This is a genomic window from Rhodococcus sp. NKCM2511, from assembly GCF_014905595.1.
In the GTDB taxonomy this organism is placed as follows: domain Bacteria; phylum Actinomycetota; class Actinomycetes; order Mycobacteriales; family Mycobacteriaceae; genus Rhodococcoides; species Rhodococcoides fascians.
In genome coordinates this window covers 1-57,671 of the sequence record NZ_BNHJ02000002.1, presented here as the reverse complement: position 1 = coordinate 57,671, position 57,671 = coordinate 1, and the positions used below count along the sequence as shown (strand labels likewise).

Here is a 57,671-nt window from a genome sequence, read left to right as displayed (position 1 = left end):
CGTGTTCACCCACTTCGACGATGTCCGCACCGGGTGTCGAAGCCAGGATCGGTGAATGCGTGGCACAGACGAGCTGTGCCCCCTCCTCGCCCAAGTGGGACATCAGCGCGACCAGGTTCAGGCACGCGGTGAACGACAGGGCCGACTCCGGTTCGTCCAGCACATAGAAGCCCGGTTCGGCCAACATCGCACCGAACATGGTGAGAAAGCCCTCACCGTGGCTCATTTCGGCGGTGTTCTCGTCCCAGAAGCCCGGCATGCCGCCGAGGTTCTCGGCCATCTCGAATGCAGTCTCGGCGCGCAGGAAGAATCCCCGCTTCTGCTCGCGCGGACCCCGCAGCATGCGCGCGCCTCGTGGCGTGGTCTCGAGTTCGAGCACCTCGCCGAGGACGCTCGTCACCTCGTCCAGCCGACGAGACTTCTGCGCTGCCCGACCCCCGCGGGCGTCGATGCCGAAACGCTCTGCGATTGCCTCTACGAGAGTCGACTTCCCGGAACCGTTGTCGCCCACCAGAATTGTGACCGGTGCGAGAAACTCGAGTCCCTCGCGCGCGAGGTCGGCGACAGCGGGAACGGTGAAGGGCCACTCCGATCCCACATCGTCGGCGTGGACAAAGGCGCGCTCTACGAACATGATTCAGGCGGTGACCAGGCGGTCGACGTAACCGGTCTCGTGGGCGGAGTCGGCGCTACAGGTGTAATAGACCCACTGAGCGGACTGGTCCGCGGAATCTCCGAAACGGTGGTCGACCTTCTGCGCGCACAATTTGCCCGCGCTGGTGTCATGGCAACGAAGACTGCTGGGTATGTACATCACCCCACTGTAGGCGTGATGGGGAGTGGACCCGACCGCTGTCGCGGCCGGTCGATCGTGCTGTGGTGCCCTCGGTGAGACTCGAACTCACACTGGACGGGTTTTGAATCCGTTTCCTCTGCCAATTGGGATACGAGGGCTGGCGTCTTTCAAGCAACGATTGACGAGTGTAGAAGATGCGCTTTCGGCCCCGTGCACCGGTACCCTTCAGTTGCTCGATGCCCCTGAGGGGCGACGACTGTCGAAGGAGACCGGTACAGATGAATGCTCCTGATACGCACGGTACTGGCAAGCCTGCGCTGCGGGTGGTGGTCGCGGAAGACGAATCCTTGATTCGTCTCGACCTGGTGGAGATGCTCCGCGAAGAGGGGTACGACGTGGTCGGTGAGGCCGCGGACGGTCAGCAGGCTGTGGAACTGGCTGTCGAACTTCGACCGGATCTGGTGATCATGGACGTGAAGATGCCGCGTCGTGACGGCATCGACGCTGCCTCCGAGATCGCGGAGAAGCGGATCGCGCCGGTGGTGATTCTCACAGCGTTCAGTCAGCGAGAGCTCGTGGAGAAGGCGCGCGATGCGGGTGCCATGGCCTATCTGGTCAAACCGTTCACCAAGGCCGATCTGATGCCTGCAGTCGAGTTGGCGGCGAGCCGGTTCGGCGAGATCTCTGCGCTCGAATCGGAGATCGCCGATCTTCAGGATCGACTCGAGACCCGCAAGTTGATCGAGAAGGCCAAGGGCGTCCTGATGGAGTCGCAATCGCTGACGGAACCGCAGGCGTTCAAGTGGATTCAGCGTGCCGCGATGGACCGACGCACGACGATGAAGGCGGTAGCCGAGGTCGTGATCGAAACACTCGGTACTCCGGCGAACAACCCTGTGGCAGAGAGCTGATCGGCCCGCGGAAAGCTACGGCCACGTAAAACTTCGACCTCTTAGGTCACAGTCAGGTCACGAGCGTCGTTCTAGGCCTTGCGAACCGGTTTCGAGCATTAGCGTCTGGTTCACACGTGAGCCACATGTAACTCAGGTGAGCTTCAACGACGAGCAATTTCAAGGAGAACCTAGATGGCAATTCGGACCTATGTCCGCACGGCTGCAGTGCTGAGCGTCACCTCGCTCGCACTGTTCGGCTGTTCGTCGAGCGACGACTCGGGCTCGACCGACTCCACCAGTGCCAGCGGCGGCACGTCGGCCGCGGAAACGACCGTCTCCACCGACTGCACTCCTGAGCAGGCCACCGCCGGATCCACTCCCGACACGTCGCCGCTGGTGGTGGGAACCCTCCTTCCCGAGACCGGCACCCTGGCCTTCCTCGGACCACCCGAGGTCGCCGGTGTCCAGCTGGCCGTCAACGATGTCAACGGCGCCGGCGGCGTCCTCGACCAGCCCGTCACGCTCATCCCCGGTGACTCGGGCGACACCACCACCGACACCGCCAACACCACGGTCGACCGTCTGCTCGCCGGCGGCTCGAACGTCATCGTCGGTGCGGCGTCGTCCTCGGTGTCGCTCAAGGTCATCGACAAGATCGCAAGCGCGGGTGTCGTGCAGTTCTCGCCTGCCAACACCTCCGACCAGTTCGTCTGCTACCCGGACAAGGGCCAGTACTTCCGTACCGCGCCCACCGATGTGCTGCAGGCACAGGCACTCTCGCAGCTGATCGCCGAGGACGGCGCGCAGCGCGTGGCCATCCTGGCTCTCAACGACCCCTACGGAACGGGCCTGGCCAAGAACACCGCCGACAACCTCGAAGAGGCCGGTATCGCGGCAGACCAGATCCAGACCACGATCTACGACCCGAACGCACAGTCGTTCAACGCCGAGGTCGATGGCGTGAAGAACTTCAACCCGGATGCCGTCGCCATCATCGGCTTCGAGGAGTCCGCGAAGATCATCACCCGTATGCACGAGATCGGCATCGGACCGTCCGACGGCACGTTGGTCTACGGCGTCGACGGCAACATGGGCAACGCACTCGGTGAGTCGGTCGCTGCAGGCCTGCTCGACACGATGCGCGGCACCACCCCGCTGACCGACGTCGGCACCGCGTTCCAGGACCGACTCAAGGGCGTGGATCCGGCATTGGTCGACTTCAACTACGCCGGTGAGTCCTACGACGCGGTCGTCATCTCGGCGCTGGCAGCCGAGCAGGCGAAGTCGACGGCAGGCACCGACATCGCTGCCAACATCAACAGCATCACCAAGGACGGCACGAAGTGCACGAGCTACACCGAGTGCCTCCCGCTCGTCAAGGCCGGCACCGATATCGACTACGACGGAGTCACCGGCGCGCTGAACTTCAGTGACGCAGGCGAGCCCGCCACCGGTTCCTACGGCAACCTGGTCTTCGGACCGGACAACAAGCTGACGACGGACGGATACATCGTCGTCGGTGAGTGATCTGTAGCTGCTACCCAGCCTCCGGGCCCGAGTCCTGACATCAGGACTCGGGCCCGGAGTCGTTCGAATACACCGCGTTGGGTACCTATGGCGCAGGTACGAGAAAGCCCCGACTCGAACTATGTCGAGTCGGGGCTTCCTGCCGAGAAGGTCAGGTTTTCTTTTCTTTGCTTCCCGCGAGAGTGCCGAGGTAAAGCTCGATCACCTTGGGATCGTTCATCAACGCCGGCCCGGTATCGGTGTAGGCGTTGCGACCTTGATCGAGAACATAGCCGCGGTCGCAGATCTGCAGGCAGCGGCGGGCATTCTGCTCGACCATGATGATCGAGACGCCCGCCGCGTTGATCTTCTTGCAGCGGATGAAGACCTCGTCCTGGAACATCGGCGACAAGCCTGCCGACGGTTCGTCGAGCAGCAGCACCGACGGTTCCATCATCAGGGCCCGCCCCATCGCCACCATCTGGCGCTCACCGCCGGACAATGCACCTGCCTTGACCTTCTTGCGTTCGCCGAGCAGTGGGAACAACTCGCTGACGAAGTCGAACCGCTCACCGAACTTCTTGGGCCGCAGATAGATTCCCATCTCGAGGTTTTCCTCGATCGTGAGCGATGGGAACACGTTCTGCGTCTGGGGCACGTATCCGACGCCCTTGGTCACCAGGACGTGCGCCTCGGCGGAGGTGATGTTGTCACCGCGCAGCTTCACACTGCCCTCGCGGACCGCCACGAGGCCGAACAACGTCTTGAGCAGAGTCGACTTGCCGGCACCGTTGGGTCCGATGATGCCGACGATCTCGCCGTCGTTCAGAAAGAAGTTGCACTCACTGAGGATGTTCACACCGGGGATGTACCCGGCAACCAGACCGTCGGCGCGCAGCAACGCTCCTTCGGCCAGACGCGCATGCTCGCCCGGCGTAGCCGCAAACTCGGCCGGCGTCAGAGTTTGTTCGCTCATCAGTTGTCCTCCTTGGCTCGGTGCGAGCCGCCCGCAGCAGTGTCGGTGGCTGCGGGGCTGACGAACTCCGGTTCCGAAAGATCGCCTCCTGCTTGCAGTTCCTCCACCTCGGCTTGCTTCAATGCCTCGGCCAGTTCGGCGGTGGCTCCGACGGGATTGCCGTCGGCGTCGAATTCGAGTGCTTGATCGTGATGGCTGCCGAGATAGGCATCGACGACGGCACCGTTGTTGGAGAGCTCTTCCGGGGTGGACTCGGCGATGATGCTGCCCTGAGCCATCACCACCACCCAGTCGCTGATGTCGCGGATGACATCCATGTCGTGTTCGACGAACACGACTGTCATGCCGTCGTCGCGCAGCGACTTGATGTGGCCCAGAAGCGATTGCGTCAGAGCGGGATTGACCCCGGCCATCGGCTCGTCGAGCATGACGACCGACGGATCGGTCATCAACGCTCGCGCCATCTCCAGGAGTTTGCGCTGGCCACCGGACAACGAGCCGGCCAGATCGTCGGCCTTGGCGTCGAGTTTGAAGCGCCCCAGCAGTTCGTAGGCACGTTCGGTGATCTGACGTTCCTGTGCCTTCCACGTCCACGGCATGAACGTGTTGATCATGCGCTCGCCGCGTTGGCCCGTCGCGCCCAGTCGAACGTTGTCCAGCACAGTCAGTTTCGACAGTGCCTTCGTCAACTGGAAGGTGCGGACGACGCCTTTGCGTGCCACCTGATGTGGGTGCATCCGGCCGAGTTCCTGACCGTCCATCGACCACGTGCCGGTGTCGGGTCGGTCGAATCCGGTGAGCAGGTTGAACAGTGTGGTTTTACCCGCGCCGTTCGGTCCGATCAGACCGGTGATGCATCCGCGCTGGATCTCGAGGTGCGCCACGTCGACGGCCTTGAGGCCGCCGAAGGTACGCGAGACCCCGTCGACCACCAATGTCGCGTCGGGCTTGGCTGCCCCGGGCTCGTTGGCGACGCCGGCGAACAGACTGGCACGCTGATCGCTCGACAGTGCTTTGGCCGCACGTGCTTCGAGTGTGCTGGCTTTCTTGCTCGGTGTCGCATCTGCGGCGGCACCGGTGCTCGGGTCAGGCATTGAGTTGAACCTCTCGCTTGTTGCCGAGAATGCCCTGGGGTCTGAACACCATCAGCACGGCGATCAGAATTCCCAGGAGTACGAATCGGGTGGCACCGACCTGGGCACCGGTGAGGTTGAGCACCGGATCGTCGCCCGAGATCAGTTGCCGCAGAATCGCGTCGGGAATGGACAGCAGGAACCAGAACAGCATTGCTCCGATCACGGGGCCGAACACCGTTGCGGCACCGCCGAGAATGAGAGCGCCGAACGCGAAGAACGTCTGCGCGGTCGAATAGAAGTCGGGGTTGATCGACTGCGTCTGCAGTGCGTTGAACACCCCGCCCATACCGCCGATCACGCCGCCGAGAACGAGTGCCTGCATCTTGTAGACGAACACGTTCTTACCCAGCGACCGGGCAGCGTCCTCGTCTTCACGAACCGCCTTGAGAACGCGACCCCACGGGCTGTGTGTCAGCAGGTATACGACCCCGCACAGCAGCAGCACCAACGTCCAGCCGACGAGCATGGCCCACAGGTCGTTACCCAGGAACCGAACGCCGATGAAGCTGTACGTCTTTCCACCCTCGAACGGACTGAGGTTGGTGAACGGAGCTGCGAATCCGGTGATGCCGTTGGTGGACTTGGTCACCGAATCGGTTGCCGTGGAGCGGAATACCAGTCGCAGGATTTCCGATGCGGCGATCGTCACGATGGCGAGATAATCCGCTCGCAATCGCAGGGTCGGAATGCCGAGCACCAGAGCCAGCAGGCCGGCCGCAGCGAGACCGACCAGAATGCCGAGCCACAGTGGCTGCTCGTAGGTGATCGTGGTGATGCCGACGCCGTAGCCTCCGAGCAGGGCGAAGCCGATCTGCCCGAAGTTGAGCAGGCCGGCGTAGCCGAAGTGCAGGTTCAGGCCGATGGCGAGCAGTGCGTAGAAGATGGCCGACGGGCCGACCAGCTGAGCAAGAGAGATCTGAAGTGCGCCGATGATATCCATGTGCAGGTCACCCGATCCTTTGTCGCGAGCCGAGGATGCCCTGAGGACGGACGACGAGGATGAGAATCAAGACGAGCAACCCTCCGATGTATTTGAGGTCGGGATTGATGACCAACGTCGACCACTGCACGAGCAGACCCACGATGACGCAACCGAGGAATGCGCCGTAGGCCGTGCCGAGTCCTCCGAGCGTGATTCCGGCGAACATGAGCAGTAGGAGTTTGAAGCCCATCTCCCATTGCACGCGGCCGCCGAGTTCGGAGAGCCCGAACAGCACGCCGCCGAGGGCGGCCAGGCCGCCACCGAGGCACCACACGAACGTCACGACGCGCTCGACGTTGATACCCGACGAGGCAGCCAGATCACGGTTGTCGGCCACCGCACGCATGGCTTTACCGATCTTGGTGCGCTGCAGCATCAGTGCGACGCCGATGAGGACGACGACGCTGATGACGATGCAGGCGAGGTTGACGTTGGTGATCGACAGTGGGCCCCAGTCGTTCTCGGTCTGAGCCTGGTAGTCGTCGAATGGCTCCGAGCGGTCGGAGAAGAAGATCAGGATGAGGTAGCGCAGCGCAATGGCGAGTCCGATCGTGACCACCAGCTGAGCGATCAGGCCGGTTCGACGTTTACGCAACGGCCGCCAGATCAGGGCGTTGTTGAGCCAGCCGATCGCGACTCCGACAATGATGGCCAGCACGGTGGCCGGGATCAGTTGTATCCCGAGGCTCACATTGAAGAACCACGCCGCGACGGCTCCGAGCGTCACGAGTTCGCCGTGTGCGAAGTTGGTCAAGCCCGTCGTTCCGAAGATCAAGCTCAGACCGACCGCCGCGAGCGCGATGACCAGACCGAAGCGGAAGCCGTCGACCGTGGTGCGCACGAACTTCTCGTAGAACGGGGTGCTGGTCGCGGTCCTGGCCTCACCGAAGGAGAAGATGACGGTGTTCGAGCGACCGGCCTGCACGTCGCGCTCGACCTCGCCCTGCACGCTCACCCCGTCGGGGAGCGTTTCCTGGACCACCTGGAATGTGTATGTGCCAGGCGACAATTCGAGAGTCCAGCGTCCGCCGGTCTCGCTGGTGGTGCGGGCCACTTCGCTGCCCGACGCGTCGAGCGCCGCAACATCGACCCCTTCGAGGCGTTCTCCACCGTTGTTGAGCGATCCCGCGACGCTGACGGCGTCTGCGGGAGGTGCCTGTTCGGCACTGGTTCCCGGCGCCGCCGGGGGAGTGGGGGTAGGTTCCTGCGCCAACGCAGGCGCACTGAACAGCAGCGCCGCAATGGAACTCAGGATGGCGAGTAGGAGTGTTCGCTGGAAGACGCGAACTGCAGATCTTGCGCGCAACCTCGGTGGTTGCACCTTTCTGGTCCATCGAACATTTGGAGCCACGCACGTCCTCCGGACGGTTGTCGTTGAGTCACGGGATGGGGATTTACTGCAATTGTCGGACTCTATCCGTTGAAACGACGCAAAATCGGCAACTGAGATTTCCGGAAAGTATCGGTTGTGTTTCGCGCTGCGGGAGATCGGTGCCGCCGCAATTGCGTCGCGGTGCCCGCATCCGGCTACGTGATGTCGGACCCGCTACCTAGACTGGTCAACCGTGAGCCCAGTAACCGACAAAAGTGCAGCACCCGCAGCCCGGACCGATGCGAAGTCAGCCGAAGAGCGTCCGACGCTGCTCCTCATCGACGGTCACTCGATGGCCTTCCGTGCCTTCTTCGCGTTGCCGGCGGACAATTTCAAGACCACGAGCGGTCAGTCCACCAATGCCGTGTACGGGTTCACCTCGATGCTGATCAACCTGTTGCGAGACGAGAAGCCGACGCACATCGCCGCCGCCTTCGACGTGTCACGGCAAACGTTCCGAGCCGAGCGGTTCCCCGAATACAAGGCGAACCGCAGCAAGACGCCGGACGAGTTCGCGGGCCAGGTGGACATCACCAAGGATGTGCTCGGTGCCATGGGCATTCCCGTGATGGCCGAGGCAGGGTTCGAAGCCGACGACATCATCGCCACTCTGGTCACGCAGGCCGAGGCGCTGGGCTATCGCGTCCTCGTGGTCACCGGCGATCGTGACGCACTGCAGCTGGTCACCGACAACGTCACGGTGCTCTATCCCCGCAAGGGTGTCTCGGACCTGACGCGATTCACCCCGGACGAGGTCGCCACCAAATACGGTCTGACGCCGTCGCAGTACCCGGACTTCGCAGCTCTGCGCGGAGATCCGAGCGACAACCTTCCCGGCATTCCCGGCGTCGGGGAGAAGACGGCGACCAAGTGGATCATCGAATACGGGTCGCTCACCGCCCTCGTCGACAACGTCGACAAGGTGAAGGGCAAGGTGGGCGACGCATTGCGGGCCAACCTGTCGAGTGTGGTGCTCAACCGCGAGCTCACCGAGATGGTGCGCGACGTGCCGTTGCCCTTCACGCCCGATCAACTCGAGCTGGCCCCGTGGGATCGCGAGAAGATCCACGCCCTGTTCGACGATCTGGAGTTTCGCATCCTGCGGGATCGACTGTTCGAGACACTTGCCTCGGTCGAGCCCGAGGCAGAAGAAGGGTTCGACGTTCGGGGCGGCATCGTCGCGCCAGGGGAGTTGGCGGCGTGGCTGGACGAGCACGCGTCCGACGGTCGGCGTAGCGGGGTATCCATCCTCGGACCGCGCAGGCCGTACGACAGCGACGCGACCTCGGTGGCCATCGCGGCAGCAGACGGCGAAGGTGCCTTCGTCACCACGACGGCTCTCGACGAATCCGACGAACGCGCTCTGGCCGCGTGGTTCGCCGATGCGGATCGACCCAAAGCTCTGCACGAGGCGAAGTGGGCACTGCACGCTGTTCGTGGTCGAGGATGGACGCTCGGTGGGTTGACGACCGATACCGCGCTCGCGGCGTATCTCGTCCGGCCCGGTCAGCGGTCTTTCAACCTCGACGACTTGTCGCTGCGCTACCTCAAGCGCGAACTACGCGTCGAAGATGCCGGCGAGGGGCAGATGTCGCTTCTCGACGCCGAGGACACCGCTGACGCGGCATTCGCCGAGGGCGAAATTCTCAAGGCAAGGGCGGTCATCGATCTCGCCGACGCCCTGGACGCGGAACTCGCGGCAATCGAGTCGACCACTCTGCTCTCGGAGATGGAACTGCCGCTGCTGACAGTGCTTGCCGATATCGAAGCGACGGGCATCGCAGTGGACGGCGATCACCTGCGCTCGCTGCAATCGGGTTTTGCTGCGCAGGTCGACGAGGCCGCGAACTCCGCGTACGGCGTGATCGACAAGCAGATAAATCTCGGATCGCCCAAACAGCTGCAGGTGGTGCTGTTCGAGGAACTCGACATGCCCAAGACCAAGAAGACCAAGACCGGGTACACCACCGACGCCGATGCTCTTCAGGGGCTGTTCGAGAAGACCGAGCATCCGTTCCTGAAGTTCCTGCTCGATCACCGTGATGCCACACGGATGAAGGTGACGGTGGACGGCCTGCTCAAGTCTGTCGCCGACGACGGCCGCATTCACACCACGTTCAATCAGACCGTCGCGGCCACCGGACGACTGTCGTCGACCGAACCGAACCTGCAGAACATCCCGGTGCGGAACGAGGCGGGTCGCCACATCCGCGACGGCTTTGTGGTCGGTGCCGGCTACGACACCCTGCTCACCGCCGATTACAGCCAGATCGAGATGCGCATCATGGCGCACGTATCCGGTGACGAGGGGCTGATCGAAGCGTTCAACACCGGTGAGGACCTGCACAGCTTCGTCGGTTCGCGCGCGTTCGGCGTACCGATCGACGAGGTCACCCCGGAACTACGCCGTCGAGTCAAGGCCATGTCGTACGGCCTCGCCTACGGACTCAGCGCGTTCGGCCTCGCCGCGCAGTTGAAGATCTCCACCGACGAAGCCAAGCAGCAGATGGAGGCGTACTTCGCTCGCTTCGGCGGCGTGCGCGACTACCTGCGCAACGCGGTCGAGGAAGCCCGAAAGGTGGGCTACACCTCGACGCTGTACGGCCGTCGTCGTTACCTCCCAGATCTCAACAGCGACAATCGTCAGCGTCGCGAGGTCGCCGAGCGCGCGGCACTCAACGCTCCGATTCAGGGCACTGCCGCAGACATCATCAAGGTAGCGATGATCGACGTGCACAAGTCTCTGGCGGAGTCGACCTTGAAGTCGCGCATGCTGTTGCAGGTGCACGACGAACTGGTACTCGAGGTCGTCGACTCCGAGCGCGAGGAAGTCGAGGCGTTGGTGCGTAACAAGATGTCGTCGGCCATCGAATTGTCGGTGCCCCTCGAGGTGTCGGTCGGTACCGGTCGCAGCTGGGATGCCGCAGCTCACTGAATCGGGCCATGGCACAGCGAAGGGCCGCTCACCGGATTCGGTGAACGGCCCTTCGTTTTTGTGCTGTGAGGGAATTACTCCGCTGCGGGTGCCTGCTCGGCGATCTGCTGACGGACGACGTCCATGTCGAGTGCCTTGATCTGGCCGACGAGGTCTTCGAGCGCCGGAGCGGGCAATGCGCCGGGCTGGGCGTAGACCAGGATGCCGTCGCGGAAGGCCATGATCGTCGGGATCGACTGGATCTGCGCTGCAGCGGCCAAGCCCTGTTCGGCTTCGGTGTCGACCTTGGCGTGCACGATGTCCGGGTGCGCGTCGGAAGACTTCTCGAACGTCGGCGCGAACTGGCGGCACGGACCGCACCAGGAGGCCCAGAAGTCGACCAACACCACGTCGTTGCTGGTGACGATCTCGTCGAAATTCTGCTGAGTCAAAGTCTGAGTGGCCACGCGTACCCTTTCGATTGATTGCGCTTCTTGTTCGTCTCAACGCAGAGGTTCTCCGGAATCTTCCCGGACCCACTCCTCTCCGTGGTCCGTCACACGGGTTGCGGCGCGGCCCGGAATGTTCGGCGGTACGAGTTGGGCGTCGTGCAGCGAAGTCTGACGAAATGCTGGCGCAGGGCTGCAGCATTCCCGAAACCGACGACTTCGGCGATCGAATCCATCGGCAGGTCGGAGTTTTCGAGGAGCTGCTGCGCAGCCAGTACGCGTTGATCGTTGAGCCACCGCGCGGGCGTCGTGCCGGTCTCGGCGGCGAACTTGCGGGCGAATGTACGAGCCGACATGTTCACCCGCGCAGCCAGTCGGCCGATCGTGAGTTCCGAATCGAGGTTCTCGGTCATCCAATCGAGCAACGGTGCCAACGTTTCGGTTCGGATCGCCGGTAGTGGACTGGTAACGAACTGCGCCTGGCCGCCGTCACGGTGTGGCGGAACGACCATTCTGCGCGCGATTCCGTTGGCCACGACACTGCCTTGGTATTTGCGGACGATGTGCAGGCACAGGTCGATACCGGCCGCGGTGCCCGCACTGGTCAGTACATTCCCGTCGTCCACGTAGAGAACGTTTGGGTCGACCTGGGCCAACGGGTATTTCGCGGCCAGGGAGGCCGAGTGTCGCCAATGGGTCGTACACCGCCTGCCGTCGAGCAGGCCCGCGGCGCCGAGTACGAACGCGCCGTTGCACAGGCTGGCGACCAGCGCGCCTCGGTCCACCGCCGCACGGAGTTTGTCGAGTAGTGGCTCGATCGAGGGGCTGTACGTACTGCCGCACACGTAGCTTCCGTCGTCGGCCGATTCGGTGCCGCCGGCCGGAACGATGATCAGATCGGCGCTGTCGAGCCGGTCGAGATCGTGGGGCACATCGATCGTGTAACCCACCCGGGTGCGAATCGTGTCGGGGACCCCGGCGATCAACGAGAAGTCGTAGGTGGGCAGTCCCTCGTCGGAGCGGTCGAATCCGAACACCTCGCAGGCCACGCCGAGCTCGAACTGCTCGGTCAACGGCAGCAGTACTGCGACCACCTTCTTCAGCATGACAGCAGTATGGCAGAAAATCGACGATACATGTCGTTACTGCCACTCGTGTTGGGTCGGCGCAGGTAGGACGCTGGTGGCATGACAATTGTACTGGTGGTTGTGTTGATGTTTCTCGCCCTCGATGCGTGGGTTGCTGTCGGCCGCACGCCGGATACACATGCGGAGGTGACCCAATTCGGAGACTTCCGGTTCTGACAGGCCTGGCGGTCAGCCGATGCGCCATTCGCACTTGTTGTCGCCGTCCCACCGACGCAAGGCAACGGCAGAGCCGATCAGGTCGTCCAGGTGCGGGCACAGCAGGCGCGTCGCGGCACCGGCTTCGTCGGGTGTCAACCGCCGGGCCAGCGTCACGTGCGGCGTCCAATGCCCGATGGCGACATTGTCGAACGAGCCCGGGCCTACGGCGGCATGCATCCGAGCATGCAGGTCGAGCAGTTCGACGCTCGGCACGACCAGACGGGCCAGGGTGGCGGTCCGGCCACCGAATACGACGAGGCCGCCGAGACGAACATCGAACGGGTCGAAACGCACGGCCGTACCGGAATCGACGGACGCGGGCATGGACGACGCCACCGAGACGGTGATGTGCGGTCGATTCGACTCGCCCCGATGACGGTTCTGGCTCGGCAGGCCGGCATCGGAGAGTGCCGCCCACTCGCGGCGAACCGCAGTATCGAGCCCCGAGTCGAGGAGGAGTTCGGCGGACTGCACCATGTAGTCATGATGGCGCAGACGGACGGACGAGATGCACCGACTCTACGAATTGGGGCCATGACCGGCGACGGCATCGGTCACGAGATCGTCCCTGCGACGATCCGGGTGGTGGACGCAGCTCTGGCCGCAGTGCACGGTCCCGTCGTCGACTGGCAGCACTTGCCGCTGGGGTTGGGTGCTCTCGACGAGCACGGAACGCCGATGCCCGAGCACACGTTGAACGAGCTCGGCAGGCTCGAGGCGTGGATTCTCGGGCCTCACGACAGCGCGTCGTACCCTGAGCCGTTCCGATCTCAGCTGACTCCGGGCGGACGAATTCGCAAGCATTTCGATCTGTTCGCCAACATCCGTCCGGCCAAGGCACTTCCTGGAGTGCGCGCGATGTCGCCGCAGATGGACCTGGTGGTGGTGCGGGAGAACACCGAGGGCTTCTACGCCGACCGCAACATGTTCGTCGGCAGTGGCGAGTTCATGCCCACGCCCGATGTAGCGCTCGCGGTGGGAGTGTTCACCCGTTCGGCGTGCGAACGCATCGCTCGTGAGGCCTTCTCGCTCGCAGACCGGCGGCGGAAGAAAGTGACGATCGTGCACAAGACCAACGTGCTGTCGTTGACGACGGGGTTGTTTCGCGATGCCTGCCGGTCCGTCGGCGAGGAGTTTCCGCAGGTAGACGTCACCGAAGAGCACGTGGACGCCCTCGCGGCGCATCTGGTTCGACGCGGTGAGGACTACGACGTCATCGTGGCCGAGAACATGTTCGGGGACATCCTCTCCGACCTGACCGGAGAGCTGTCCGGGTCACTCGGCACGGCACCGTCGATCAACTCTTCGCGTACCCAGGCCATGGCGCAGGCCTCCCATGGATCCGCCCCGGATATCGCAGGCAGGAATCGCGCCAACCCGACGGCACTGTTCCTGTCGGCCGCGATGCTGCTCGAGTGGCTCGCCGATCGGCACGAGGACGAACGGCTCGCCGCCGCAGCCGGCCGGATTCGGCACGCCGTGGACGACACCGTCGAATCCGGGGTCGCGACAGCAGACCTCGGCGGGCAGGCGTCGACCAGCGCCTTCACCGAGACCGTCGAAGCCAGGGTGCACCGGCGCTGATCGACTACGGACTCACCGCGGTTTTCGACTACTGAAGATCGCGGTGCCGGGAAACAGCTGGCCGCGCAGTGGGCTCCACTGACCCCACTCGCGGTCGAGCCACTCCGGCCAATCCGGTTCGACGATGTCGCGAACCTCGAGACCTGCGGCGACCAGCTCGCGCACGCGGTCACCGATCGTGCGGTGATGCTCGACGTAGTTGGGGGTCCCGTCGGCGTCGTACTCGACGTACGGGGTTCGATCGAAGTACGGAATCGTCGCGGTCAGGCCGCCCACCCCGGGATCGTCGGGGAACACCCAGCGCATCGGATGGTTGACCGCGAACACCCAGATGCCGCCCGGCCGCAGTACCCGCGCCACTTCCTTCATCACATTGGCGGAGTCCGCGACGAACGGAACCGCACCGAAGGCCGAGCACACGATGTCGAACCGTTCGTCGGCGAACGGTAGGGACTCGGCGCTGGCCTGCACCAGCGGAACCGTCGACCCGCCCGCGGTCATCGCGTCGACGCCGCGCTGCAACATGCCCATCGAGATGTCGAGGCCGATGGCGCGCGCCCCCTGAGTCCCGAGCCAGCGGGCGCAGGGTGCGCTGCCGCAGCCCACCTCGAGAATGTCCTTGCCCGCGACGTCACCCAGCAGATGCACGTCGCCCTCGTGCAGTCCCTCCGGGCACCAGACGAACTCTCCGGATTCGGTCGACGCGCCCAGAAACGCGCCGTGCGTACGGTGATAGTTGTCGGCATCCGAATCCCACCAGGTTCGACTCGCGCGGTCGCTCGCGACCGAATCGATTCGGCCGCGGCCGGGGGTGGACGACGGTGCGGAAGGATCGGTCACACGCCGACTCTAACCGGGTTTGTGCTGGTACTGCGGCATCGCGTACCCTGATCAACGCGAGTGTGTTCATGCTGCGCCCAGGTCGGGTTCGCCCGGCGTCGACGCGTGCGGAGCCGGCAACGGATCCGCGGAAGATGCTCGTGCTGCACACGTTTCACAAGTCCGACCGAACATCCATCAACCGATACCCAACCCGTCCGGAGCAACTCAACACATGCCCTCAACCACAACCTCACCGCAGGTAGCCGTCAACGATATCGGCTCCGCAGAGGATTTTCTCGCCGCCATCGACGCCACGATCAAGTACTTCAACGATGGTGACATCGTCGAGGGCACCATCGTCAAGGTCGATCGTGACGAGGTTCTACTCGACATCGGTTACAAGACCGAAGGCGTCATCCCTTCCCGCGAGCTCTCCATCAAGCACGATGTCGACCCCAACGAGGTCGTCTCCGTGGGAGATGAGATCGAAGCACTCGTCCTCACCAAGGAGGACAAGGAAGGCCGTCTGATCCTGTCCAAGAAGCGAGCTCAGTACGAGCGCGCTTGGGGCACGATCGAGGAGCTCAAGGAGAAGGACGAGGCCGTCAAGGGCACCGTCATCGAGGTCGTCAAGGGTGGACTCATCCTCGACATCGGTCTCCGTGGCTTCCTCCCCGCCTCGCTCGTCGAGATGCGTCGCGTCCGCGACCTCCAGCCGTACGTCGGCAAGGAGATCGAGGCCAAGATCATCGAGCTCGACAAGAACCGCAACAACGTGGTCCTGTCGCGTCGCGCATGGCTCGAGCAGACCCAGTCCGAGGTCCGCAGCGAGTTCCTGCACCAGCTGCAGAAGGGCCAGGTCCGCAAGGGCGTCGTGTCCTCCATCGTCAACTTCGGTGCCTTCGTGGACCTGGGTGGCGTCGACGGCCTGGTGCACGTCTCCGAGCTGTCCTGGAAGCACATCGATCACCCGTCCGAGGTTGTCGAGGTCGGCACCGAGGTCACCGTCGAGGTTCTCGACGTCGACCTGGACCGCGAGCGTGTGTCGCTGTCGCTCAAGGCAACGCAGGAAGATCCGTGGCGCCAGTTCGCTCGCACCCACGCGATCGGCCAGATCGTGCCCGGCAAGGTCACCAAGCTCGTTCCGTTCGGTGCGTTCGTTCGCGTCGAAGAGGGCATCGAGGGCCTCGTGCACATCTCCGAGCTGGCCGAGCGCCACGTGGAGGTTCCGGACCAGGTCGTGGGTGTCGGCGACGACGCACTCGTCAAGGTCATCGACATCGATCTCGAGCGTCGCCGGATTTCGTTGAGCCTCAAGCAGGCCAACGAGGACTACGCAGAAGAGTTCGATCCGTCCAAGTACGGCATGGCCGACTCGTACGACGAGGGTGGCAACTACATCTTCCCCGAGGGCTTCGACTCCGAGACCAACGAATGGCTCGAAGGTTACGAGAAGCAGCGTGAAGAGTGGGAAGGTCGCTACGCCGAGGCAGAGCGTCGCCACAAGATGCACACCGCTCAGATGGAGAAGACGGCCAAGGACGAAGCTGCCGAAGCCGCCAACACCAACTACTCCTCCGAGTCGGGTCAGGCTCCCGCCGATGCAGAAGGCGATGCTCCCGCAGCGTCGGCTCCCGCCTCGACCGGTGGATCGCTGGCCAGCGATGCGCAGCTCGCTGCACTTCGCGAGAAGCTGTCGGGCAACGCCTGATAGAAGTAGTCCACCCGTGAGGGTGTGACCTCGGCCCCGGTTCTCCCTGCGAGAACCGGGGCTTTCTCGTCCGAATACGCAGGTGCAACGGGAACGACAATGGACCCGGTTCTGGTGAACCGGGTCCAAGGTTGAGGGGGAGTGCGAACTAAGCGGCGGTGGCTGGACTCCACTGGCCGACGCTCGCCGTGCGCTTACGCATCGTGGCGAAGCTGTGGCGGGCAGGGGTCAGGAGGTTGGTGAACCAGTTACGCCGGTGGTCGGCCAGCGCCGAGGCAACTTCTGGAATGAGAATGCAATGAACGCCTGCATCCATGCCGAGGCGGTGCCGACCCGGTTGGATCTGATTGCTTTGCATGGGTGTCCTTTTCGCTGGCGGTGGGTCGGCACATCGAGGTCGCGCTCGTCGAAGATAACCGACAGGCTTGCAAAACCGGTGCATTTGGGGCTGGTGGGCTTCGGCGTGTTCGAGTGTCAGACTGGACGCATGCTGAGACTGGGACTGACCGGCGGAATTGGTGCCGGCAAATCGACCGTGGCGAAAGTGCTGACCGAACTCGGGGGAGTGCTCGTCGACTCGGACGTACTTGCCCGCGAAGTGGTGGAGCCGGGAACGCCTGGGCTGCAACAACTGACGGACACCTTCGGTACCGAGATACTGGCACCCGACGGGTCACTCGATCGGCCGGCCTTGGCCGCCAAGGCTTTCGGCGACGAGGAGTCGCGAAAGAAGCTCAACGCCATCGTGCATCCATTGGTCGGACAGCGCACTACCGAGATCATCGAGGGTGCGGCAGCGGATGCCGTGGTGGTGCAAGATATTCCACTTCTCGTCGAAGGCTCGATGGCTCCGTTCTTCCATCTGGTCGTCGTCGTCTGGGTCGACGCCGAGGAACGAGTACGTCGGCTGACCGGCCAACGAAACATGCCCGAGGCCGATGCCCGCGCGCGCATCGCCGCGCAGGCGACCGACGATGCGCGCCGAGCGGCGGCAGATGTGTGGATAGACAACACGGGTGCGCCCGGCAGCGTCGACGATCAGGTACGAAACTTGTGGAACGAGCGCGTGATTCCCTTCGAGCGCAACCTCAGAGAGGGCATTGTCGCCCGGACGCATCCGGAACTCGTGACTGCAGACCCGGCCTGGGAATCCCAGGCGCGGCGAATGATCGCGCGCCTTGCTCTCGCGTGTGGGGACAAGGCTGTTCGGATCGACCACGTCGGATCGACGGCGGTACCCGGACTCGACGCCAAGGACGTGCTCGACATCCAGATCACGGTGCGCTCGCTGGCCGACGCAGATTCCGTCGGCGAACAGTTGCGCGTCGCCGGGTTCCCCGGCGTCGAGTCCAGTGACTTCGACGATCCGAAGCCCGCTTACGGAGTGGGTGGTGAGGCCGATCCGGCCGTGTGGGGCAAGCGTTTTCACGGCAACGCAGACCCCGGGCGACCGGCCAACGTCCATGTTCGAGTCGACGGTTGGCCGAACCAGACGTTCGCGTTGTTGTTCCGCGACTGGCTCCGGGCGGACGCGGCTGTCGCGACGGAATACGCCGCTATCAAGCGGCGTGCGTCAGAAGCCGCCGCCGGAATCGCCGAATATCATCCGGCGATCGATGCCTACGTAGACGCGAAGGCACCGTGGTTCGACGTGGCGTATCGGCGGGCGTGGCAGTGGGCGGAGGAGACGAACTGGACTGCCTGAGGCAGAGCTGCGCGGTTCAGGCCGGTTTGCCGTTCCATTCCGTCGGCATGCCGACGGACGCGAGCCAGGCGTTCAGGTCGTAATCGTGCCGCGTCAGTCCTTCGATGGCCGCGATCGATCGGGACAGCGCCCGCTCGGCCGTCGGGGTGTCCAGATGCTGCGCCACGCGCGCGTCGAACAGCTCGTCGACGTCCAGCAGGTCGTAGTCGCGGCCGGTGCGAACACTGAGGTCGAGATAGTGATCGACCGAGGTCCATCGGCTGGCCCCGGCCGTGTACTCGCCGATGTCGACGTAGTAGTCCTGGTCTCTCGCGTGCGCGGGCAGGTAGTGGAACACCGAGGCCCGGAGCCCGAGAGCAGGCAGTAGCCAGGACTCCAGGTAGTCGAAGTGGGCATGGTCGGAAGGCCGGGCCATGTACAGCCCCCACGGCTCGACGCGGTATTCGTCGACCACGCGAACGAACCCCTTGGGGTCGACGTTGGTCTTCGCGACCAGGTCGAACGTTTCGTGTTTCGGGGCATGAACGACGGTGTGCGCACCGGCTGACGTGTGAGCGACCATGCCTGTAGAAGCTACCGGGAACAGACCTCCGAGGTCTCTCCGACGGAACTTGTCGGTGGTCGCGTCTACGCTTGTGTAATGGCGTTTGCATCCGAACATCCCGTTGTCGCGCACTCCGAACACCGTCCGGTGGGAGCGATCGAGCGCACCGGACCGGCGTTCGAGGTCGTCAGCGAACACGTTCCGGCCGGTGATCAGCCGACCGCCATCGCCGAACTCGAACGTCGGATCAAGGCGGACGAGAAGGACGTCGTGCTTCTCGGTGCCACCGGTACCGGTAAATCGGCCACCACCGCCTGGCTGATCGAGAAACTGCAGCGCCCCACCCTGGTGATGGCACCGAACAAGACTCTCGCAGCGCAGTTGGCGAACGAGCTACGAGACATGTTGCCCAACAACGCAGTCGAGTACTTCGTGTCGTACTACGACTACTACCAGCCCGAGGCGTACATCGCGCAGACCGATACGTACATCGAAAAGGACTCGTCCATCAACGACGACGTCGAGCGTCTGCGGCACTCCGCGACGGCATCCCTGCTCTCTCGTCGAGACGTGGTCGTGGTGGCGTCGGTGTCGTGCATCTACGGTCTCGGTACCCCGCAGTCGTACGTCGATCGGTCGATCGAGCTCGAGGTCAACGTCGAGGTCCAGCGTGATGCGCTGCTCCGGCTTCTGGTCGACGTGCAGTACACCCGCAACGACATGGCGTTCACCCGCGGATCGTTCCGAGTCCGCGGCGATACCGTGGAGATCATTCCGTCGTACGAGGAGCTCGCTATTCGCATCGAGTTCTTCGGTGACGAGATCGAGGCGCTGTACTACCTGCATCCGCTGACGGGCGACATCGTTCGCCAAGTCGATTCGGTACGCATCTTCCCGGCCACCCATTACGTCGCCGGACCGGAGCGCATGGAACGGGCGGTCAAGGACATCGAGGCCGAGCTCGAGGCGCGCCTGGCGGAGCTCGAAGGCAAGGGAAAGCTGCTCGAGGCGCAGCGGCTTCGGATGCGCACGCAATACGACCTGGAAATGATCAAGCAGGTCGGCTTCTGCTCCGGCATCGAGAACTACTCGCGGCACATAGACGGTCGCGGGGCCGGCACCGCACCCGCGACCCTGATCGACTACTTCCCCGAGGACTTCCTACTCGTCATCGACGAATCCCACGTCACCGTCCCGCAGATCGGCGCGATGTACGAAGGCGACATGTCGCGCAAGCGGAACCTGGTCGATTTCGGGTTCCGGTTGCCGTCTGCGACGGACAACCGGCCGCTGACGTGGGAAGAGTTCACACAGAGGATCGGCCAGACCGTCTACCTGTCCGCTACTCCCGGCAAGTACGAACTGGGGCAGACCGGCGGCGAATTCGTCGAGCAGGTCATCCGTCCTACCGGCCTCGTCGATCCGAAGGTCGTCATCAAACCGACCAAGGGACAGATCGACGACCTCGTGCACCAAATTCGCGAGCGTGCCGAGAAGGACGAACGAGTTCTTGTCACCACATTGACCAAGAAGATGTCGGAGGACCTGACCGACTATCTGCTCGAGCTGGGCATCCGCGTCCGGTACCTGCACTCCGACATCGATACGTTGCGCCGAGTCGAGCTGCTGCGGCAGCTTCGGCTGGGTGAGTACGACGTCCTGGTTGGCATCAACCTCCTCCGGGAGGGCCTCGACCTTCCCGAGGTGTCATTGGTCGCCATTCTCGACGCGGACAAGGAGGGATTCCTTCGCAGCGGCACCAGCCTCATTCAGACGATCGGCCGCGCCGCTCGAAACGTGTCCGGTGAAGTGCACATGTACGCCGACAAGATGACCGACTCCATGACGTACGCGATCGAGGAGACCGAACGTCGGCGCGAGAAGCAGATCGCCTACAACAAGGAGCGGGGAGTCGATCCGCAACCGCTGCGCAAGAAGATCGCCGACATTCTCGATCAGGTGTATCAGGAAGCAGAGGACACCGACACGGCCGTCGAAGTGGGTGGCTCGGGTCGGAACGCCAGCCGTGGTCGGCGAGCGCAGGGCGAAGCAGGCAGGTCGGTCAGCTCCGGCGTGTACGAGGGGCAGGATGTCTCGTCGATGCCGCGCGCCGAGTTGGCGGACCTGATCAAGAACATGACCGATCAGATGATGAACGCTGCCCGCGAGTTGAAGTTCGAGCTGGCCGGTCGACTGCGCGACGAGATCCAGGACCTGAAGAAGGAGCTCCGGGGCATGGACGCGGCCGGCCTCAAGTAGGTCGCGCGGGTGGTGCGAGTCGAGCCTGCGGAACGATCCGAAATGGTTCGGTTACGGTTCAGTGATGGACGCAACCACCGCCGGCCGCACCTCTCGTGCACTCGAACTGATCCACTCGATGACCTACTTCCTGCCGGAAACGCAGGACGCTCTCGTTGCTGCTGGGTTACCGCCACGGGCCTGCTATTTCGCCGGTCGTGCAGCACCTCTCGGGCCGGTCGGTGCAGGTGTCGTGACAGCCACGTTCTACAACTTCAACCGCGATCTGATCAGCCCGCTGATTCCGGCAGCCTGGGCCATCGCCTCTCCCGACGAGATCATGGCAATCCGTTACGCCACACTCGACACCGCATTCGAGCGTCTGTTGGGCTCCGAGACGTTGGCGTCCCCGGATATGGCCGAAGCTGCCGACCTCGCATCGATCGCTGCGCGTGGAATCCCAGGAGACGACGGTCGGCCGCTGTACGCCGCCTACGCCGAACTCGACTGGCCGCAAGCGCCGCACCTCGTGTTGTGGCACGCTCTCACCCTGATCCGCGAATACCGCGGCGACGGCCACATTGCCGCGCTGCAGACGGCGGGGTTGAACGGCCTGGACGCGCTGATCACCCACACCGCCACCGGGTACGGCTTCGAGAAGGAATTCGCGCGCAAGCGTCGTGGATGGTCGACCGAGCAGTGGAACGGAGCCGTGGCGTCCTTGGCCGATCGTGAATTGTTGACGGCCGACGGCGCTTTGACTCAGGACGGGAAAGATCTCCGCACGTTGGTCGAGGACATCACCAACGACCTCGCCGTCGCGCCGTGGGCCGCCCTCGGCGAGGACGGTGCAGCTCGGCTGGTTTCGCTCGCGACGCCGTGGCGTGAGTCGATCGTCGGCCAGGGCACCATTCCCGAGGGCGTCTTCGGGCCAGCGATCAAAAAGAAGTAGGCCGCCTCAGCTGGTGATGTCCTTGGTGGCGAATCGTCTCCACGCGATCAGCCCGAAGACCGCCGCGTAGGTGATGGCCGAGAACGATCCGACCACCATGTCGTTCCAGTCGATGTTCGTGCCGAAGGCGTCGATCCACGAGTTCGCGTAGTGCCCGGGCAGATAGTTGCGCAGCGACCCCAATGCCGTGATCTGATCGAGGATCTGCATCAGAATCGACGTCATCACCGCGCCGCCGACGGCCCCGAGAGGGGCGTCGGTGAGCACCGACAGCAACATCGCCAGACCTGCCACCCACAGCAGATTGACGCCGATGTAGGCGACCGCAATCAGTAGTCGCACCAGGGAAGTGCCGTACGACAGTCCCTCACCCAGCGGCGTGACCAATGATTCGGCACCGTACATCACCGTCCCGATCAGCAGGGACACTCCGACCAGCACCAGAATGGCGGCGCTGGACAACGTGGCCGAGACGAGTGCCTTCTGGGTCAACAGTCGGCTTCGAGGAACCGGGATGGCGAGCAGGTAGCGCAGGCTCGACCACGAGGCCTCGCTCGCAACGGAGTCGCCGAAGAACAGCGCCACCACGACGATGAGCAGAAATCCGACGGACATGAACAGTGCGAAGACGGTGAAGTTCATGCCGCCTCGCGTGCCGAGCTCGATGAGCCCACCGGCGTCGGAGTCGGCGCTGGAGCTGCCCACGGTGAAGGCGACGACAAGGATCACCGGTAGCAGGGCAAGGAAACCGATGGCGAGCTGAGTGCGTCGCCGGCCCAGCTGTCGACGCAGTTCGGTACGAAACGGCAGGGTGCGGCCGCCGCTGTAGCCCGCTGCGCGGCCGTCTGCGTGCGTGGTACTCATGAGCGATCCTCGCTGGAGTCGGTCTCGTGAACGACTGGGCCTGGGGTATCTCGATGAACGAGGTCGAGGAACACGTCCTCGAGTCGGGTGGACTGGGAGAAGCCGCGGACCGACACCCCCGCTGTGACGAGTTCTCTGATGACGACGGCGGAATCGGCGTCGGTCAGGTCGACGGTCACCGTGCCGTCGTCGACGATCACCGCGCCGTCATGGCCGGCGGCGTCGAGTACCGACTGGGCGCGGCCGGCGTCGTCGACCCTGATCTCGGTCTGCCCACCGGCCGCTGTCAGCTCGCGGACGGTGCCCGAGCTGATCACGGAGCCACGGTTCATGACCACTACGTGTGTGCACGTCTGTTCCACTTCGGCGAGGAGGTGGCTCGAGACCAACACGGTGCGCCCCGTCTTCGCGTAGTTGATCAGCACGTCACGCATGGTTCGGATCTGTGGCGGGTCGAGGCCGTTGGTCGGTTCGTCCAACACCATGAGATCGGGTAGACCCAGCATGGCCTGTGCAATGGCGAGGCGCTGACGCATGCCTTGGCTGTAGGACTTGACCTTGCGTTCGATCGCTGCGCCGAGGTCTGCGATCTCGAGTGCCTCCTCGAGGTGAGCGTCTTCGATCGGTCGCCCTGTCGCCTCCCAGTACAGCCGCAGGTTCTGGGTGCCGGTCAGATGCGGAAGGAAGCCGGAACCCTCGACGAAGGAGCCGAGCCGCGACAACACCGGGGCACCGGGTGTGACCTTGTGACCGAAGACTCGGATGTCGCCGCCGGTGGGGGTGATCAGGCCCATCAGCATGCGCAACGTGGTGGTCTTTCCGGCACCGTTCGGTCCGAGCAGTCCGAGTACCTGCCCCTGTTTCACCTCGAAGCTGACGCCGTCCACGGCACGGAATCCGTTCGAGTACGTCTTGGCCAGGTCGGTGATCACCAGGGGAGTGTCGACCAGAGCCTCGTCGACCTCGGCCACCGTGCGGCGTCTGGTTCGCACGATCGTCGCCACGACGATGCATCCGACGACCAGGACGACCACGCCGATTCCGATCAGTGGAGCGACGGGTACCGTGCTGTTCGCGCTCGCCACCGCGGGAACCGTCGGTAACGCGACGGATGTGTTCGCCATGGTCACGCTGAATTGTGCGGGCTCCAGCGGGACGGCGTAGGCCTGATCGGTGGTGGAGACGCTCAGTTCGAGACGATGACCTTGCTGGACGGTATAGCTGATTCCAGGGAGGGCGACGGTGAAGTCGACGGGATCGATGCTCCCGGTGTCGGGCAGTCGGATGGCCGACACTGCGCCGCCGGGAAGGGTCCGTGTGCCGTTCGGGGCGACGTCGTACAGTTTCGCGAACAGCACAGCCTGGCCGGGCCCGGCGAGGGACGCCACCCGGAGATCGACTCTCGGCGCGCCGGTGATGGTCAGTGACGAGTCGACGGGCTCGCTGGTGAAAATCGCGGACTGGCCCGGAAGGTCCGCAGTCAGCGCTGCACCGGCTCCGGTCGATCCGAGTGTCGACAACACCGAACCCAGACCGGGGACCGTCGAGATGGCGGACGGTGACGCGCCGGGCGGACGAATGATCGTCCCGTCGTCCGAGGCGGGGGTGAAGGTCACCGTATTCGTCTGTGTGGGTTCGGAGTTCGGGGTCAGGCCTGGGTAGTCGGGAGCCGTCATCCGACGATTGCGTTCTCCTCCTCGCTCATCGGCTGCGCGCTGCGTCGAATACACGAACGGCGCGCTCTCGGAGGTCGCGGGATCGGGGGTGCCGCGCAGAGTCCGGTCGAAGAAGTCCGCGACGGCTCGATCCGACGCACCGTTCGTTCCACCGGCATCGTGCCCACCGTCGAACCACCGAACGGTCACGTCACCGCCTGCGGCTGCGATCTGCCGAGCCGTCGCGTCGGCCTGGTCGAGACCGAACAGAGTGTCCTGGGTGCCCTGTAGGAGAAGCGTCGGAGCCGTGATGTTCGACGCGACCGCGACGGGCGAGTGGGCAGTCAGCAGATCGAGCAGCGGCTGGCTGGGGATGCCGGTCACTGCGGATTGTGCGTAGGCGTCGCAGAATTCCTGGGCGAATCTGCCGCATGCGGATGCGCCACCGCCATCGTTACCACCACCGTTACCGTCCGTGGAACTGCCGGGCGCAGCGCTGGAGGCCCCCGCTCCGAAGAAGACCCCGGCCCATCCACGTTTGAGGACGCCGGGTCCGCCGTATTCGGCACCGGCCGGGGAATCGATGTTTCCGAGCGCTTCTCGACCTGCGGACGAGGTGACGCCGAAGTTGGGGAACAGGGCCTGGCCCAGGTCGTTCCAGGTGATGGCAGCGGCCACCGAGTCCACACGCGGGTCTGTTCCGCCTGCGCTGAGGGCCAGTGCCCCGCCGTACGACCCGCCTGCCACGCCGACGTGGGGATCACCAGGAGCGTCGAGCTGTACTTCGGGCTGTTCGGCCAGCCAGTCCATCAGGCCGCGGGCATCGGCGACCTCGCGATCGGGGTCGTTGATGGAGATGGAACCCGTGCTGTCACCGAAGCCGCGCGCGGTGTAGGCGAGAACCACGTATCCGCGCGCGGCGAGATCACGAGCTTCGCCGTCGACCGAGTCCTTGCTGCCGCCGAAGCCGTGCGCGAGCAACACAGCCGGAGCGGGGGTGGACTCGGGAATGTAGAGCCGGGTGTCGAGGTCGACGGTCTCCGTCGAACCGGGGCTGTCCGGTAGCGTGATGCGCGCGTCACGCGTAGCAGTGTCGGCTTCGCGTCCCTGGGGGAGGAATGCGAATGCGAGGGCGGCCACGATCACGATCGAGATCGCGACGGCACCGAGAGCGAGGGCCCGTCTCGACAACGGCGGGCGGGGGATCGGCATGCAAACCAATGTATGTGAGTGGCGCGGATCGTGTTGTTCCCCAAGTTCACGTGCCGATCGTCGACTTCCGGCTACTGTCAGCGCATCAGTCCCCGGACCACGTCTTTCGGTCCTGTGACTTGCACCAATCCAGTTCGACCAGAAGTGTCACATCTGTGTGTGACCGACAAATGGAGGAATGAATGAGCGCCTACCGCACCGTCGTCGTCGGAACCGATGGCTCCGAATCGTCACTGCGGGCAGTGGAGAAGGCCGCGGCTCTGGCGGGAGATGCCGATGCCACCCTGGTGATCGCGTGTGCTTACTACCCGGCCGATCCGAAAGACACCTCTGCCGCCGCCGACGCACTCCGCGAGGACGCCTACCAGATCACCGGTTCGGCACCGACGCGCGAAATCCTGCGCACCGCCCGAGAGCACGCCACCAAGGCCGGCGCGAAGAACATCGAGGAGAAGCCGATCGTCGGAGCGCCCGTCGAGTCCCTCCTGGCACTCGTGGACGAGGTCAAGGGCGATCTACTCGTCGTCGGCAACCGTGGGCTGAACTCGCTGACCGGGCGGTTGCTCGGTTCGGTTCCGTCCGACGCGGCCCGCAAGTCGACCTGTGACGTCCTGATCGTCCATACCGTCCGCTGATTTTCTCGTAGTACGACAATCGGCCCGCCCCGTCGACGATGACGGGGCGGGCCGATTGTTCTCGTCGGACTGTTCTCGTCAGACCTCGGCGTCGAAGGGCTGCAGGGCCCCGAGCTCCTGGGGCAGAGGATCCACATGGACGACTCCGAGTCGCTGGGTTGCTCGGGTCAGGGCCACGTAGAGGTCGTTCATACCCTTGACGGACTCCGCAACGATCGCGCTCGGCTCGACGATGATCACCGAGTCGAACTCGAGCCCTTTCGCGTCCTTGACCGTCGACACGGTCACCACATCCGACGCCAGGTGCTGCAGTTGGGAGACGAGTTCGGAGGGAACGAGCACTGCGCTCAGGCCGGGACGAGGGTGGTCGGCCACTCGCTTCTCGACCGTCGTCACCAGATCTGCTGCGGCTACGCGTTGAGCCCACGGCTCGACGCCGGTGCTGCGAATGGATCGCGGTTCGGACTGCTCCGGATCGATCGCCGCGAGCACGTCGTGCGCCACGGTCATGATCTCCGACGGCGTTCGGTAGTTGACCGTCAGTTCGGTGAGCTTCCAGCGTTGAGCCACATACGGTTCGAGCACCGATCCCCAGGACGAGGTTCCGGCCGGATCACCGGTCTGCGCGGTGTCACCCACCAGTGTCATCCACCGATTGGGGATGCGCCGCATCACCATTCGCCACGCCATCGCCGACAGCTCTTGTGCCTCGTCCACGATCACGTGCCCGTAGGTCCAGGTACGGTCGCCGGCTGCGCGTTCCGCGGTGGTGAGTCGCTGACCCGAATTCTGGCGTCGCGCAAGCTGATCGGCGTCGATCAGGTCGTACGCCATCAGAATCTCCGGGTCCAGTTCGTCCTCGAGGTCCTGTGGTGCAGACCCGGTCAGGATGTCCAGCGCGCCCTGGGCATCGGCGATCTGGCCACGCCATTGACGCTGGGCCTGCTCACGTTCGGCAGCATCGTCGACGCCGAGCAGCTCGGCGAGCTCGTCGAGCAGCGGGGCATCCGCGGACGAGAAGCCGTGGCCGCGGCGCAGCAGCGACTCGCGCTCCGACTCGCCGAGCGCAGGTGCGGCCGATGCGATCTTCTCCGGCGATGCGAACAGGTCTCGAAGAACCTGCTGGGGTGACAGATCCGGCCACAACTCGTCTATCGCAGCCATCACGTCGTGGTCCTCGCGCATCTCGTCCCGCATGTCCGCAATGTCGTCGGCGCTGAGCAAGCTCGATCCGTCCACCACGTTCTGGCCGAGTTTCGCGGCCAGCTGATTGGCCAACTGGTCGATGACCGAGGACACGAACAGTGGCCGAGCCAAGTTGTGTGGTCGCCGGGAGGATCGGGCGCGGCCGCGGGCACGCGTGACCATCTTTCGATCGAGGGTGATGTCGTAGGTGTCGAACTTCAGCCGGCGCGGCTGTGCGGGCACCTCCTGGCGATCACGCACTGCCTGCGTCAGTACGTCGACCATCGACAGTTTGCCCTTGACCTCGGTGGCCAGAGCCGAATCCTCGCGCTGCGCACGGACTCCGGGGTACAGATCGCCGATCGTCGACAGCAATACCCCGGTTTCGCCCAGCGACGGCAGCACCTGGCCGATGTAGTCGAGGAACGTGGCGTTGGGCCCGATGATGAGGACACCGCTCTTGCCGAGCTGTTGACGGTACGTGTACAGCAGATACGCTGCTCGGTGCAGTGCCACGGCCGTCTTGCCGGTGCCCGGTCCGCCCTGCACCACCAGCACACTGCGATGCTGTGAGCGGATGATCGCGTCCTGCTCGCTCTGGATCGTTTCGACGATGTCGTTCATCTGACCGGTTCGCGCCGCATCGAGCGCGGACAGCAGCGCACCCTCACTGGCGACGCCACCCGCGACAGCCGCATCGTTCGACGACTGCGCGGACTCGAGGTCCAGGAATTCGTCGGCGATGGCGGTCACCTTGCGTCCGCGGGTACGGATATGCCTGCGGCGCAACACGTTTTCGGGGGCTGCCGGTGTCGCCAGATAGAACGGACGGGCCATGGGGGCTCGCCAGTCCAGCAGTAGTGTCTCGTAATCGTTCTTGTCGTCGAGGATGCCGACACGGCCGATGTAACGCTCGGGGCGGTCGTCGACTTTCGGATCGAGGGTGTCCGGGTCGAGGTCGATGCGTCCGAAGCAGAGCCCGTTCTCGGCTGCGTCGTACTTGGCGATGTCCTCGGTGTACATCTGGTTGAAGGATTCGCGCTCGCTTCGGGCCTGCGGTGTTCCGCCGGTCTCGAGCAGCACGGCGCGAAGTCGGTTTGCTGCATACTCGCGCAGCGAATCGAGCTGCGTGTACAACCGCGTCAGGTGCGCCTGTTCGAGGTCTTCCTCGATGGGTGCACCGGGATCGTTCGATGTGTGGCCGTCGTCCGGCAAAGGTTCTCCTCGGGAGTTCGGCCGAGGCGACGATATCGCCTCGAAATCAGCCAGAGCAGTCTACGCCGCAGAACGGCCCTGCCGCAGAACCGCGAGTTCTGGGACAGGGCCGTGCGCGCGAACGACGCCGAGCGTCGCGGGTAGACCTACTTCGCGTACTGCTGGAGCTTCTTGTCCAAGTTCTTCTGCGCCTTGGCAACTCGCTTCTCGAGCTTGGCCCGAGCCTGCTCGGTTGCCTTCTCGAGTTCCTTGTTCTGCTTCTCGGCCCGCTTACGAGCGCGCTTGCCGAGCGTGTCGACACGATCCGACGCGATGTCGGCCCACGTGGCACCGCGCTTCTGAGCCTCTTCGGCCAGAACGGATCCCTTCTCGGCAGCGAGATCGGCGAGCTTCGCTCCGCGCTTCTGTGCCACCTCGGCCAGTTCACTGCGACGGTCGGCAGCGACGTCGACCAACTTCGAGCCCCGCTTCTGAGCGAGCTCGGCCCAATCCGAGCTGCGGTGCGCGGCCTTGTCGGCGAGCTTCGAGCCACGCTTCTGCGCTTCTTCGGCCAGATCGCTTCCGCGGTCGGCAGCAAGCTCGGCCAGCTTCGAGCCCCGCTTCTGGGCTTCCTCGGCCAGCTCCGAACCCTTGTCGGCGGCGATGTGAGCCCACCGGTTCAGAGCGGGCTGCGCGACCTCTGCCAGCTCCGAGCCCTTCTCGCCGGCGATGTCGGCGAACTTGGCGAGCTTCGGCTGTGCGGCGTCGGCGAGCTTGGCCAGCTTCGGCTGTGCGGCGTCGGCCAGATCGGCACCGCGGCTCGCTGCGATCGAGGCAATTTCCTTGACGCGTTCCCCGGTGTCGTGAGTGGTGTGACCGGGCAGCGCTGAGACCACAGATTCCTGTGCGCGGCGTGCCGCCCGCTTGCTGCGCCACGCGACGGAGGGCTTGCCCTCGGTGTCGACGGCCGCGATCAGCAGTCCGCCGAGGAGGCTGAGGTTCTTGAAGAAGTGGATGCGTTGCGCAGCCTTGGTCTCCGGGTCGGTTTCGTTCCAGAACGCGTGTCCGGCCAGCGTCGTCGGAACAAGGCTTCCAGCCAGAGCGAGCGATGCGATACGCGGTGCCTTACCGGTGGCCAACAGAATGCCGCCGGCGACCTGGATTCCGCCGTTGATCCGAACCAACGTCTCGGGATCGGTCGGCACGTTCGCGGTGACCTCGTTGGGCAGAGCATCCTTGCTCTGCTCGATCAACGGAGCGGCTGCCTTCGCCCTGCCGGCGGGATTACGAAGTGCATCGACGCCCCCGGAGATGAAAATCGTAGACATCAGCGGACGGGCGATACGGCGGACCAGCATTGACAGCCTCCTGCGTAGTTTCTCGTGTCATGGCGGTTGTACGTGCGGACTCGCACCGAAAGTAGATCGAAATCACCGGTGCGTGCACTTTTGTCACACTCTTCATACCCCGTGTTTCACGGTCTCAAGCACGTGCGGCGTCACCAGCCGCGTTCGCGCCATTCCGCCAGGTGCGGCCGCTCGTCACCGAGAGTGGTGTCCTTGCCGTGCCCGGGGTAGACGACGGTGTCGTCGGCGAAACGGTCGAACAATTTGGCGCTCACGTCGTCGAGCAGGTGGGTGAAGTCCTCGGGGCCGTTGGTTTTGCCGACGCCGCCGGGGAACAGGGAATCACCGGTGAAGAGGTGCGTCGTCTTGCCCTCGGCGTCGGTCAGCGCGAGCGCTATCGAGCCCGGAGTGTGACCGGTCAGATGCACCACATCGAACGTGAGCTCTCCCACCGACACCGTGTCGTGGTCGGCAAGAAAACGGTCCGGAGCTACCGGCAGCGGTTCTGCGTCCAGCTCGTGGGCCGCGGTGGGGGAGTCGGTGCCACCGGCGATATCGGCCAGCGCCTGCCAGTGGTCGGCATGCTGATGTGTGGTGACGATCAGAGACAGTGTCGGTGCGTTCTCGTCGAGAAGCAGTGAGATGCGGTCGGCCTCGTTGGCGGCGTCTATCAGCAGAGAATGGCCCGTTGCGGAACAGACGACCAGGTAGGTGTTGTTGTCCATGGGGCCGACCGACATCTTGGTGATCGTGGCTCCGGGGATCGTCCGCCGCTGCGGGGGTGAACCCTGTGCAACGACGCCGGTGTAATTGTCGTCGATGACCATGAGGTGCTCGTCCATTTCGAGGACGCTACCGTCGGCAGCAACGACGGGAGCGCCGGGGTCACGCTCGTGGAAAAGTGTGTCGGTACCTGGACCTACCATTGCTACGAGGTGAGGTTCGTCCCTCACCTCGACAGGTTTTCGACGTGGAGTCCTCGGCTACACGGCGTGTGATCGGTGCATCGGCACCACGCGTCATCATCGACTCGACGTCGGACAATGCTGCGTCGAGCAGCAACACGGCTCGACGTGCTCGTGAGAAAAGAAGGGAACACAGTGGCGGATCGCCTGATAGTGCGAGGTGCACGGGAGCACAACTTGAGGGGGGTCGATATCGACCTGCCCCGGGACGCGCTGATCGTGTTCACCGGTTTGTCCGGTTCGGGCAAGTCGTCTCTCGCCTTCGACACGATCTTCGCCGAAGGCCAGCGCCGCTACGTGGAGTCGCTGTCCGCATACGCCCGGCAGTTCCTCGGGCAGATGGACAAGCCCGATGTCGACTTCATCGAAGGCCTGTCGCCCGCGGTCTCGATCGACCAGAAGTCGACCAACCGCAACCCACGCTCGACCGTGGGCACCATCACCGAGGTCTACGACTACCTGCGGTTGCTCTACGCCAGGGCGGGCACTGCGCACTGCCCGGTGTGCGGCGAGCAGATCGCCAAGCAGACCCCACAGCAGATCGTCGATCAGGTTCTCGACATGGAGGAGGGCCTGAAATTCCAGGTCCTCGCGCCGGTGGTCCGAACCCGTAAGGGCGAGTTCGTCGACCTGTTCGACTCGCTCAACACTCAGGGCTACTCACGTGTGCGCGTCGACGGTGTCGTCCACCAGCTCAGCAGCCCGCCGGTCTTGAAGAAGCAGGAAAAACACGACATCGAGGTCGTTGTCGACCGACTCACGGTCAAGTCCAGCTCGAAGCAGCGGCTCACCGACTCGGTGGAGACCGCACTGCGGCTCGCGGACGGCATCGTGGTTCTCGACTTCGTCGACCGTGAGGAGAACGCCCCCGATCGGGAGCGTCGTTTCTCGGAGAAGCTCGCGTGCCCCAACGGCCACCCGCTGTCCATCGACGACCTCGAACCGCGATCGTTCTCCTTCAACTCGCCGTACGGCGCCTGCCCCGACTGTGTCGGGCTCGGCGTGCGCAAGGAGGTCGATCCCGAGCTGGTGGTGCCCGACGGTGATCTGAGTCTGGCCGACGGTGCCATCGCGCCCTGGTCGATGGGCCAGACGTCGGAGTACTTCGGTCGCTTGCTGTCCGGACTCGCCGACGCCATGGGCTTCGATCTGCACGCTCCGTGGAACAAGCTGCCGGCGAAGGTCAAGCGAGCTGTCCTGGAGGGCAGCGACCACCAGGTGCACGTGAAGTACAAGAACCGGTACGGCCGCACCCGGTCGTACTACGCCGAGTTCGAGGGCGTCATGCCCTTCCTGCACCGCCGCCTCGAGCAGACCGAATCCGAACAGATGAAGGAACGCTACGACGGCTACATGCGCGACGTTCCGTGTCCTACCTGCAACGGAGCCAGGCTGCGTCCGGAAATTCTGTCGGTCACCATCGCGGCAGGTGATTTCGGGCCGAAGTCGATCGCCGAGGTATGTGAACTGTCCATCGCCGACACGGCCGACTTCCTCAACAGCCTCACTCTGGGGCGACGCGAGGAAGCGATCGCGGGCCAGGTCCTCAAAGAGGTGCAGGCTCGACTCGGCTTCCTGCTGGACGTGGGTCTCGAATACCTGTCGTTGGCGCGCACCGCGGGCTCGCTGTCCGGCGGCGAGGCCCAACGTATCCGGCTCGCCACGCAGATCGGCTCCGGCCTCGTCGGCGTGCTTTACGTACTGGACGAGCCGTCCATCGGACTGCATCAACGGGACAACCGCCGGCTCATCGACACCCTGACGCGACTGCGCGATCTCGGCAACACGTTGATCGTCGTCGAGCACGACGAGGACACCATCCGTACCTCGGACTGGGTCGTCGATATCGGACCGCTGGCCGGTGAGCACGGCGGACGCGTCGTGCACAGCGGTTCATACGCGGACCTGCTGACCAACGACGAATCGCTCACGGGTGCATATCTGTCGGGTCGTATGGAGATCCCGTTGCCGGACACCCGTCGGGTGGTCGACAAGAAGCGACAGGTCACCGTCGTGGGTGCCCGTGAACACAACCTCCAGGGAATCGACGTCAGCTTCCCCCTCGGTGTTCTGACGTCGGTCACCGGTGTCTCCGGCTCGGGCAAGTCGACTCTGGTCAACGACATCCTTGCGACCGTGATGGCCAACAAGCTCAACGGTGCCCGGCAGGTTCCCGGTCGGCACACCCGGATCAACGGTCTCGACCAACTGGACAAGCTGGTTCGCGTCGACCAGTCACCGATCGGCCGCACGCCCCGGTCCAACGCCGCGACGTACACCGGGGTGTTCGACAAGATTCGTACGTTGTTCGCGGCCACCACCGAGGCCAAGGTTCGTGGGTATCAGCCCGGGCGATTCTCGTTCAACGTCAAGGGCGGTCGGTGCGAGGCATGCTCGGGAGACGGCACGTTGAAGATCGAGATGAACTTCCTGCCCGACGTTTACGTACCGTGCGAGGTGTGCGAAGGCGCTCGCTACAACCGTGAGACGCTCGAAGTGCACTACAAGGGCAAGACCATCGCCGAGGTCCTGGACATGCCGATCGAGGAGGCTGCCGACTTCTTCGAGGCCATCACGTCGATTCACCGGTACCTCAAGACACTTGTCGAGGTCGGCCTCGGTTACGTCCGCCTGGGGCAACCGGCGACGACACTGTCCGGCGGCGAAGCTCAGCGTGTGAAACTCGCAGCCGAGTTGCAGAAGCGATCGACCGGCCGCACCGTCTACATTCTCGACGAGCCGACCACGGGCCTGCATTTCGAGGACATCCGGAAGTTGCTCGGAGTCGTGAACGGACTCGTCGACAAGGGGAACACCGTGATTGTCATCGAGCACAATCTGGATGTCATCAAGGTCTCCGACTGGGTCATCGACATGGGGCCCGAAGGCGGTTCGGGCGGCGGAACGGTTGTGGCACAAGGTAATCCAGAATCCGTGGCGGCGGTGCCCGAAAGCTACACCGGAAAATTCCTGCAGGAGGCGCTCTCCCGCGAGGTAGTGGCGTCCACGCCGAAGGCGGCCCCGAAGAAGCGTCGGGCTCGTAAGGTCGCTGCGGTCTGACGCGAACACGTCGACGACGAAGCCGCATCCGGATTGCCGGATGCGGCTCCGTCGTCTGTGGGTGGGGTGGGGTGCGCTCGTTCAGTGCACCGGGCCGGTGTACTTCTCACCGGGGCCGAGTCCTGGCTCGTCCGGGTGTGCTGAGGCTTCCCGGAACGCGCGTTGCAGTGCCTGGAGGCCGTCGCGAATCGGTCCAGCATGGGGACCGAGGTACTCGACCGACGCGGTGACCAAGCCGGCGAGTGCGGTGATGACGCGTCGGGCCTCGTCGAGATCGAGGTAGGGGCTCTCCGCGGGATCGGGCTCGGACAGACCCAGCTTCTCGGCCGCGGAACTCATCAGCATCACCGCTGCACGGCTGATGACCTCGACCGCGGGAACCTCGGCGAGTTCCCGGACTTCTTGCTCGATACCGGTGGGGTCGGAGCCTGCGGGATCGGCGGGCGTGGATGAACTGGTCATACCTACGAGAATCCCACGCCGCGGGTGCCGTCGGTCGGATCGGGTGTCGACTCGGCTTCATCGACCGGTGCGATTGTCGGTTTCGGCATTCTGCTGGTAGTCTGACTCGACGACCGTCTTCGGCGTGCGCTCCTCGATGGAGTTCACCGCATGGAGGCAGCAAGTGGAGCCCGACTCCCACCGGTATGTGATCCGAATGGATCGCTTCCGGTCCGGTCGCACGAAGGTCTCCCAGTCGGGATTCCCCAGTGCTTCCTCCTCGTGAGGAGACTGTACGACGCGCTATGTCGTACGGATCGACCGGTCGACATCGGGCCCTGCTGTCGGTACAGACCGGCTGCAGGGTTTTTTCGTTTTCGGTGTTGGTTCGCCGAGCGTGATGTCGAGGTTCGAGGGCGACGGGCTGTGTAAGTGGCAGGCGGTCGGGTTACACACCACACCGCACTACCTAGGAGGCCCCATCAGCACTGAGACCCGCATCAACGATCGCATCCGAGTTCCCGAGGTCCGTCTTGTCGGACCAGGCGGTGAACAGGTGGGGATCGTGCGTGTTGAAGATGCACTCCGCTTGGCTCTCGAAGCCGACCTCGATCTTGTCGAAGTAGCTCCCGACGCACGTCCGCCGGTCTGCAAGATCATGGACTACGGGAAGTTCAAGTACGAGGCTGCGCAGAAGGCGCGCGAATCGCGCAAGAACCAGACGCTCACCGTCATCAAGGAGCAGAAGCTCCGCCCCAAGATCGACGCGCACGACTACGAGACCAAGAAGCGCAACGTGGTTCGCTTCCTCGAAGCCGGCTCGAAGGTCAAGGTCACCATCATGTTCCGTGGTCGCGAGCAATCGCGCCCCGAGCTGGGTTTCCGTTTGTTGCAGCGCCTGGGTGCCGACGTCGCGGAACTCGGTTTCGTGGAAACGTCGGCCAAGCAGGACGGCCGCAACATGACCATGGTCCTGGCTCCGCACAAGGGTGCCAAGACTCGCGTGAAGGCTCAGGAAAGCGCTGCCGCGCCGCCTGCGCAACGCGCACCGGCCCCCGCGCCGGAACAGCCCGCCGCAGCAGCTCCGGCTGCCGAGGCACCGGCCGCAGCAGCTCCGGCTACTCCGGCTCAGACCAACTGAGCTTCGCGCTCTACCAGTAAGACAGTCCCGCACCCGCCTCGGTGCGCAGTCCGTTCCGAGGCGCTGCGTGGCTGTGCCATGCACCACCGAAGAGCTAATACAGAACAGAGGATTTCATGCCCAAGCAGAAGACGCACAGTGGTGCCAAGAAGCGATTCAAGGTGTCCGGCAGCGGCAAGATCCTGCGCCAGAAGGCCGGCCGTCGCCACCTGCTCGAGCACAAGCCCACCAAGGTGACTCGTCGCCTCGATGGTGTCGCCGTTGTCAAGAAGGCCGACGTGCCTCGGATCAAGCGCCTGCTCGGCATCTGATCCGGCTCGCCGCCGACTGATTTCGGTCGGCTTCATCCCATTACCATTCGGGGTTTCACACGCCCCCAGATCGACAGGATTCACCAGTGGCACGCGTAAAAAGGGCCGTCAACGCCCAGAAGAAGCGCCGTTCGATTCTCGAAGCGTCCAAGGGCTACCGCGGACAGCGCTCACGTCTGTACACCAAGGCCAAGGAGCAGCAGCTCCACTCGCTCACCTACGCGTACCGGGACCGCCGCGCGCGCAAGGGTGACTTCCGCAAGCTGTGGATCACGCGTATCAACGCTGCAGCGCGGGCCAACGACATCACCTACAACCGCTTCGTCCAGGGCCTGAAGGCCGCGGGCGTCGAGGTGGACCGCAAGATCCTCGCCGAGCTCGCTGTGTCCGATGCCGAGGCATTCGCCGGCTTGGTCGCCATCGCCAAGGCTGCATTGCCTGCCGATGTCAACGCTCCTGCTGGAGAAGCAGCCTGAGCGAGTCGCCGCACGACGATTCAACTCCGAAACGACCCGTGGATTCGCTGACCGAGCGAACTCCGCGGGTCGTTTCGGCCGTCAAGCTCGCTCGCGCTGCAGAGCGCAAGAAGACGGGACTGTTCCTTGCCGAGGGGTTCAACGCTGTGTCCGAGGCTGCTCGGTTCGGGTCGGTCCGCGAGCTGTTCTTCACCGCGGATGCCCTCGACCGACACGAGAGCCTCATCGCCTCCGTCGAGGCCGGTGGCGCACGGGTGTTTCCGATCACCGATCGGGCCGCGAAGGCGTTGTCCGACACTGTCACTCCGCAGGGCCTGATCGCAGTCACCGAGTTGGTCGACGTCCCGATCGGCCGTGCGTTGGCCGGGACACCGCGGCTGGTGGTCGTTCCTGTGGAAATGGCCGAGCCTGGTAATGCCGGCACGATCATTCGTGTCGCCGACGCCGCGGGGGCCGATTCGGTGGTCCTGCTCGGCGACTCCGTCGATCCTCACAACGGCAAATGCGTGCGGGCCTCGGCCGGCAGCGTCTTTCATCTCCCCATCGCGCGGGAGCGCTCGATCGAGGGCGGCGTCGACGCACTGCGCCGTGCAGGACTGACGGTCGTGGCGACCGCCGCCGACGGCGAAGTCGACCTGGACGACGCAGACGAGCTGCTCCAGCAGCCGACTGCGTGGTTGTTCGGCAACGAGGCCCACGGTTTGTCCCTCCCCGTTGCCCAAGCTGCCGATCACCGGATCAGAATTCCCATCCACGGTCGGGCGGAGAGTCTGAACCTGGCGACCGCCGCGGCACTGTGTCTCTACGCGAGCGCCCGTGTTCGACGACGGTCGGCGAACCCGTGAATACGGTCGCCTAGGATCGTTACCACTCTGCTTCGTGCAGACCGACCATTATTCGAGGAGTGCATCTGTCGTGGCGAAGAAAGAGTCCGGGCCCGAGCCGGTAGATCCGAGCGTTCTCGAAGAGTCCGCACTCGACGCTGCGGTGGACTCGGCCGAGCAGGCGTTCGCCGACGCGTCGGACCTCGATGCGCTCACGAAGGTCAAAATCGATCACGTGGGTGGAAAGGCGCCACTGGCGTTGGCTCAGCGCGCCCTCGGAGCTCTTCCCGGTGACCAGAAGGCGGACGCGGGCAAGCGCGTCAAGGTGGCACGAGACCGGGTGCAGAAGTCCTTCGACGAGCGCCGCGCAGTGCTGTCGGCGGAGCGCGATGCGGCGATTCTCGTGGCCGAGACGATCGACGTGACGCTGCCGACCGACCGGGCACCCGTCGGAGCGCGCCATCCCATCACGATCATCTCCGAGCAGGTTGCCGACGTCTTCGTCGGAATGGGCTGGGAGGTCGAAGAGGGCCCCGAGGTGGAAACCGAGCACTTCAACTTCGACGCGTTGAACTTCCTGCCCGATCACCCGGCTCGCACGATGCAGGACACGTTCCACATCGCGCCGGAGGGCTCGCGGCAGGTACTGCGTACGCACACGTCGCCGGTGCAGGTGCGATCGATGCTCTCTCGCGAGGTGCCGATCTACGTCGTCTGTCCTGGCCGGACGTTCCGTACCGACGAGCTCGACACGACGCACACTCCGGTCTTTCATCAGGTCGAGGGGCTCGCGATCGACAAGGGCCTGACGATGGCGCATCTGCGCGGAACGCTGGACGCGTTCGCGCAGGCTCTCTTCGGCAGCGATACGCGCACTCGGATGCGGCCCAACTACTTTCCGTTCACCGAGCCCTCCGCCGAGGTCGATGTGTGGTTCCCCAAGAAGAAGGGTGGAGCCGGTTGGGTCGAATGGGGTGGCTGCGGAATGGTCAACCCGAAGGTGTTGCAGGCCAGCGGCATCGACCCGGAGGTGTACACCGGTTTCGCGTTCGGCATGGGTCTCGAGCGAACTCTGCAGTTTCGCAACGACATCCCGGACATGCGGGACATCGTCGAGGGGGATATCAGGTTCACTCTGCCCTTCGGTGTTCAGGCCTGACGCGGCCACTCTCCAGCCCCACTTCATCTCGGATACAAGAAAGAGCTGAGCACACGTGCGAGTCCCACATTCCTGGTTGACCGAGGTCCTGCACGCGGGTACTCCCGACTGGTCCGTCTCGCCCGACGAGCTCGACGCGGGTTTCGTACGCGTCGGTTTCGAGGTCGAGGAGCTGGTCTCGTTGGACAACGTGACGGGACCCCTCGTGGTGGGTCGGGTCGAGTCGATCGAGGAACTGACCGAATTCAAGAAGCCCATTCGGTTCTGCCTCGTGAACGTGGGGGCCGACGAGCCGCAGGAGATCGTCTGCGGTGCACGCAATTTCGCCGAGGGGGACCTGATCGTCGCGGCGCTGCCCGGCAGCGTTCTGCCCGGCGGGTTCGCCATCGCGTCGCGCAAGACGTACGGCCGCAACTCCAACGGAATGATCTGCTCGACGCTCGAGCTCGGTCTCGGCCGGGACCACTCCGGGATCCTGGTGCTACCGGAAGGGACTGCGCAGCCCGGCGACGATGCCAAAGTCGTTCTGGGTCTTGATGATTCGGTGATCGAGCTGAACGTGACACCGGATCGCGGGTACGCCTTCTCGGTGCGCGGCCTGGCCCGTGAGTTGGCGTGCAGCTTCGATCTTCCGTATGTGGATCCGGCGCGCACGATGCCCACCGAGGTCACCGGTGACGCCTGGCCCGTGACGGTCGAGCCCGAGTCCGGTGCTTCTCGGTTCGCTCTGCGCAAGGTCGTGGGTATCGATCCCGCTGCCGTCACTCCCTGGTGGATGCAGCGGAGATTGCTGCTGGCCGGGGTGCGACCGATCTCGGCGGCGGTGGACGTGACCAACTACGTGCTCCACGAGCTCGGCCAGCCGTTGCATGCTTTCGACGCGAGCAAGCTCGACGGTGATCTCGTCGTGCGGCGCGCGAATGCGGGGGAGACGCTCACGACGCTCGACGGCGTCGAGCGGTCGCTCGATGCGGAAGACGTGGTCATCGCCGACGGAACGGGAGCCATCTCGTTGGCCGGCGTCATGGGCGGGGCGTCCACCGAGGTCGACGACTCGACCAGCGATGTCGTTCTCGAAGCAGCATCGTTCGATCCGCTCGCGGTGTTCCGAACCGGCCGTCGCCACAAGCTGTCGAGCGAGGCGAGCAAGCGTTTCGAGCGGACTGTGGATTCGGCGCTCCCGGTTGCGGCGCTCGATCGGGCCGCACAGTTGCTCGTCGAGATCGCCGGTGGACGTATCGAACCGGTGCTGACCGACATCGGCGAGGCTGCCCGGTTCCCGTCGGTGACGATGGACTTCGACCTGCCCGATCGGATCGCGGGTGTGCAGTACCCCGACGGGACCGCTGCTCGACGGCTCGCTCAGATCGGATGCACCGTCGAGGTGGATGTCGACGGTGGCGGCCACGGACAACTGGTCGTCGATCCTCCCTCGTGGCGACCCGACTTGGTGCAGCGCGCCGATCTGGTCGAAGAGGTGCTGCGGCTCGAAGGGCTCGAGAAGATCCCGTCGATTCTGCCGTCCGCTCCCGGTGGGCGCGGCCTCACCGCCGAGCAGAAGCGTCGGCGGGCAGTCGGCAAGGCCCTTGCGTTCGCCGGCTATGTCGAAGTTCTTCCGCCGGTGTTCCTGCCCAAGGGAATCTTCGACACGTGGGGCCTCGACGCGGACGACCCGCGCCGAGCGACGACGTCGGTGTTGAACCCGCTCGAGGCCGACCGCCCCGAGCTTGCGACGACCGTCCTTCCCGGTCTGCTCGAAATGCTGAGCAGGAATATCGCCCGCGGTCAGCGGGACGTGTCTTTGTTCGGAATCGCCCAGGTCGTTCTCCGGCACGACGCCACCGCTGCAGTGGACGCGTTGCCGGTCGATCGGCGACCGACCGACGATCAGATCGCGATGCTCCGTGGGTCCCTCCCCGCACAGCCGGTACACGTGGGCGTGGTGCTCGCCGGTCAGCGTGAGCCGTCCGGGCCGTGGGGACCGGGCCGAGCAGCCGAGGCCGCAGACGCGTTCGCCGCTGTGCGCACGGTTGCCGCGGCTTCCGGCGTGCACGTCGATCTTCGTGCAGCACAACACCTTCCCTGGCATCCGGGCCGGTGCGCCGAGGTTCTTCTCGACGGTGAGGTCGTCGGGCACGCAGGCGAACTGCATCCGGCTGTGCTCGAGCGAGCCGGTTTGCCGCCGCGTACGTGTGCTGTGGAGCTGAGTTTGAGTGCTCTGCCCGTCGTCGAATCGCTTCCGGCCCCCGAGGTATCCCCATACCCGGCTGTGTTGCAGGACGTCGCTGTCGTGGTCGACGCGTCCGTGCCCGCGGCCTCCGTCGAGGCAGCACTGACGATCGGCGGTGGAGAACTGCTCGAGTCCATCCGACTGTTCGACGTCTACGAGGGCGAGCAGGTCGGCGAGGGGCGTAAGTCGTTGGCGTTCGCCCTCCGGTTCCGCGGTTCGGACGGAACCCTGACCGAGGATCAGGCGACGGCGGCTCGCGACGCAGCCGTGGCTGCGGCATCCACAGCGGTCGGTGCCCAGCTGCGTAGCTGAACCGTCGACGGCGCGGCCGGTGTTGTGCGTAGCGTGGTGTCATGACGGGCACGACGACGGGAGCAGCCGATGAGTGAATCCGACACGCAGGCCACGGCCTCGGATCTGCAGGTGTTGAACGAGGTTCTCGCGGCGGTGGCCGGCCGACCTCGGTTGGCTCCGGTGGCAGCGGCGGCATCCGCTCTGGCGGCCGAGTTGGGGGCGGCGGAACCCGAGCCCGCCGGTCCGGATCGCGGCGTCCCGCCGGGAACCGTTCCCGATGTGGATGTTCCGCAGGTGACGAAACCTCGTATCGACCAGCCGCTCGGCGATCCACCACCGGGAGCTCCGTTGGGCGGAACGGTGCCGGGCGTCATCGATGCGGAATTGGTCGACGACCTTCCCGTCGGCGGGGGTGGGGGTTATGTCGGCGGTGCGACTACGGGCGAGTTCACCGACTCCGGGGTGCCGACCTGGGACGGGGTGCGAGAGAAGGTGGAGCACCGCTCGGGTACGGCTGTCGGGGCGGAGGAGCTGGACCGGGAATCGAGAGCCGGTCAGGACCTGGACAAGCAGTGGAACGATCGGCAGGAAGCGGGCCGAAAGAAGCTCGACGAAATTCGTAGATCGATGGGTAGCAGCTAGCGTTTCCGGCCCGCCGATGAATGAGCTTGCATGATGCTGCATAATAAACCGCATGACTATTTCGGAGGCAACGCCGAAGCGTATCGCGGTGGCGGGTGCCAGTGGCTACGCCGGTGGTGAGATCCTTCGCCTGTTGCTCGGCCACCCAGCTGTACGCGACGGCTCGTTGGTCATCGGAGCGCTGACTGCGGGCGGCAATGCAGGCGCGACGCTGGGTGAGTTCCATCCCCATCTGCTGCCGCTTGCCGACCGTGTTCTCGGCCCCACGACGGTCGACGAACTCGCCGGGCACGACGTGATCTTCCTCGGGTTGCCGCACGGCAAATCCGCCGAACTCGCGCTTCAGTTGCCCGAATCCGTGGTGATCATCGACTGCGGTGCCGATTTCCGCCTCAACGACTCGGCAGCCTGGGAGAAGTACTACAAGTCCCCACACGCGGGGACTTGGCCGTACGGTCTCCCAGAGCTACCGGGGTGCCGTGAGCTCCTGGTCGGGGCAACGCGTATCGCCGTGCCCGGGTGCTATCCGACGGTGTCGAGTCTTGCCCTGGCTCCGGCAGTTGCCGCCGGAATCATCGAGCCACGGGTCAACATCGTTGCGGTCACCGGCACGTCCGGTGCGGGCCGGGCACCCAAGGCCGACCTGCTGGGCTCCGAGGTGATGGGCTCGGTTCGCGCATACGCGGTAGCAGGCGCGCACCGGCACACTCCCGAGATCGTGCAGAACCTGTCGGCTGTGGCCGGTACCGACGTGTCGGTGTCGTTCACTCCGGTACTCGCGCCGATGCCGCGTGGCATTCTGGCCACCTGTACGGCCGTGACCACCGCTACCGAGGCTCAGGCCGTCGAGGTGTACGAGAAGGCCTATGCCGCAGAGCCTTTCGTTCATGTTCTTCCGGCCGGGCGGCTGCCGCAGACCGGTTCGGTCATCGGATCGAACGCCGTGCAGATGAGTGTGTCCGTCGATGCAGACGCCGGCTTGCTGGTGGTCATCGCGGCCATCGACAACCTGGCCAAGGGAACAGCCGGTGCAGCAGTGCAATCGATGAATCTGGCGTTGGGAATCGACGAGACCGACGGTCTCTCTACCGTAGGAGTTGCTCCATGACCGGCCTGAAGAGCGAGACGGATACGGTCGCCTCGATCGCGGGGAAGCTCGTGCGTTCCCAGGGCGTGACGTCTCCCGCCGGATTCCGTGCGGCCGGGATTCCCGCGGGTATCAAGGCAAGTGGCAGGTCCGATCTGGCTCTGGTGTTCAACGAGGGCCCGGACTTCACGGCAGCGGGCGTCTTCACCCGCAACAAGGTCAAGGCTGCGCCGGTGCTGTGGTCGCAGCAGGTGCTCACCACCGGTCGGCTTCGCGCGGTGGTGTTGAACTCGGGCGGTGCCAACGCTTGTACCGGTGCACCCGGTTTCCAGGACGCGCATCGGACGGCCGAGGAGGTCGCGTCCGTGTTGAGCAACTGGGGTTCGGAAACAGGGGCCATCGAGGTTGCCGTGTGCTCGACAGGTCTCATCGGCGATCGGTTGCCGATGGACAAGCTGTTGCCGGGGGTGACCGAGGTGGTGCACGAACTGGCCGGCGGTATCTCCGGTGGCACCGATGCCGCTTACGCGATCATGACCACCGATACCGTTCCGAAGCAGGCCGCGATTCATCACGCAGACAAGTGGAATGTCGGTGGCATGGCCAAGGGCGCGGGCATGCTCGCACCCTCGCTGGCCACGATGCTCAGTGTCATCACCACCGACGCCGTCGCGACCACGGAGCAGCTCGACACCGCGCTTCGTGCGGCCACCCGGTTGTCCTACGACCGACTCGACGTCGACGGCGCATCCTCCACGAACGACACGGTACTGCTGCTCTCCTCCGGGGCAAGCGGTGTGAGCCCGTCGCAGGAGGACCTCGACGCTGCTGTTCTGGCGGTATGCGACGACCTCGCCGATCAGATGATGGCCGATGCCGAGGGCGTCACGAAGCGAGTGAAGATCACCGTCTCCGGTGCAGTATCCGAGGACGAGGCTCTCGTCGGTGCGAGGACGGTCGCCAGGGACAGTCTCACCAAGACGGCCCTGTTCGGTTCGGACCCCAACTGGGGCCGTGTACTCGCGGCGATCGGTATTGCTCCGATCGAACTCGATCCGGATCGGATTGCCGTGTCGTTCAACGGCAATCCGGTGTGCATCGACGGCGTCGGCGCTCCGGGTGCGCGCGAGGTCGACCTGTCCGGAGTCGATATCGCCGTGACCATCGACCTCGGACTCGGGTCCGGTACGGCCACGATCAGAACGACGGATCTCTCCCACGCCTACGTCGAAGAGAACTCGGCGTACTCGTCATGACTGCTGCTGCAACACAACTGACCGCAGCGCAGAAGGCGTTCACGCTCGCCGAGGCACTGCCCTGGCTCCAGCGCTTCTCGGGCAAGATCGTCGTGGTGAAGTACGGCGGGAACGCCATGATCGACGACGATCTCAAACGAGCGTTCGCCGCCGACATGGTGTTTCTACGCACCGTCGGAATTCACCCCGTCGTCGTGCACGGCGGAGGCCCGCAGATTTCGGCCATGCTCACCCGGCTGGGCCTGACGGGTGAGTTCCGCGGCGGATTCCGGGTCACCACACCGGAAGTCATGGACGTCGTTCGGATGGTGCTGTTCGGGCAGGTCGGCCGTGAACTCGTCGGCTTGATCAACAGTCACGGGCCGTATGCCGTCGGAATCTCGGGGGAGGACGCGCACCTGTTCACCGCGACGCGTCGTTCGGTCCTGGTCGACGGCGTCGATACCGATATCGGTCTGGTGGGCGACGTCACCTCGGTAGATCCGAAGGCGATCTTCGATCTGATTGCCGCAGGCCGCATTCCGGTGGTCTCCACCATCGCACCCGACAGTGACGGCGTGGTGCACAACATCAACGCCGATACCGCTGCTGCTGCTCTCGCCAGTGCGATCGGGGCAGAGAAGTTGGTCGTGCTCACCGATGTCGAGGGTCTCTACACGGCGTGGCCCGATCGCAGTTCCCTGACCTCTCGAATCGACGCGTCGGAACTCGACGCATTGCTGCCCACGCTCGATGCCGGGATGGTTCCGAAGATGGAAGCCTGCCTGCGGGCCGTTCGTGCCGGAGTGCCGTCGGCGCACGTCATCGACGGTCGCGTCGAACATTCGGTTCTGGTGGAGCTGTTCACCGGAGAGGGGATCGGCACCATGGTCACCCCCGATCACTCGTCTACGTCAGGAGTCACGTCATGACCGGCACGCAGTCCACGGTCGATCTACAGCAGCGGTGGTCCACGTCGCTGATGGACAACTACGGTGTGCCGCGCGTAGCGCTCGTCCGAGGCGAAGGCGCTGTGGTGACCGACGCCGACGGCAAGCAGTACCTCGACCTGCTGGCCGGTATCGCCGTCAATATCCTGGGCCACGCTCATCCTGCGGTGATCGAGGCGGTCACTGCTCAGCTCTCCACGCTGGGTCATACGTCGAATCTGTATGCGACGGAACCGGGTATCGAACTGGCCGAGCAATTGCTCGCACATCTGGGTGCGGGTGCGACGGGACGAGTGTTCTTCTGCAACTCGGGTACCGAGGCCAACGAGGCGGCGTTCAAGATCGCGCGTCTGACCGGTCGTCCCCACATCATTGCCGCCGAGAAGGCCTTTCACGGACGGACGATGGGTGCACTGGCGCTCACCGGACAAGCCGACAAGCGAATTCCGTTCGAACCCATGCCTGCCGGTGTCCAGCACGTGCCCTACGGAGACATCGCCGCGCTCGAGGCAGCCGTCGATTCCGACACCGCCGCAGTGTTTCTCGAACCCATCATGGGGGAGGGCGGCGTGGTCGTTCCTCCCGACGGGTATCTCGTTGCCGCACGTGAGATCACGGCGAAGCACGGCGCGCTGTTGGTCCTCGACGAGGTGCAGACCGGTATCGGCCGCACGGGCTGGTTCTACGCCCACCAGTCGGTCGGCATCGTGCCCGACGTGATCACCTTGGCCAAAGGACTGGGCGGGGGTCTGCCCATCGGGGCCTGCATCGGTATCGGGGCGGCGGGGGAGTTGTTGCATCCGGGCAAGCACGGCACCACCTTCGGCGGCAACCCGGTCTGCGCCGCTGCTGCGTTGGCTGTGTTGCGGACCATTGCCGCCGACGACCTCGTTTCGCACGCCGACAGTCTCGGCAAGACCATCGCTCATTCCATCGAGGCTCTCGAACACCCTCTCGTCAGCCATGTTCGGGGCTCCGGGCTTCTGCTCGGAGTGGTGCTCACGGCCGCAGTTGCGCCTGCGGCCGAGGCGGCGGCCCGTGACGCAGGCTTCCTGATCAATGCAGCGCAACCAGACGTATTGCGGCTCGCACCGCCGCTGATCATCACCGAAGAGCAGGCCGCGTCGTTCGTCTCGGCACTACCGGCAATTCTCGACGCAGCACAGGAGGCACACCAGCCATGACCGTTCAGCACTTCCTTCGCGACGACGACATCACCCCGCAGCAGCAGGGAGAAATCCTGGCGCTCGCGGCCGAGATCAAGCGGGCTCCGTTCTCCAAGCGGCCGCTCGAGGGGCCGAAGGGCGTCGGTGTGATCTTCGAGAAGAATTCCACCAGAACTCGGTTCTCGTTCGAGTTGGGCATTGCGCAGTTGGGCGGCCACGCCGTTGTGGTCACCGGAAGCGACACTCAACTGGGACGCGAGGAGACTCTGCAGGACACCGGCCGCGTGCTGTCCCGCTACGTCGAGGCGGTCGTCTGGCGTACGTTCGGCCAGAAGCGACTGGAGCAGATGGCAACGGGTGCAACGATTCCCATCGTCAATGCGCTGTCCAACGAATTCCATCCCTGCCAGGTCCTCGCCGATCTGCAGACGCTGATCGAGCACAAGGGAAACCTGACCGGGAGGACGCTGGCGTACTTCGGCGACGGTGCCAACAACATGGCACATTCGCTTCTCATCGGCGGAGTGACCGCGGGACTCGATGTCAGGATCGCCGCTCCGAAGGAATTCGCACCACTCGGTTACGTCCTCGATGCCGCACGTGCGCGCGCCGAGGAGACCGGAGCGTCCATCACGGTGACCGAAGACCCCGACGAGGCCGCCGACGGTGCCGACGCTCTCGTCACCGATACCTGGACATCGATGGGTCAGGAGAACGACGGACTCGATCGAGTCGCTCCGTTCCGGCCCTACCGCATCGACTCCGAGCTGCTGTCGAAGGCGAAATCCGATGCGGTCGTGCTGCATTGCCTTCCTGCCCACCGCGGCGAGGAAATCACCGACGAGGTGCTCGACGGTCCGCACAGTGTCGTCTGGGACGAGGCCGAGAACCGTCTGCACGCGCAGAAAGCACTGCTCGTCTGGCTCCTCGAGCAGGCTCGGCGACCGTGAGTGACGACGTCACTGCGGTTCCGCTGACCGCGTCGACCCGCGCGGGCAGACAGGCGCGGATCATCGCGTTGCTGGCCACGCATCAGGTGCGCAGTCAACCGCAGCTGGCGTCGTTGCTCGCCGCCGAGGGGATCGACACCACGCAGGCGACGCTGTCGCGTGACCTCGAAGAGTTGGGTGCGGTGAAGTTGCGCGCTCCCGACGGCGGCGTCGGGGTGTACGTGGTCCCCGAGGACGGCAGCCCGGTGCGCGGGGTGTCGGGCGGAACCGACCGTCTCCTGCGGCTGTTGGGGGAGCTGTTGGTGTCCACCGATCACAGCGGAAACCAGGCAGTTCTGCGGACACCGCCCGGAGCTGCGCATTACCTGGCCAGCGCCCTCGATCGTGCTGCATTGCCGGAAGTCGTGGGAACGATCGCCGGGGACGACACGATCCTGCTCATCGCCCGTGAACCGACCACCGGCGGCGAGATCGCCGACAAGATAGAAAAGCTCGCTCGACGCGGAAACTGAGATCCGGTCACTCCGCACTGCACCACACGAACCACGAAGGAGCGTCATCACCATGGCCGAACGCGTCATCCTCGCCTACTCCGGCGGACTCGACACCTCTGTCGCCATCAGCTGGATCGGACGGGAGACCGGCAAGGAGGTCGTCGCTGTTGCCATCGACCTCGGCCAGGGCGGTGAGGACATGAATGTCGTCCGCCAGCGCGCATTGGACTGCGGCGCAGTCGAATCGGTCGTCGTCGACGCCAGGGACGAGTTCGCCGACGAGTACTGCCTGCCGACGGTGCAATCCAACGCGCTGTACATGGATCGGTATCCGTTGGTTTCGGCCATCAGCCGTCCGCTGATCGTCAAGCATCTGGTGGAGAACGCACGTGCGCACGGAGGAACCGTCGTCGCGCACGGGTGCACGGGCAAGGGCAACGATCAGGTCCGGTTCGAGGTCGGTTTCAACACGCTCGCTCCGGAGCTCGAAGTGCTGGCACCGGTACGCGATTACGCGTGGACCCGGGAGAAGGCGATCGCGTTCGCCGAGGAGAACGACATTCCGATCAACGTCACCACCAAGTCACCGTTCTCCATCGACCAGAACGTGTGGGGACGGGCAGTGGAGACCGGCTTCCTGGAAGATCTGTGGAACGCGCCGACGAAGGATGTGTACGACTACACCGAGGATCCGACGGTCAACTTCCAGGCACCCGACGAACTGATACTCACGTTCGACAAGGGTCGCCCGGTCGCCATCGACGGCCGTCCGGTGTCGGTGCTCGGTGCGATCCAAGAACTCAACACCCGTGCGGGCGCTCAGGGTGTCGGCCGATTGGACGTCGTCGAGGATCGGCTCGTCGGCATCAAGAGCCGTGAAATCTACGAGGCTCCCGGTGCGATGGTCCTGATCCGTGCGCACGAAGAACTCGAGCACGTGACCCTCGAGCGCGAACTCGGCCGCTACAAGCGTCATACCGACCAGAAGTGGGCCGAGCTGGTCTACGACGGCCTGTGGTACTCGCCGCTCAAGGGTGCACTCGACACGTTCGTTCAGCACACGCAGGAACACGTCTCGGGCGACATCCGCTTGGTGCTGCACGCGGGCGGAATCATCGTCAACGGCCGTCGCAGCGGGGAGTCTTTGTACGACTTCAACCTCGCTACCTACGACGAGGGCGACACGTTCGACCAGTCGGCGGCCAAGGGATTCGTGCAGCTGCACGGGCTCTCCTCCAAGATCGCAGCGAAGCGGGACCTGGGCCTGTGACCACTTCGAGCAACGCACACGGAACCAACGAAGGCTCGCTGTGGGGCGGGCGCTTCGCCTCCGGCCCGGCGGCTGCCATGGCTGCCCTGAGCAAATCGACACACTTCGACTGGGTTCTCGCGCCCTACGACATCCGTGCGTCCATGGCGCACGCTCGGGTTCTGAACGGTGCCGGACTGCTGACCCCGCAGGACCTCGAGACCATGCTCGACGGTTTGCAGCGGCTGGCCGACGACGTGGCGTCCGGTGAGTTCGTCGCGGCCGAGTCGGACGAGGACGTGCACGGCGCCCTCGAACGCGGTTTGATCGACCGGGTCGGACCCGAGGTGGGTGGTCGCCTGCGCGCCGGCCGCTCACGCAACGATCAGGTCGCGACCCTGTTCCGGATGTGGTTGCGCGACGCCGTCCGTCGGGTGGCGGTCGGTGTTCTCGACGTCGTGGACGCATTGGCAACTCAGGCTGCGGCTCACCCCACCGCGGTCATGCCCGGCAAGACTCATTCGCAGGCGGCGCAGCCGGTGTTGTTGGCGCATCATCTGCTCGCACATACCCATCCGCTGCTGCGTGATGTCCAGCGGTTCGCGGACTTCGACAGGCGAGCGGCAGTGTCGCCCTACGGTTCCGGCGCTCTGGCCGGCTCCTCGCTCGGTCTGAGCCCCGAGAAGATCGCCGCCGAACTCGGGTTCGATTCGTCCGCCGAGAACTCGATCGACGCCACGTCCTCGCGTGATTTCGCGGCGGAAGCCGCGTTCGTCCTGGCGATGACAGCGGTGGACCTGTCTCGGTTCGCCGAGGAGGTCATCTCGTGGAGCACACCCGAATACGGTTACGTGACTCTCGCAGATGCATGGTCGACGGGCAGCTCGATCATGCCGCAGAAGAAGAATCCCGACGTCGCGGAGTTGACTCGTGGCAAGACGGGCCGCCTGATCGGAAATCTGACCGGCCTGTTGGCCACCCTCAAGGCACAACCCTTGGCGTACAACCGGGATCTTCAGGAAGACAAGGAGCCGGTGTTCGATTCGGTGGCTCAGCTCGAGTTGCTGCTCCCGGCACTCACCGGTTTGACGGCGACATTGGAGTTCCACACCGATCGCATGGCCGAACTCGCGCCGGCCGGGTTCACGCTCGCCACCGACATCGCCGAATGGATGGTGCGGCAAGGGATTGCGTTCCGGGTCGCGCACGAGGCAGCGGGAGCCTGCGTGCGCGCGGCGGAAGCGCGGGGCGTCGGGCTGGTGGATCTGACCGACGACGAGCTCGCGTCGATCGATCCGGCGCTCACTCCGGCGGTGCGCGAGGTGCTCACCGTGGAGGGTTCCATTTCCTCGCGTGATGCTCGCGGCGGCACCGCGGCGGTTCAGGTGGCGCACCAGCTCGGTGGTGTGCGGGCGACTGCGTCGACGTTGCGCGCGTGGGCCGAGGTGCCGGTGTTGCGGCACTAGTCGACATCCTCGCCGATTCCACGAGTGTGATGTGAGAAGCTTTCGTCACGCGAAGACCGATGTCGGTCGTTCCGTCGGGGCCGAACGCAGGAGTGTATTTGTGGGACTGAATGCAGACGCGGTACGTGGTCCACTGCGGCGTGCTATCGCAACGGCCCAGAACGGCCTCGAGGTCATCCGGCTGGGTGGTCTCGAGACCGAGGTCGATCCGTCGCCCTTCCGAGTGATGGACCGCGAGCCGATGTATCGGTTGCGGCGTTACTTCCCCGACGACGTTCCCGTGGACAGTCCTCCGGTGGTGCTGATTCCGCCGATGATGGTCTCCGCGGACGTGTACGACGTCACCACCGATCAAGGTGCGGCCGGAATTCTGCACGGCATGGGCATGGACCCGTGGGTGGTCGATTTCGGTTCGCCCGATACCGAAGAGGGCGGATGGAGCCGTACTCTGGCCGATCACGTCGTCGCCATCAGCGAGGTCGTGGACAAGGTGCACGAGCACACCGGCCGCGACGTTCACCTCGGAGGGTATTCGCAGGGCGGCATGTTCTGCTACCAGGCTGCCGCCTATCGAGGTGGACGAAACCTGGCCAGCCTCATCACGTTCGGGGCTCCGGTGGACACCTTGGCCGGCTTGCCGCTGGGTATCCCGGCCGGTGTCGCCACTCGGGGCGCGGAGTTTCTCGCCGACCACGTATTCACGCGCTTGGCCGTGTCGGGGTGGATGGCGCGGACAGGATTTCAGCTGCTCGACCCGGCGAAGACCGTGCGGTCTCGTTTGGATTTCCTGCGACAGTTGCACGACCGGGAAGCACTGTTGCCTCGGGAGCCGCAGCGCCGCTTCCTGGCGATGGACGGCTGGGTGGCGTGGTCCGGGCCCGCCGTGGCCGAGTTGCTCAGGCAGTTCGTCGTGCACAACCGCATGATGACCGGCGGCTTCGTCATCAAGGACAGGTTGTTGACGCTTGCCGAGTTGACGGTGCCGGTCTTGGCGTTCGTCGGCGAGGTCGACGACATCGGACAGCCGTTGGCGGTGCGCGGAATCCGGCGTGCCGCACCGCGTGCTCAGGTATTCGAAACAACCTTGCGTGCAGGACATTTCGGTCTCGTGGTGGGTAGCACGGCAGCTGCGCAGACATGGCCGACCACTGGAAACTGGATTCGGTGGCGCGAGAACCTCGGACCGAAGCCCGAGGCCGTGCGCGTCATGGAACACGAAGAGCACTCGGACAGCGACAGCGGAGTGTCGATCACCAACAGGCTCATTCACACCGCTGCCTCCATCGCCGAAGTGGGAGTAGGTGTAGGACGCGGACTGGCCTCGGCCGCGACCGGTGCCGTTCGCGGCACTCGTGAGATCTCGACCGAGGCCGTGCGCACCCTTCCGCGGCTGGCGCGGCTGGGGCAGATGCAGCCGCACAGTCGGGTCTCGTTGGGCCGCTTGATCGCTGAGCAGGGCAGAAAGTCCCCGCTCGGCGAGTGCTTCCTCTTCGACGACCGAGTGCACACCTACGACGCCGTCAACGTGCGTATCGACAACGTGGTTCGAGGTCTGATCAGTGTCGGTGTACGGCCTGCATCGCGCATCGGTGTGCTGATGGAGACCAGGCCGAGTGCCCTCGCCGCCATCGCGGCTCTGTCGCGCATCGGCGCTGTTCCGGTGTTGCTGCAGCCGGGTAGCGACCTCACTGCCGCGTTACGCACCGTGGACGTCGACACTGTGATCGCCGATCCGGAGAATGCCGCGGCGGCCGTTCCGGTCGCGCCCAACGTGCTGGTGCTCGGCGGCGGCGAGACGCGGCGGCTCGATGTTCCGGACGGCTACGAAGTGATCGACCTCGAAGCCATCGACCCCGACGCCGTCCGGCTACCGGCCTGGTTCGAGCCGGATCCCGGTCGCGCTCGCGAACTGGCGATGATTCTGTTCACCACCACCGACCGTGGTCTCGAACCGCGATACATCACCAACCATCGCTGGGCACTGTCCGCATTCGGTACCGCGACGACGGCTGCTCTCGGTCCCGGCGATACTGTGTATTGCCTTGCACCGCTCCATCATTCGGCGGGCATACTCGTGACCATCGGCGGCGCGCTTGCCGGCGGATCGAGGATCGCGCTCTCCCGTGGTCTCGATCCCGAGCGCTTCAGGGAAGAGGTGTACCGCTACGGCGTCACTGTCGTCAGCTACACCTGGACGATGATGCAGCAGATCGTCGACGACGGGCGCTTCCCGGTCGACACCGGTCACCCGGTTCGGCTGTTCATCGGCTCCGGTATGCCGGTGGGATTGTGGCGTCGCACCCTGGCGAAGTTCACCCCGGCGCGAGTGCTCGAGTTCTATGCCTCCACCGAGAACGACGTCATTCTGGCCAATGTCGCCGGGACGAAGATCGGCTCGAAGGGACGCCCTCTGCCCGGCAGTGCGCGAGTGGCTCTGGCGGCGTACGACCCGATCACCGGCCGACTCGAAGAGGACGACGACGGATTCGTGCGGCAGTGCCGCGACGACGAGATCGGGCTGCTCCTGGGCCGCCCGAGTGGTGACGGTGAAGCGACCAGCCATGTCATGCGTGGGGTCTTCGAGCCCACCGACGCGTGGATACCCACCGAGAACCTGTTCCGGCGTGATTCGGACGGCGATTACTGGCTCATCGATCGTAAGGACACCGTTGTTCGCTCGGCGCGGGGTCCGGTGTACACCCAGCCGATCGTCGACGCCGTCGGCGATCTCGATCAGGTCGGTTCGGCCGTGGTCTACGGGGTTCGTGTTGCCGTCGACGGGCCACGGTCGATCCGCATGGAAGCGTCGGCCACCGAGGTTGCCGTGTGTGCTGTCTCCCTGCAGCCGGAAGCGGTGATCACCGCTCGCGCTCTCACCGATGCCCTGGGAGTCCTGCTTCCGGACGAGCGCCCGGCGATCGTCCACGTTGTGTCCGACATCCCGGTCGGTCGCGCCTATCGACCCAACGCGTCTGCATTGAAACAGGCAGGAATTCCTACTCCGAGCGCACGATCGTGGTACTACGATCCGGAGTCGAACAGCTACCGACGACTGACGAAAGCTGTTGTGGCAGAACGCTTCGTGGGACGTCAGGCCACCGCCGAGAAGTCTTCCTGACATGAAGGAACGGCCGGCGGCCCCGACGACGGAAACAATCGGCGTTCGGTAGCGTGAACGAAGACCATCACTCCGACTCGGTCGGAGCAGACAGAAGGACACCTGTGGCAATCGACTCGACACTGCTCTCCATCCTCGCGTGCCCTGTGGACAAGGGCCCGCTCCTGCTCGTCGAGGACGAATTGCTCTACAACCCGCGACTGCGTCGCGCATATCCGATAGAGAACGGCATTCCGGTGTTGCTCGCCGACGATGCGCGCGATGTCGACGACGCCGAGCACGAGTCGATTCTGGCGCGCGCCACGTCCTAGACCACCTCGTTCATGGTGTCCGCCGACGCAATGTCGCTGCCGCACCGGTCAGCGCTGCCACGGTGAACATCACGACCACGGCGATGTCGGCCCCCATGCGCTTGGTTGCATCGGGGTGGACGGACATCTCCTGCAGGGCGTCCACCAGGTAGCTCAGCGGCAGAAGGTTGCTGACTGCACCGAGCCAACTCGGCATCTGATCGCGGGCCACCAGGAGCCCGCAGAGGAAGAGCTGCGGGATCACGACGACCGGCATGAACTGGACCGCTTGAAATTCGGTACGTGCGAAAGCGCTGCACAACAGCCCGATCGCCACTCCGAGCATCGCCCCGAGTACCGCGATCACCAGAACCCACCCGATCGAGCCTTCGATGTCGAGCCCGAGCAATCCGAATGCGAGTGCGCACGCGAGCAGCGCCTGCCCTACAGCGGCGAGCGAGAACGCCGAGCCGTAGCTCGCAAGCAGGTCCATCTTGGACATCGGTGTGGTCAGCAGGCGTTCGAGTGTTCCCGTGCTGCGTTCACGCTGCATCGAGATCGACGTGAGCAGAAACATGACGACGAACGGCAGAATGCCGAGCATCGTGATCGCAATTCGATCGAACGACGATTGTTGGTTCGGCGGAGCCGGGACGTCTCGGTACAGGAAATACAGCAACACAATCAGTAGAGACGGCACGAGCAGGACCATGGCCACCGATCGGTGATCGGCTCTGAGCTGGCGCAGGATTCGACCCGTACCCGCTGCGTAGATTCGTGCGTTCACGATGTCTGTTCCGTGGATCTGATGAGCGAGAGGAATGCGCGGTCGAGGTTCGTTTCCTTCGTCCGCGCCAGTAGCGCTTCGGGGCTCGATCGGTCCAGGACGGCACCGTCGCGCATCAGTACGAGCTGGCTGCAGTGTTCTGCCTCTTCCATCACGTGGCTCGAGACCAGCACTGTCGTACCTACCGCTGCGATTGCGGCGAATCGTGACCACAGTTCCGAGCGAAGGACGGGATCCAACCCGACCGTCGGCTCGTCGAGGACGATGAGTTCGGGTTCGGCGACCAGCGCGCTGGCCAGGGAGACTCGGCTCAGTTGGCCACCGGAGAGCTCACCCGCTCTCGACGCCGCATGGTCGGTGAGTCCGACAGCCTCGATGGCGGACGCCACCTCGGAGTGGCGGCGACCGTACAGCGACCCGAAGTACTGCACGTTCTCGCGAACGGTGAGGTCTCGGTACACGCTGGTGCCTGCGTCACGTACCCGACGGTGCGGCGCAGGGAGGTGGAGCCGGCTGGGCATCCGAGCACTGTCACGGTTCCGCCGGCAACGATCTGCGTGCCGACGATGGCGCGCATCAACGTGGTCTTTCCGCAGCCCGATGGGCCGAGGAGGCCGGTGATGGCAGCCCGCGGAATCGTCAGGGACAGATTGTGCAGCACCGTTCGGTTGCCGCGGCGAACCGTCAACCCTGTGATCTCGACGGCATGTTGCCCGGTGAACGCCATGTCGGCCTCCAGACTCTCATCGATCGATGCAGTCATAGCCCCGTCGATGCCTCGAGGTCAAGGGTTCAGCATCATGGGACGGGTGAACGCTGCTGACTTGGAAATCGGAGAGCCGGACGACGCAGCCCGACGTATCCTCGGGGCCACCGTCCATGCAGGCGCGGTGTCGGTACGCATCGTGGAGGTCGAGGCATACGGCGGTCCGGTCGACGGTCCGTGGCCCGATCCCGCTGCGCATTCTTTCCGTGGTCCGACACCCCGAAATGCCGTGATGTTCGGTCCGGCGGGTCGGCTGTACGTCTACCTGAGTTACGGCATGCACCTGTGCATGAACGTCAGTTGCGGGCCGGACGGGACGGCCGCTGCCGTCCTGCTTCGAGCCGGTCAGGTAGTTGCAGGTCACGACCTCGTCGACGGCAGGCGCGGTGGCGGAGAGTCGCGAACAGCGCGGGTCGAGGCCGGGTGGGCTCGAGGGCCCGGCAATCTCGGACGAGCACTCGGAGTGGGACTTGCCGACAACGGGACCGATCTGTTCGACGCGTCGTCACCGATCACCCTCGAGCTGCTCGAACATCCGCTGGGCGACGAGGCGTTGAAAGTCGGTCCACGCGTGGGTGTGAGCGTGGCAGCAGACAGACCGTGGCGTTTCTGGCTACCGGCCTCGCCTGCAGTGTCGAACTACCGGCGCAGTCCCCGCGCTCCCCAGCCCGGCTTGCGTGAGGGCTGAACGAGGCGGCGGCAAGTGCATGCGGGAAGATCGACGTCGTGAGCGAGAACATCATCGACGAATTGACCTGGCGCGGACTGATCGCGCAGTCCACCGACGTGGAAGCACTGAAGAGGGCCACCTCGGACGGGCCGATCACGTTGTACTCCGGTTTCGACCCGACCGGACCCTCGCTCCACGCCGGCCACCTCGTTCCGCTGCTCGCCTTGAAGCGGTTCCAGCGGGCCGGTCATCGGCCGATCATTCTGGCGGGCGGCGCAACCGGACTGATCGGTGATCCTCGCGATGTGGGGGAGCGGACCATGAACTCCCGTGAGGTGGTCACCGAATGGGCGTCGCGTATCCGGGGGCAGCTCGAACGGTTCGTAGACCTGGACGACGGCCCTACCGGTGGCGTGGTGGTCAACAACCTGTCCTGGACAGGGGAGCTGTCCACCATCGACTTCCTCCGAGACGTCGGCAAACACTTCTCGATCAACGTCATGCTCGCGCGGGAGACGGTCAAGACTCGGCTCGAGGGCGACGGCATGTCGTACACCGAGTTCAGCTACATGCTGTTGCAGGCCAACGACTACGTCCAGCTGCGCCGGGAGTACGGCTGCAGTCTGCAGATCGGTGGCTCGGATCAGTGGGGCAACATCATCGCCGGCGTGGAACTGAACCGTCGGCAGGACGCCGAACAGGTTCACGCGCTGACCGTTCCCCTGGTCACGTCGTCGGACGGCAAGAAGTTCGGTAAGTCCACCGGTGGTGGCAGTCTCTGGTTGGACCCCGAGATGACCAGCCCGTACGCCTGGTACCAGTACTTCGTGAACACCGGTGACGCCGATGTGGTCAAGTACCTGCGCTGGTTCACCTTCCTGTCCCAGGACGAACTGGCCGAATTGGAGACAGCAACCGAGGAGCGACCGCACGCGCGAGAAGCTCAGAAGCGACTGGCAGCAGAGATGACGACTCTGGTTCACGGCGAAGAGGCGACTCGCTCGGTCGAACTCGCCAGCCAAGCACTGTTCGGGCGGGCCGAGCTCACCGACCTCGACGAGAGCACTCTTGCAGCGGCGTTGCACGAGGCATCTGTGGCCGACATCGAGGTGGGTGCTCCGAACACGATCGTCGACCTCCTTGTCGCGACAGGGTTGAGCGAGAGCAAGGGTGCTGCGCGACGGGCGGTCAAAGAGGGCGGGGCAGCGGTGAACAACGTCAAGATCGCCGACGAGAATTGGACACCGTCGAGCGACGACCTCTTGCACGGACAATGGTTGGTGGTCCGGCGCGGGAAGCGGAACTTTGCGGGAGCACGCGTGGCTCGCTGAATCCAGGATCGGCCAGTGGCCGGAGTCACATTGATGTAATTTGGTTTGGACATCCGCCCGAGGGGCAATCCATCGAGCGCGACCAGGCTGTTCACACCGATTGTGTCCGAACGACCTGGGGATTTGACGCGTTGTTATCCGGGGCGTAACTTTGTCCAAGTCAGAGCGACACGGACGCCAGCCCAGACCGCAAGGCCTGAGCGAAGCGGACGCGCTCTACACAATCTGGTTCGGACACTACTTCGGTTGTGTCTTAACCGCGGATCGAAGGCCAGTTTGACTGAGCCTGAACATCCGATCTAAGCTGGAACGGTTGCCCCGGACACCGACGAGATCATCTCGGACGTGAATGGTGTGTGCGTGTTCTTTGAGAACTCAACAGTGTGTCGATGAATGTCAGTGCCGAATTTTATTTGGTGAATGCATTCGATGTATCAGCCATCCGCTTGTGGTGGTTGTTGTCGGGTGTTGTTTTAAAATGCTAGTTGAGTTTTTTTGCTAGTGATTTGACTTGATGTCTTTGACTGATTCACGGTCTTTCGGGACTGTTGT

The 57,671-nt window shown here is 64.5% G+C and carries 48 protein-coding genes, 1 tRNA gene and 1 pseudogene (1 of these 50 running past the window's edge); 29 read left to right on the top strand and 21 right to left on the bottom strand.

Going from position 1 to position 57,671, the window contains the following annotated elements:
- The 3 genes from JLZ96_RS16845 to JLZ96_RS16835 form a co-directional block, all read right to left on the bottom strand.
- Positions 1-634, bottom strand: partial view of an AAA family ATPase gene (locus JLZ96_RS16845; RefSeq protein ID WP_032400010.1) — the 5' portion only. Its footprint begins 98 nt before the window's first position; the window shows 634 of its 732 coding nt (coding positions 1-634); it begins with the start codon at positions 632-634; its stop codon lies off the left edge, out of view.
- Between the two features lie 3 nt (positions 635-637).
- Positions 638-814, bottom strand: coding sequence for a hypothetical protein (locus JLZ96_RS16840; RefSeq protein WP_165430221.1), 177 nt, complete (start codon positions 812-814; stop codon positions 638-640).
- 63 nt (positions 815-877) lie between these two features.
- Positions 878-954, bottom strand: a tRNA-Leu gene (locus tag JLZ96_RS16835).
- Positions 955-1,074: 120 nt separating this feature from the next.
- On the opposite strand from JLZ96_RS16835, the gene JLZ96_RS16830 reads away from it, so the two are divergent.
- Entirely contained in the window at positions 1,075-1,707 is a 633-nt protein-coding gene (locus JLZ96_RS16830) for an ANTAR domain-containing response regulator (RefSeq protein WP_027497267.1), read from the top strand.
- A gap of 174 nt (positions 1,708-1,881) precedes the next feature.
- The gene (locus JLZ96_RS16825) at positions 1,882-3,216 is read left to right on the top strand and encodes an ABC transporter substrate-binding protein (protein ID WP_027497266.1); all 1,335 of its coding nucleotides are present in this window, start codon (positions 1,882-1,884) and stop codon (positions 3,214-3,216) included.
- A gap of 151 nt (positions 3,217-3,367) precedes the next feature.
- Here JLZ96_RS16825 and JLZ96_RS16820 read toward each other — a convergent pair whose 3' ends face one another.
- The 4 genes from JLZ96_RS16820 to JLZ96_RS16805 are packed head-to-tail and all read right to left on the bottom strand — an operon-like array spanning position 3,368 to position 7,595.
- Complete coding sequence (locus tag JLZ96_RS16820) at positions 3,368-4,171, bottom strand: ABC transporter ATP-binding protein (RefSeq protein WP_201010791.1); 804 nt, start codon at positions 4,169-4,171, stop codon at positions 3,368-3,370.
- Positions 4,171-5,265 carry an ABC transporter ATP-binding protein gene (locus JLZ96_RS16815; RefSeq protein WP_027497264.1) on the bottom strand — a complete coding sequence of 365 codons (1,095 nt, stop codon included), beginning with the start codon at positions 5,263-5,265 and terminating at the stop codon, positions 4,171-4,173. Before JLZ96_RS16815 ends, JLZ96_RS16820 begins: the two co-directional genes overlap by 1 nt.
- On the bottom strand, positions 5,258-6,247 hold the full coding sequence (locus tag JLZ96_RS16810; RefSeq protein WP_027497263.1) for a branched-chain amino acid ABC transporter permease: 990 nt from the start codon (positions 6,245-6,247) through the stop codon (positions 5,258-5,260). The genes JLZ96_RS16815 and JLZ96_RS16810 overlap by 8 nt, the downstream gene beginning before the upstream one ends.
- Positions 6,248-6,254: 7 nt before the next feature.
- A complete protein-coding gene (locus JLZ96_RS16805) occupies positions 6,255-7,595 on the bottom strand; it encodes a branched-chain amino acid ABC transporter permease (protein WP_051365155.1) in 1,341 nt (446 codons plus the stop codon).
- 259 nt (positions 7,596-7,854) lie between these two features.
- Between JLZ96_RS16805 and polA the strand changes: the two genes are divergently transcribed.
- Positions 7,855-10,596 carry a DNA polymerase I gene (gene polA / locus JLZ96_RS16800; protein WP_032374320.1) on the top strand — a complete coding sequence of 914 codons (2,742 nt, stop codon included), beginning with the start codon at positions 7,855-7,857 and terminating at the stop codon, positions 10,594-10,596.
- A 74-nt stretch (positions 10,597-10,670) separates the two neighbouring features.
- Here the strand turns inward: polA and trxA are convergent, their stop codons facing one another.
- The 3 genes from trxA to JLZ96_RS16785 all read right to left on the bottom strand — a co-directional run bounded on the left by trxA (position 10,671) and on the right by JLZ96_RS16785 (position 12,847).
- Positions 10,671-11,042, bottom strand: a complete 372-nt coding sequence (gene trxA / locus JLZ96_RS16795) for a thioredoxin (RefSeq protein ID WP_201010790.1) — start codon at positions 11,040-11,042, stop codon at positions 10,671-10,673.
- Positions 11,043-11,131: 89 nt separating this feature from the next.
- The gene (locus tag JLZ96_RS16790; protein ID WP_027497259.1) at positions 11,132-12,130 is read right to left on the bottom strand and encodes a helix-turn-helix domain-containing protein; all 999 of its coding nucleotides are present in this window, start codon (positions 12,128-12,130) and stop codon (positions 11,132-11,134) included.
- A gap of 210 nt (positions 12,131-12,340) precedes the next feature.
- Entirely contained in the window at positions 12,341-12,847 is a 507-nt protein-coding gene (locus JLZ96_RS16785) for a 2'-5' RNA ligase family protein (protein ID WP_027497258.1), read from the bottom strand.
- Between the two features lie 9 nt (positions 12,848-12,856).
- Here JLZ96_RS16785 and JLZ96_RS16780 point away from each other — a divergent pair, with 9 nt between their 5' ends.
- Positions 12,857-13,954, top strand: coding sequence for an isocitrate/isopropylmalate dehydrogenase family protein (locus JLZ96_RS16780; protein ID WP_094662862.1), 1,098 nt, complete (start codon positions 12,857-12,859; stop codon positions 13,952-13,954).
- A 12-nt stretch (positions 13,955-13,966) separates the two neighbouring features.
- Here the strand turns inward: JLZ96_RS16780 and JLZ96_RS16775 are convergent, their stop codons facing one another.
- Positions 13,967-14,794: a class I SAM-dependent methyltransferase gene (locus JLZ96_RS16775; RefSeq protein WP_032382851.1), complete on the bottom strand. Its 828-nt coding sequence runs from the start codon at positions 14,792-14,794 to the stop codon at positions 13,967-13,969.
- Positions 14,795-15,008: 214 nt separating this feature from the next.
- Between JLZ96_RS16775 and rpsA the strand changes: the two genes are divergently transcribed.
- On the top strand, positions 15,009-16,487 hold the full coding sequence (gene rpsA, locus JLZ96_RS16770) for a 30S ribosomal protein S1 (RefSeq protein ID WP_027497255.1): 1,479 nt from the start codon (positions 15,009-15,011) through the stop codon (positions 16,485-16,487).
- Positions 16,488-16,635: 148 nt separating this feature from the next.
- Here rpsA and JLZ96_RS16765 read toward each other — a convergent pair whose 3' ends face one another.
- Complete coding sequence (locus JLZ96_RS16765; protein WP_027497254.1) at positions 16,636-16,845, bottom strand: hypothetical protein; 210 nt, start codon at positions 16,843-16,845, stop codon at positions 16,636-16,638.
- A gap of 129 nt (positions 16,846-16,974) precedes the next feature.
- On the opposite strand from JLZ96_RS16765, the gene coaE reads away from it, so the two are divergent.
- The gene (gene coaE / locus JLZ96_RS16760) at positions 16,975-18,192 is read left to right on the top strand and encodes a dephospho-CoA kinase (RefSeq protein WP_201010789.1); all 1,218 of its coding nucleotides are present in this window, start codon (positions 16,975-16,977) and stop codon (positions 18,190-18,192) included.
- Positions 18,193-18,208: 16 nt separating this feature from the next.
- On the opposite strand, the gene JLZ96_RS16755 is transcribed toward coaE, so the two are convergent.
- Complete coding sequence (locus JLZ96_RS16755) at positions 18,209-18,754, bottom strand: DUF402 domain-containing protein (RefSeq protein ID WP_032365527.1); 546 nt, start codon at positions 18,752-18,754, stop codon at positions 18,209-18,211.
- Positions 18,755-18,832: 78 nt separating this feature from the next.
- Here JLZ96_RS16755 and uvrB point away from each other — a divergent pair, with 78 nt between their 5' ends.
- On the top strand, positions 18,833-20,995 hold the full coding sequence (gene uvrB / locus JLZ96_RS16750; RefSeq protein ID WP_027497251.1) for an excinuclease ABC subunit UvrB: 2,163 nt from the start codon (positions 18,833-18,835) through the stop codon (positions 20,993-20,995).
- Between the two features lie 64 nt (positions 20,996-21,059).
- The gene (locus tag JLZ96_RS16745; RefSeq protein WP_032365526.1) at positions 21,060-21,926 is read left to right on the top strand and encodes a hypothetical protein; all 867 of its coding nucleotides are present in this window, start codon (positions 21,060-21,062) and stop codon (positions 21,924-21,926) included.
- Positions 21,927-21,932: 6 nt separating this feature from the next.
- Here the strand turns inward: JLZ96_RS16745 and JLZ96_RS16740 are convergent, their stop codons facing one another.
- Both JLZ96_RS16740 and JLZ96_RS16735 read right to left on the bottom strand, forming a co-directional pair.
- On the bottom strand, positions 21,933-22,790 hold the full coding sequence (locus JLZ96_RS16740; protein WP_032365525.1) for an ABC transporter permease: 858 nt from the start codon (positions 22,788-22,790) through the stop codon (positions 21,933-21,935).
- Positions 22,787-25,657, bottom strand: coding sequence for an alpha/beta fold hydrolase (locus JLZ96_RS16735; RefSeq protein WP_201010788.1), 2,871 nt, complete (start codon positions 25,655-25,657; stop codon positions 22,787-22,789). Before JLZ96_RS16735 ends, JLZ96_RS16740 begins: the two co-directional genes overlap by 4 nt.
- A 182-nt stretch (positions 25,658-25,839) precedes the next feature.
- Between JLZ96_RS16735 and JLZ96_RS16730 the strand changes: the two genes are divergently transcribed.
- Entirely contained in the window at positions 25,840-26,292 is a 453-nt protein-coding gene (locus tag JLZ96_RS16730; protein ID WP_008715916.1) for a universal stress protein, read from the top strand.
- Positions 26,293-26,370: 78 nt separating this feature from the next.
- Here JLZ96_RS16730 and JLZ96_RS16725 read toward each other — a convergent pair whose 3' ends face one another.
- The 3 genes from JLZ96_RS16725 to JLZ96_RS16715 form a co-directional block, all read right to left on the bottom strand.
- Positions 26,371-28,692 carry a 3'-5' exonuclease gene (locus JLZ96_RS16725; RefSeq protein ID WP_032370340.1) on the bottom strand — a complete coding sequence of 774 codons (2,322 nt, stop codon included), beginning with the start codon at positions 28,690-28,692 and terminating at the stop codon, positions 26,371-26,373.
- Between the two features lie 146 nt (positions 28,693-28,838).
- On the bottom strand, positions 28,839-30,029 hold the full coding sequence (locus JLZ96_RS16720; RefSeq protein ID WP_027497246.1) for a DoxX family protein: 1,191 nt from the start codon (positions 30,027-30,029) through the stop codon (positions 28,839-28,841).
- Between the two features lie 140 nt (positions 30,030-30,169).
- Positions 30,170-30,859: an MBL fold metallo-hydrolase gene (locus JLZ96_RS16715; protein ID WP_032374317.1), complete on the bottom strand. Its 690-nt coding sequence runs from the start codon at positions 30,857-30,859 to the stop codon at positions 30,170-30,172.
- Positions 30,860-31,117: 258 nt separating this feature from the next.
- Here JLZ96_RS16715 and uvrA point away from each other — a divergent pair, with 258 nt between their 5' ends.
- Positions 31,118-34,042: an excinuclease ABC subunit UvrA gene (gene uvrA / locus JLZ96_RS16710; RefSeq protein WP_027497244.1), complete on the top strand. Its 2,925-nt coding sequence runs from the start codon at positions 31,118-31,120 to the stop codon at positions 34,040-34,042.
- A gap of 81 nt (positions 34,043-34,123) precedes the next feature.
- Here uvrA and JLZ96_RS16705 read toward each other — a convergent pair whose 3' ends face one another.
- Positions 34,124-34,504, bottom strand: coding sequence for a DUF1844 domain-containing protein (locus JLZ96_RS16705; protein WP_032365519.1), 381 nt, complete (start codon positions 34,502-34,504; stop codon positions 34,124-34,126).
- A gap of 379 nt (positions 34,505-34,883) precedes the next feature.
- On the opposite strand from JLZ96_RS16705, the gene infC reads away from it, so the two are divergent.
- From infC to JLZ96_RS16620, 17 genes are all read left to right on the top strand, one after another.
- Entirely contained in the window at positions 34,884-35,624 is a 741-nt protein-coding gene (gene infC / locus JLZ96_RS16700) for a translation initiation factor IF-3 (protein ID WP_045841242.1), read from the top strand.
- Between the two features lie 116 nt (positions 35,625-35,740).
- Positions 35,741-35,935 carry a 50S ribosomal protein L35 gene (gene rpmI, locus JLZ96_RS16695; RefSeq protein ID WP_008715923.1) on the top strand — a complete coding sequence of 65 codons (195 nt, stop codon included), beginning with the start codon at positions 35,741-35,743 and terminating at the stop codon, positions 35,933-35,935.
- Positions 35,936-36,021: 86 nt separating this feature from the next.
- The gene (rplT, locus tag JLZ96_RS16690; protein ID WP_008715924.1) at positions 36,022-36,411 is read left to right on the top strand and encodes a 50S ribosomal protein L20; all 390 of its coding nucleotides are present in this window, start codon (positions 36,022-36,024) and stop codon (positions 36,409-36,411) included.
- A 38-nt stretch (positions 36,412-36,449) separates the two neighbouring features.
- A complete protein-coding gene (locus tag JLZ96_RS16685) occupies positions 36,450-37,256 on the top strand; it encodes an RNA methyltransferase (protein ID WP_201010787.1) in 807 nt (268 codons plus the stop codon).
- 70 nt (positions 37,257-37,326) lie between these two features.
- Positions 37,327-38,394: a phenylalanine--tRNA ligase subunit alpha gene (gene pheS / locus JLZ96_RS16680; protein WP_032386899.1), complete on the top strand. Its 1,068-nt coding sequence runs from the start codon at positions 37,327-37,329 to the stop codon at positions 38,392-38,394.
- Between the two features lie 55 nt (positions 38,395-38,449).
- Positions 38,450-40,936: a phenylalanine--tRNA ligase subunit beta gene (pheT, locus tag JLZ96_RS16675; RefSeq protein WP_032386898.1), complete on the top strand. Its 2,487-nt coding sequence runs from the start codon at positions 38,450-38,452 to the stop codon at positions 40,934-40,936.
- Positions 40,937-41,005: 69 nt separating this feature from the next.
- Entirely contained in the window at positions 41,006-41,560 is a 555-nt protein-coding gene (locus tag JLZ96_RS16670) for a hypothetical protein (protein ID WP_201010786.1), read from the top strand.
- Between the two features lie 52 nt (positions 41,561-41,612).
- Positions 41,613-42,668 (top strand): N-acetyl-gamma-glutamyl-phosphate reductase, encoded by a 1,056-nt coding sequence (argC, locus tag JLZ96_RS16665; RefSeq protein WP_094652631.1) that lies wholly within the window; start codon positions 41,613-41,615, stop codon positions 42,666-42,668.
- Positions 42,665-43,903 (top strand): bifunctional glutamate N-acetyltransferase/amino-acid acetyltransferase ArgJ, encoded by a 1,239-nt coding sequence (gene argJ, locus JLZ96_RS16660; RefSeq protein WP_052057175.1) that lies wholly within the window; start codon positions 42,665-42,667, stop codon positions 43,901-43,903. The genes argC and argJ overlap by 4 nt, the downstream gene beginning before the upstream one ends.
- Positions 43,900-44,814 (top strand): acetylglutamate kinase, encoded by a 915-nt coding sequence (gene argB / locus JLZ96_RS16655; protein WP_201010785.1) that lies wholly within the window; start codon positions 43,900-43,902, stop codon positions 44,812-44,814. Before argJ ends, argB begins: the two co-directional genes overlap by 4 nt.
- Positions 44,811-46,016: an acetylornithine transaminase gene (locus tag JLZ96_RS16650; protein WP_027497234.1), complete on the top strand. Its 1,206-nt coding sequence runs from the start codon at positions 44,811-44,813 to the stop codon at positions 46,014-46,016. The genes argB and JLZ96_RS16650 overlap by 4 nt, the downstream gene beginning before the upstream one ends.
- Entirely contained in the window at positions 46,013-46,948 is a 936-nt protein-coding gene (gene argF / locus JLZ96_RS16645) for an ornithine carbamoyltransferase (protein ID WP_032365513.1), read from the top strand. Before JLZ96_RS16650 ends, argF begins: the two co-directional genes overlap by 4 nt.
- Positions 46,918-47,460 (top strand): arginine repressor, encoded by a 543-nt coding sequence (locus JLZ96_RS16640; protein ID WP_371833676.1) that lies wholly within the window; start codon positions 46,918-46,920, stop codon positions 47,458-47,460. The genes argF and JLZ96_RS16640 overlap by 31 nt, the downstream gene beginning before the upstream one ends.
- A gap of 52 nt (positions 47,461-47,512) precedes the next feature.
- The gene (locus JLZ96_RS16635; RefSeq protein ID WP_032370344.1) at positions 47,513-48,712 is read left to right on the top strand and encodes an argininosuccinate synthase; all 1,200 of its coding nucleotides are present in this window, start codon (positions 47,513-47,515) and stop codon (positions 48,710-48,712) included.
- Complete coding sequence (gene argH, locus JLZ96_RS16630) at positions 48,709-50,157, top strand: argininosuccinate lyase (protein ID WP_027497230.1); 1,449 nt, start codon at positions 48,709-48,711, stop codon at positions 50,155-50,157. Before JLZ96_RS16635 ends, argH begins: the two co-directional genes overlap by 4 nt.
- A 100-nt stretch (positions 50,158-50,257) precedes the next feature.
- Complete coding sequence (locus JLZ96_RS16625) at positions 50,258-53,275, top strand: AMP-binding protein (protein ID WP_032365532.1); 3,018 nt, start codon at positions 50,258-50,260, stop codon at positions 53,273-53,275.
- Between the two features lie 104 nt (positions 53,276-53,379).
- The gene (locus JLZ96_RS16620) at positions 53,380-53,586 is read left to right on the top strand and encodes a Trm112 family protein (protein WP_027497228.1); all 207 of its coding nucleotides are present in this window, start codon (positions 53,380-53,382) and stop codon (positions 53,584-53,586) included.
- Between the two features lie 10 nt (positions 53,587-53,596).
- Here the strand turns inward: JLZ96_RS16620 and JLZ96_RS16615 are convergent, their stop codons facing one another.
- Positions 53,597-54,352 carry an ABC transporter permease gene (locus JLZ96_RS16615; protein WP_201010784.1) on the bottom strand — a complete coding sequence of 252 codons (756 nt, stop codon included), beginning with the start codon at positions 54,350-54,352 and terminating at the stop codon, positions 53,597-53,599.
- Positions 54,349-55,079 (bottom strand): annotated as a pseudogene (locus tag JLZ96_RS16610) (ABC transporter ATP-binding protein). The gene JLZ96_RS16615 and the pseudogene JLZ96_RS16610 overlap by 4 nt, the downstream one beginning before the upstream one ends.
- Before the next feature lie 73 nt (positions 55,080-55,152).
- On the opposite strand from JLZ96_RS16610, the gene JLZ96_RS16605 reads away from it, so the two are divergent.
- Both JLZ96_RS16605 and tyrS read left to right on the top strand, forming a co-directional pair.
- Positions 55,153-55,806 carry a DNA-3-methyladenine glycosylase gene (locus tag JLZ96_RS16605; RefSeq protein ID WP_201010783.1) on the top strand — a complete coding sequence of 218 codons (654 nt, stop codon included), beginning with the start codon at positions 55,153-55,155 and terminating at the stop codon, positions 55,804-55,806.
- A gap of 38 nt (positions 55,807-55,844) precedes the next feature.
- Positions 55,845-57,119 (top strand): tyrosine--tRNA ligase, encoded by a 1,275-nt coding sequence (tyrS, locus tag JLZ96_RS16600; RefSeq protein WP_201010782.1) that lies wholly within the window; start codon positions 55,845-55,847, stop codon positions 57,117-57,119.
- The last annotated feature ends 552 nt before the right edge of the window (positions 57,120-57,671 follow it).

Excerpts from the sequence above, each read along its gene's own strand:
- JLZ96_RS16765 (WP_027497254.1), bottom strand. The coding sequence starts at position 16,845 with ATGCAAAGCAATCAGATCCAACCGGGTCGGCACCGCCTCGGCATGGAT.
- JLZ96_RS16785 (WP_027497258.1), bottom strand. The coding sequence starts at position 12,847 with ATGGTGCAGTCCGCCGAACTCCTCCTCGACTCGGGGCTCGATACTGCG.
- coaE (WP_201010789.1), top strand. The coding sequence starts at position 16,975 with ATGCTGAGACTGGGACTGACCGGCGGAATTGGTGCCGGCAAATCGACC.
- JLZ96_RS16790 (WP_027497259.1), bottom strand. The coding sequence starts at position 12,130 with ATGCTGAAGAAGGTGGTCGCAGTACTGCTGCCGTTGACCGAGCAGTTC.
- JLZ96_RS16815 (WP_027497264.1), bottom strand. The coding sequence starts at position 5,265 with ATGCCTGACCCGAGCACCGGTGCCGCCGCAGATGCGACACCGAGCAAG.
- JLZ96_RS16840 (WP_165430221.1), bottom strand. The coding sequence starts at position 814 with ATGTACATACCCAGCAGTCTTCGTTGCCATGACACCAGCGCGGGCAAA.
- JLZ96_RS16820 (WP_201010791.1), bottom strand. The coding sequence starts at position 4,171 with ATGAGCGAACAAACTCTGACGCCGGCCGAGTTTGCGGCTACGCCGGGC.
- JLZ96_RS16825 (WP_027497266.1), top strand. The coding sequence starts at position 1,882 with ATGGCAATTCGGACCTATGTCCGCACGGCTGCAGTGCTGAGCGTCACC.
- uvrB (WP_027497251.1), top strand. The coding sequence starts at position 18,833 with ATGGCGTTTGCATCCGAACATCCCGTTGTCGCGCACTCCGAACACCGT.
- JLZ96_RS16745 (WP_032365526.1), top strand. The coding sequence starts at position 21,060 with ATGGACGCAACCACCGCCGGCCGCACCTCTCGTGCACTCGAACTGATC.
- JLZ96_RS16735 (WP_201010788.1), bottom strand. The coding sequence starts at position 25,657 with ATGCCGATCCCCCGCCCGCCGTTGTCGAGACGGGCCCTCGCTCTCGGT.
- JLZ96_RS16715 (WP_032374317.1), bottom strand. The coding sequence starts at position 30,859 with ATGGACGAGCACCTCATGGTCATCGACGACAATTACACCGGCGTCGTT.
- JLZ96_RS16720 (WP_027497246.1), bottom strand. The coding sequence starts at position 30,029 with ATGCTGGTCCGCCGTATCGCCCGTCCGCTGATGTCTACGATTTTCATC.
- JLZ96_RS16705 (WP_032365519.1), bottom strand. The coding sequence starts at position 34,504 with ATGACCAGTTCATCCACGCCCGCCGATCCCGCAGGCTCCGACCCCACC.
- JLZ96_RS16650 (WP_027497234.1), top strand. The coding sequence starts at position 44,811 with ATGACCGGCACGCAGTCCACGGTCGATCTACAGCAGCGGTGGTCCACG.
- JLZ96_RS16730 (WP_008715916.1), top strand. The coding sequence starts at position 25,840 with ATGAGCGCCTACCGCACCGTCGTCGTCGGAACCGATGGCTCCGAATCG.
- JLZ96_RS16670 (WP_201010786.1), top strand. The coding sequence starts at position 41,006 with ATGAGTGAATCCGACACGCAGGCCACGGCCTCGGATCTGCAGGTGTTG.
- rpmI (WP_008715923.1), top strand. The coding sequence starts at position 35,741 with ATGCCCAAGCAGAAGACGCACAGTGGTGCCAAGAAGCGATTCAAGGTG.
- JLZ96_RS16755 (WP_032365527.1), bottom strand. The coding sequence starts at position 18,754 with ATGGTCGCTCACACGTCAGCCGGTGCGCACACCGTCGTTCATGCCCCG.
- JLZ96_RS16780 (WP_094662862.1), top strand. The coding sequence starts at position 12,857 with ATGGCGCAGACGGACGGACGAGATGCACCGACTCTACGAATTGGGGCC.
- argC (WP_094652631.1), top strand. The coding sequence starts at position 41,613 with ATGACTATTTCGGAGGCAACGCCGAAGCGTATCGCGGTGGCGGGTGCC.
- JLZ96_RS16635 (WP_032370344.1), top strand. The coding sequence starts at position 47,513 with ATGGCCGAACGCGTCATCCTCGCCTACTCCGGCGGACTCGACACCTCT.
- argJ (WP_052057175.1), top strand. The coding sequence starts at position 42,665 with ATGACCGGCCTGAAGAGCGAGACGGATACGGTCGCCTCGATCGCGGGG.
- infC (WP_045841242.1), top strand. The coding sequence starts at position 34,884 with ATGTCGAGGTTCGAGGGCGACGGGCTGTGTAAGTGGCAGGCGGTCGGG.
- argB (WP_201010785.1), top strand. The coding sequence starts at position 43,900 with ATGACTGCTGCTGCAACACAACTGACCGCAGCGCAGAAGGCGTTCACG.
- JLZ96_RS16810 (WP_027497263.1), bottom strand. The coding sequence starts at position 6,247 with ATGGATATCATCGGCGCACTTCAGATCTCTCTTGCTCAGCTGGTCGGC.
- argF (WP_032365513.1), top strand. The coding sequence starts at position 46,013 with ATGACCGTTCAGCACTTCCTTCGCGACGACGACATCACCCCGCAGCAG.
- JLZ96_RS16605 (WP_201010783.1), top strand. The coding sequence starts at position 55,153 with ATGGGACGGGTGAACGCTGCTGACTTGGAAATCGGAGAGCCGGACGAC.
- JLZ96_RS16830 (WP_027497267.1), top strand. The coding sequence starts at position 1,075 with ATGAATGCTCCTGATACGCACGGTACTGGCAAGCCTGCGCTGCGGGTG.
- JLZ96_RS16740 (WP_032365525.1), bottom strand. The coding sequence starts at position 22,790 with ATGAGTACCACGCACGCAGACGGCCGCGCAGCGGGCTACAGCGGCGGC.
- rpsA (WP_027497255.1), top strand. The coding sequence starts at position 15,009 with ATGCCCTCAACCACAACCTCACCGCAGGTAGCCGTCAACGATATCGGC.